Below are 57,671 nucleotides of genomic sequence, written 5' to 3'. Positions count from 1 at the left end.
TCGAATTTTATTACCTACAAGATCAACTTTAAAGTTATAGGTTCTCTTCACTCCAAACTCTTCATTTTGTATGTCGAAAGTAATATCTTCTGATTCAAATTTAATATCATTATCAGTAACTTGTTCTTCATATTCTACCTCTTCTACCTCTTCTACTTCGTCGTCGTCTTCATCCTGAATTATTACCCTTTTAATACCAACGAAAAACGTTTTAATTCCTACTGTAAATAAAAATCCTGACAACGCATATTTAAATAAAAGTTCAGAAGCTACAGACAAAGCATTATTATCGCCTGATTTACCAAACAATTTATAGGAATATATTCCTAATCCAGTAATAAATACCCCTAGTAAAGCCTGTGCTATTGGATTTTCTTTTTTATTTCCCATAAATTTAAATTGTAGGTTTACAGGAACAAATATTAAATTATATTCCGATTAATCCTTACGGGAAAGCGTATTGTTCGATAGAATTTTGTCTAATTTTTAGGAAAATCTAATCGCATTTTATCTTCTTATAATCTTGTGTTTTATCATCATATTCCATACAAGTCCTTTTTATTAAAATCATTTTATTGTTAACGACTTTATATTCTGCTCTTTGAATGCTTCTTCCTGCACAACATTGATTGTGTTCGTAAATTCTTTTAGCTGTACTATCAAATTCTAAAGAAGTGCCGCTAAAGCTACTCTCAAAATATTTTCCTGTTTTTGGATTATACAAAAAGTATATTCTCGAAGTATTTGGTCCTGCATAACTAGATTCAAAAACAGAAAAATCTTCAAATCCGTCAAAATTATAATCACCAATATCTATGTTATCCAATCCCCAAAGCTGGCATTCTACATCGACTTTCTGAATTAATTTATCGGTCTTTTTTTCTATGATTTTCACGCCCGAAACCTTTGAATAAAAACTGCCTTTTTCTTTAGAAATAACCAATTTAAAATATTTGTCTCTAAAAGAAACAGGTTGCAAAATTTCTATTTCTGTCCATTCTACATCATTTCCATGCTTAACATCAAACTCTTTGGTCAAACTAATTTTCAGTTCTTTTCCCGAATTTAAATCTCTCCAAACTCCATTTAGCTGCTCGCTTTCTTGGTCGTAATTTTCAAAAGTTAGTTTTGCTGTTTCTTTATCATTTTTATCTTTTTCAGTAAAAACTAAAGTTTTCCCGGTAAGCTTAGCGTTTAAAACTATTGGAGTATCATAATTGGAATATGCATAAATTGCAGATCCTTGTCCATCAGAAAAATAAACTTCAGACACAAACTCGATTGGATATTTACCAATGAAACCTTTGTAATTGATTTGGGCTGATAGAGAAGCTATCGCTAAAAGAAATAGGAGTGTAATTTTTTGCTTCATTATCGAATATTTACTCAGTAATAATATACAAACATACATTTCTAATTATAAAAAAAGCATCCAAATCCTATAACAATTTTTAAGAATCCTGTAAGGTATTCCTTTAACTTCTCAATAATTTTACATTATAACATTAAACTATTAAAATCATGAAAAAGTTATTATTAGCCGGAAAAGCCATTTTAGGAGCAGGACTTATCATTATATTCCTTCAATCTTGTAAAAACGAAACCAAGCAGGAAGATCCAAAAGAAGTTGCTGAAGATGCAAACGAAGCAAAATTTGATTCTATTGACAGCAAAGAAGATGACTCTGAATTTTTAGTAGATCAAGCCGAAATTAATTTAGCTGAAATAGAAATTGGTAAACTGGCTCAAACAAAAAGTACTAACGCCGAAGTGAAAAAATTTGGTAAAATGCTTGTCGATGAGCACACTAAATCGGCTTCTGAAGTAAGTGCTTTAGCAAAAACAAAAAACTTTACTCTGCCAACTTCTTTAACTGAAGAAGGTCAAGAAGAATACAATAAACTAAACGAAAAATCTGGTGTTGATTTTGATAAAAAATTTGCCGACATGATGATTGACGGTCACGAAAAAGCTATCAAAAAACTAGAAAAAGCCGCAAAAGACGCTAACGATCAAGAAGTAAGAACTTGGGCTTCTAACAATATTGCAAGTTTAACAGCGCATTTACAACACGCTAAAATGCTAAAACAAAACCTAGATAAAAAGTAAAATAATTAAGAGGCTAAGATTCTAAGGTTCTGAGATTCTAAGTATAATGTATCTAAGAACCTCAAATCTTTGCTAAAAAACCCCTCAAGAGTTGAATTGCTTGAGGGGTTGTTTTTTTTTTAGATGCTAAGATTCTAAGGTTCTGAGATTCTGAGTTTTTCTTTGCATTAAAATCTTAGCAACTTAGAATCTCAGAACCTTAGCATCTTATTTACCCGCTATCTTCTGTAGATGTTCTGGGTATCTTGAGCCTTCAATTTTAATTTTTGAAGCAGCATTTTCGATTTCTGATAAATCTTGTGCTGAAAGTTTTAGATCTACAGCGCCAAGATTTTCTTCTAAACGATGTAGTTTAGTAGTTCCAGGAATTGGTGCAATCCAAGGTTTTTGAGCCAAAATCCATGCAAGAGCTACTTGTGCGTTTGTTGCTCCTTTATCTGCGGCAATTTTAGACAATAAATCAACCAACGCCTGATTTACTTTTCTTGCTTCTGGTGTAAAACGAGGCAAAGTGTTTCTAAAATCAGTGCTATCAAATTGCGTATTTTCGTCAATTTTAGCAGTTAAAAAACCTCTTCCTAACGGACTAAAAGGCACGAAACCAATTCCTAATTCTTCTAATACTGGAAAAATTTCTTCTTCTGGAGTTCTCCACCAAAGTGAGTATTCGCTCTGAAGTGCAGTAACAGGCTGAACTGCGTGCGCACGACGAATGCTTTCTACGCCCGCTTCTGAAAGTCCAAAATGTTTTACTTTTCCTTCTTGAATTAAATCTTTTATCGTTCCTGCAACGTCTTCCATAGGCACATTCGGGTCTACACGATGCTGATAATACAAATCGATTACATCTGTATTTAATCTTTTCAGTGAACCTTCGATGCTTTTTCTAATCCACTCTGGACGGCTGTCTAATCCTTTTTTAGAATCGCCTTCCAAAAATCCGAATTTTGTAGCAATTACAATTTTATCACGAAAAGGCGCTAAAGCCTCTCCCAATAATTCTTCGTTTAAAAATGGTCCGTAACATTCAGCTGTATCAAAAAAGGTGATTCCTTTTTCATAAGCCGAACGTAACAAACTTATCATTTCTTTTTTATCGTGAGCTGGTCCATAACCAAAACTCATTCCCATGCAGCCAAGTCCTAATGCTGAGACTTCTAAGCTGCTATTTCCTAGTTTACGTGTATGCATGTTTTTAAAGTTTCTAAGTTACTGAGATACTAAGGTTCTAAGTTTTTTTACTTTGAGCTGAATCCCAGCGTCTTGGATTATTAATTTCTAAAATAGCCAAAATTCTAGACACAAAAGAAAAACTTAGCATCTAAGAATCTTAGCAACTTAGCATCTTATTTAAGAGACGCCATATCAATAACAAAACGATATTTGATATCGCCTTTTAATAATCTTTCGTAAGCGTCATTTACATCATTTACGCCAATTACTTCTACGTCTGCCGTAATGTTGTGTTCTGCACAGAAGTCAAGCATTTCTTGAGTTTCTGCAATTCCGCCAATTGCTGAACCTGCAAAACTTCTTCTTCCTAAAATCAGACTGAAAGAAGTTACAGGAAGAGGATCCATTGGTGCTCCAACAAGTGTCAATGTTCCGTCTACTTTCAGTAAATTTAAATACGAATCAATATTATGCTCTGCAGAAACACAGTCTAAAATAAAGTTCATACTTTTTGCATGTTTTGCCATTTGCTCTGGATCTGTAGACAAGATAACTTCATCTGCACCAAGGCGTTTCGCATCTTCGAATTTAGACATTGAAGTGGTTAAAACTACTACATGAGCTCCCATAGCTTTTGCCAATTTGATTCCCATATGTCCTAAACCACCAATTCCTACGATTCCAACTTTTTGTCCAGGACCAACTTTCCAGTGTTTTAACGGAGAATACGTTGTAATTCCTGCACATAATAGTGGCGCAACAGCCGAAAGTTCTAATTTATCTGAAATATGCAATACGAAGTTTTCATCAACAACAATACTTTGAGAATAACCTCCAAAAGTTTGTCCTCCTAAATGTTCGTCGGGAGAATTGAATGTCAAGATGCTTCCTGGATCACAATATTGCTCTAAACCTTCTTTACATTGCTCACATTCTCTACAAGAATCTACCATACAGCCTACTCCTGCTAATTGACCAACTTTGAAACCTTTTACATGTTCTCCAACTTTAGTAACACGGCCTACAATCTCATGTCCCGGAACAATCGGATAAATAGTGCCATGCCATTCATTTCTAGCCGAATGCAAATCAGAATGACAGATTCCGCAATACAAAATTTCGATTTCTACGTCATGCGCCTGTACAGCTCTTCTTTTAATATCTAAGGTTTTTAATGGTGCTTCGGCAGCTTCTGTACCAAACGCTTTAATGCTTTTTGTTTCCATAATTTTTTTATTTGTTGTTATTGTTTTTTGTTTTAGGTCTAAAACTGTTGAGAAATCGCAATAGAAATCTGGCTGATTTATATTGATTTACAAATAGTTATATAAATTTCGATTATTTTAACCTAATCAAAAAATAAAATCTGTTATAAATCAGTAAAATCTGCGTAAAACTAAAAGTTCTTAAAATTTTAAAATCTCAGAAGCTTAGAATCTTAGTGTCTTAGCATCTTTCAAAAGAATAATATTCCTCATCAGTAACACTGTCAAGCCATGTTCCTGAACCTTTGTCTACTTCTGTAACAATGGTAATATGAGAATACTTTGTTTTTGGAGTTGCTCCGTACCAGTGTTCTACTCCAGGTAAAACTGTGATTACTTTTCCTTTTTCGATAAGATTAATTTGTCCGCCACGTTCTTGGTAATATCCCATTCCATCGGTTACAATGATTAATTGCAGACTTGCATTACTGTGCCAATTACTTCTTGCTCCGGGTTCAAAAGAAATATCTTTAATTACAGTATTTTCAGGATGAATTTCGCTTGTCTGCTTTTTATATGACACTTCGCCTGTCATATAAGTATTTGGAATTTTACCTTCTTCGATTACAGCAGTGAAATGTGTCGACATAATTTCGTTGTTTTTAGGTTAATAATTAATTTTAAATTCTTATAAGCTTATTTGAATGAAATAATCAGTACATCGAATCTCATTTCAGAAAGAGATTTTAATTTTAATTAATACTTTAAAAATTTATATTTTTCTATTATCAAAATTTAAAACTAAATGCAAAGCGGAGCATGCTTTTGTGAAGTGTTATTTAGTCATTAAAAAAACTGATACAAAGATTCGTTGTTTATTTCAGGGCAAATGTAGAACAATACTACAATGCTGAAATAACAATATTCAAACAAAAAATTAAGAAATTGAAACAATTTACATTCGAAGCGATTTTGGAACCGTTCCTGTAAGTCTTTTAAAATAATTATTGAAATAACTCGGATACTCAAATCCAAGCGAATACCCAATATCCGAAATACTCCAGTCTGTATGCTGCAGCAAAGCTTTTGCTTCATTGATGACTCTTTCGGTAATATGGGCTGTAGTCGGTTTTCCTGTAATTTCTTTTACAGAACGATTTAAATGATTTACATGCACAGAAAGGCTTTGTGCATAATCTTGAGGCGTTTTTAAAGCTAAAGGCTGGTTTTTAGTCTCAATTGGAAACTGTCTTTCCAGCAATTCTAAAAATAAAGAAGTAATTCTTGAAGAGGCGTTTTTATGTTTGAAAAAACTCTCTGAAGGCTGCATTTTCATTGATTCATGAATAATCAAATTGACATAACTGCGCATTAAATCGTCTTTGAAAGCATAATCGGTTTCGTATTCTTCGATCATTTTTTGAAATAACGAATCGATAAACACTTTTTGTTCAGGAGTTAAAGTAAAGATCGGTGTTCCTCCTATTTTAAATAGAGGCGATTCTTGAAGAGTTTCTGAACGGTCTTTTGTTTTAAAAAATTCCTCAGTAAAAACGCAGGCATAACCTTCAAATTTCTCAGAAACCGTTTCCCAAGAATATGGAATAATCGGATTGCCGAAAAACAGAATCGTCCCGTCTGTTTCTATTCCGCGGTCAGCATACTGTATAATGCTTTTACTAGTGTTGATGCAGATTTTATAAAAGTCTCTTCGGCTGTAAACGGGAACTTTACTAAAATCTCCATTTATAGGATACACTTTAAATCCCTTCATTTTTAAATCTGAAGTAAAATCGCAATTCTGAGTTTCTGTCTGATTATTCATTTTGCAAAGTTATGAAAATCAAACATTATTCTTTTGTTAATTTTTTGTTTCAGGTTTAAAGTTTTAGGTTTTCGGGTTTAACCGCAAAGAGCGCGAAGAATTACGCAATCCCGATAGCTATCGGGAGCAAAGTTTTTAGTTTTGAGAAAGAAATAGCTCGCAAAGTCGCTCAGACGCAAAATTCTTTTTGAATTGCCTCCCGCTTTAGCTGGAGGTTTAAAAGAGACAAGCATAGAAAAGGCTTTAGCCAAACCAAGAACTGTTTGGCTAAAGCCCTGATAACATTACAATCATTTCACATCCAGCTAAAGCTGGATGCAATTCATTTATAACTATTTTAAAAAGAGCCTTTGCGTCTTAGCAACTTTGCTAAATTTTATTTTTTAGCGTCCTTTGCGCAAATCTTAGCGTGCCTTGCGGTTAAAAAAACTAATTATTTAAACTCGCTGATCGCAATCCTTTTCCAGAAGCAGATAAAACAACTTCCTTCACATTTTCATCTTTCTGAATTATGATTTGAGCATAACCATTAAAAAGCTTTCTTTTCCAAGATTCCGCTGGTGTTATTACTTGAATAATTCCTGGATCCGTATTCATAACATCCCAGTCTTTTACTTTCTGTAATGGTGTCGCTGCAATGTGAATCGTGTTTTTGCCTTCTTTTAAAATAGATGCATTTAGAATATATTTTTGCAAATCTTCTTTGTTTGATTCTACTTTATTTCCATTTACAAAAACTACCGTTTCTACTCCTATTTTTTTATAAAAGAAACTTACCACATTTGAAACTGAATTACTTTTCAAATCAAATTCTCCTTTATAAATATAGGATGGTGCTTGTTTTTTATAATCTCGATCTTTAAAAGCTTCTGTCCATTCTTTCTCTAAATAACTTGGCAATTGCTGGGGCAAAGTTGCATTTGCTTCTTCTCTTTCCTTAAAATTATTTATAGCAACCAAGCTAATGTCATCAATAAACTGATCGCTTTCTAATGAAGTTGGATCGCCATTTCCAACTCCTAAAATTTTTCCGCCTTTTATCGAAAATGTGATTTCGTCATTTGCAGTTGGAACATGCAAACCATTTTTATCAGTCGTTTCAACCGTTACAACAGAAAAATTTCCTTTTAAAACATTTTCTTTATCTAATGACAATTTGATGTTTTCTGCTTTTCCCGTTGTTTTTTGAACTTCAGAAAGTACTTTTTTACCGTCTTTATATCCAACAGCTTCCAAATTTCCGGGAGTATAATTTACTTTCCATTCTAAATGGCTGTTTTGTTCCATTTTCTTTTTTCCTAAGCTCTTTTTGTTTAGAAAAAGCTCTACTTCATCGCAATTCGAATACGCCCAAACATCAATTTCTTTGCCTTCCATTCCGCTCCAATTCCAATGCGGAAGCAAGTGCAGAACTGGTTCTTTTCCCCACCATGATTTTAAGTAAAAAACATTATCTTTCGGGAAACCGCAAACATCCATCATCCCAAAATAAGAAGTTACAGATGGCCAACCATAAGGCGTTGGTTCTCCGCGATAATCAAAACCTGTCCAAATAAACATTCCTGCCAAATAAGGTCTTTCTGCATAGAATTTCCAACCTTCTTCTATACTGTAAAAAGTTGGTCTTGGTTTTTTATCATAAGCACTTTGATAATGTTTGGCATCGTCTGTAAAGTAAATTCCTCGTGTTGCAAAAGTCGAACCTTCTTCGGTTCCCATTCCTGGCTGTTGCTTAAACTGACTTCTGTGTGCATCAATATCTCCGTTTCCTAAATAATTATACCCCATAATTTCAACCACAGAAGAAATTCCGCTTTTAAATCCGCTGCTGATTCCAACTGTGACAGGTCTTGTCGGATCAATGCTTTTGCTGAAATCCTGCATGATATTGGTAATTCTTTCACCAGTAATTCCTCCCTCGATCTGCCATTCTTCATTTCCAACCGACCAACAGAAAATACTTGGATGATTGCGATCTCGTTCCATCATTCGTTGTAAATCATTTAAATGATAATCGTTTATTCCCATTAAACGGGTTTCATCAATAACTAGCATTCCAAGTTTATCGCAAGCATCTAATAATTCTGGCGTTGGCGGATGATGAGAGCAACGATAGGCATTCGAGCCCATTTCTTTCAGTTTAGCGATTCGATAATACTGAATTTCATCAGGAAGTGCTGTTCCAATTCCTGCATGATCCTGATGATTATTAGTCCCTTTCAGTTTTACATGTTTTCCGTTAAGAAAAAAACCATTTTCTGGATCGAATTTTATGGTTCTGATTCCAAATGAAGTTTTATACTCATCAATTACTTTTCCTTCGCTTTTTATTTCTGTAATTAAATGATATAAATTAGGTGAATCAATATCCCATAAAAGCGGATTTTTGACATTCAATTTTGATGAATATGTTTTTGATTTGTAAAACTCTGGAGCCGAAACATTTTCAGAATTCGTTGCTACTTGCTTTCCTGAAGCATTTAAAATAGTTTGACTTATTTCTACATTTCCTTTATAATGGCCTTTATTTTCCAATTTAACTTCTGCATTAACTAAAGCATTATCATTTGAAATTTCTGAAGTTACATAGGTTCCATTTTGTGCCACATGAAGCGGATTTGTTTTTTGCAAATAAACATGCCTGTAAATCCCTGCTCCCTCATAAAACCAGCCCTCTTCCATCGAAGCATCAACTCGAACAACAACTGTATTTTCTCCGCCATAATTAATGTAAGCCGTTACATCATATTCAAAACCATTATAACCGCTTTCTTCGGTTCCTAAATAAAATCCGTTAAAAAATACTTTTGAATTTCTAAAAACGCCATCAAATTTTAGAGAAATAATTTTCCCCAAATCTTCATTCGAAATGGTTATTTTCTTTCTATACCAACCAATACTTTTTTCAGGATAGTTTTTTCCTGCTGCTTTAAATCCGTGACTAAAACTTGCGCTTTCGTTAAAAGGCTGTTCAACTGCCCAATCGTGTGGCAAATCCAGTTTTCTCCAAGCTCTATCATCAAAATCTTTTGCGGCAGGTCCGTCGGCAAATCCAGTTTTGGTCAAATACAAAAAATAACCTTCTGCGTGACCAAAATCTTTTTTTGTGTCATATAAATGACCGAGCGAAAAGCGCCAATCTTTATCAATCAGAATAAGATCTCTGTCCGATTTGCGCTGTGCAAAAACAGGAATTGAAAATAGAATTAAGAAATAAAGAATAGTTCTCAAGAAAAAATTGGTTTTCATAGGTTTGGTTGTTAGTAAAATCAAGTAGCGATAAAAATAAAGCTTTTAACAAAGAAAGATTAATAGTATTTTATCAAAACATGATAACTCATTCATAACAAATACTTATAAAGCGGTTTCTAAAATTTAGAATGAATCTAATGGCTTCAGATTCAAAAATGATTTTCTTTTGATGTAATTTTATATTAAAATCATAAAAAGCAATTATACGATGAGTACTATTATCAACGAAAATAGACTACAAAGTACTTTTAAAAGCCTTGATCATAAGATTAACAAACTTAATGATCAGAAGATTACCGCTTTTTTTGAATCTTTAGGATTGTTAGAAAGAAAAGACGTTCCGAAAGACTTTTTGAATTGGGAAAACATTCTAATCGTTGTTCCAAATCGACATGTTTCGCACGAACTGAAATACTATAAATATACGATTTCACGAATTTCATTTTTAACAAATCCTTACGCAGATCAAATTCATATTTTTGATCTCAAAGATTGGAAAAGCGCATCGGGAAACAAAACGCAGTTTCAGATTAGAGAAATGCTGAAAACTAGTTTTGGAGGTGTAAAGAAAGTGATTAAAGAGTCTTAGAGAAAATTAAAAATTAAAAGTCTGGCCTTATTGGCTGGACTTTTGTTTTTTTTAACCGCAAAGGACGCAAAGGTTTACGCAAGGTTCGCAAAGTTTTTTAAATTCTTAGCATACTTAACATAAACCTTTGCGTCCTTTGCAGTTAAGACAATCCTACTGCACTTGTAAAAGCTCTTTAATTTTAGCTTCTAACGCCTGTCCGTGAATGTTTTTTGCTAAAATAATTCCGTTCTTATCAATTAAAAAGTTTAATGGAACAGATTGCAACATATAATCGCTAACAACTGGAGATTGCCAGTATTTTAAATCACTAACATTTGTCCAAGGCAACTTCCCTTTTGCGATTGCTCCAGTCCATAATGGCTTTTTCGTATCCATCGAAACTCCGTAAATCGATAATTTATCCGGATAAGCATTATTCAATTTTATTAATAAAGGCTGTTCTTTAATGCAAGGCCCGCACCAAGAAGCCCAAAAGTCAATTAAAACTAAAGTTCCTCTTAAAGAAGAAAGTGCAATTTTTTCTCCTTTTGTATCTGGAAGATCAATTTCTGGTGCAATATTTCCAACATCTACACCTACAACTTGAGCTTTAGAATTGGTGATTACACAGCATAAAAATGCTACAATAAGTAAAGTTTTTTTCATAATGATTAAGTTTTGTTTATTCGGGGTTTGTTTTAATCTCGTAATCAACACACTAGTTTGTCATTTCGACGAAGGAGAAATCTTCACGAGAAGCTCTACAAAGATTAGACATTCGTTGCGGAGTTACTTGCGGAGATTTCTCCTTCGTCGAAATGACATAAAATAAGCATACAAAACTGCATATCTCAACGAGATTATAAAAAACAAATATAAATTTTCTTTATCAAATTCTTCTTCATTCAGCCATCTCAATCATAAAAAAATCTTAAATATTTTTCCTTAAATCCATATATCGGGAAAAGTCGATATATTTGCATCATGGAAACGATAGAAATATTTAAAGCATTATCCAACAAGTCCAGATTACAAATGCTGGAATGGCTAAAAGAGCCCGAAATTAACTTTCCGGGACAGCTAGAACATGCCGGATTTGAGCATGGTGTTTGCGTTGGGCAGATTCAAGCCAAAGCTGGTTTGACACAATCCACAGTATCCGAATACCTGTCTATTTTACAGCGTGCTGGTTTTATTGAAGCCAAGCGTGTTGGACAATGGACTTATTATAAACGTAACGAAGGTGCCTTTGAAGCACTTAGTAAATTAATTCAATCTAATTTGTAAAATTACTATGAGTACAAACAACCTCTTTTCTGAGTTTAACTTAAAGACGTTAAATCTGAAAAACCGAATCGTAATGGCGCCAATGACGCGCTCTTTTTCTCCTAACGGAGTTCCAACTGATGAAGTCGCAGCTTATTACCAAAAAAGAGCTGAAGGTGAAGTTGGTTTAATTTTATCTGAAGGAACTGTTATTGACAGAAAATCTTCTTCTAATGATGCTAATGTTCCTCACTTTTATGGCGATTTGGCTTTAAACGGATGGAAAAAAGTTATTGATGAAGTTCATGCTGCAGGCGGAAAAATGGGACCGCAGATCTGGCATATGGGAATTATGGACAATCACCACTCGGGATGGGTTCCACCGGTTCCTTTTGAAGGTCCGTCTGGATTAAACCGTCCTGATTTTAGAAATGGTGTTGCCATGTCTGAAAAAGATATTGAAGAAACTATTCTTGCTTTTGGTAAAGCAGCTGCTGATGCTAAAAGATTAGGTTTTGACACTGTTGAAATTCACGGTGCACATGGTTATTTAATTGACCAATTCTTTAGAGCTGAAACAAATTTACGTGAAGATATCTATGGAGGAAAAACACTTCCTGAACGTAATCGTTTTGCTATTGAAGTGATAAAAGAAGTGAGAAAGCAAGTTGGAAATGACTTTGCTGTAATTATGCGTTTTTCTCAATTCAAGCCTTCTGATTACAACTATAAATTGGCTAAAAATCCGCAAGAATTAGAAGCTTGGCTTACTCCTCTTGTTGATGCTGGAGTTGATATTATTCATGCTTCGCAACGTCGTTTCTGGGAACCAGAATTCGAAGATTCTGATTTGAATTTTGCAGGATGGGCTAAAAAAGTAACTGGAGCGCCAACTATTACGGTAGGTTCTGTGGGACTTTCTGGCGATTTCTTCGGAGCATTTGCTGGCGAAAGTTCACAACCAACTTCTTTAGACGAATTAAACAGACGTTTTGACAGAGGCGATTTTGATTTGGTTGCCGTGGGAAGACCTCTTTTATCTGATCCAAATTGGGTGGCTAAAATCAAAGCTGGAAAAACTGACGAATTAAAAGGTTTTACTAAAGAGGCCCTAGGTCAATTGGTTTTAGAATAATTTTTTTTGAGGTACTAAGTACTAAGCTACTAAGATTCTTAGGCACTAAGTTTTTTTTGAATACCGTAATTAAAAAATTTATCTTTGCAGTCGATATGAAATTCTTGAACAGCATATTACGCCTTCCTTTTTTCAGCACTTATTATTATGCAATAATATCTGCTTGGATAGGCTATGCATATAATTCAACGTATTCACAACTGTAAATTAAATAGATAAATTATATAAACCTTAAAGCCCGGGCATTTCGTCCGGGCTTTTTTATTTTCAAAAAAATGGAAACAATTCAAAAATTAAAAGAAAATGCTGCCATCTTTCTTCCCGAAAATGGCTTAGAAGAAAAACTAAACCTAGCTAAAAAAGAAAACAGAAAATTAATTATTAAACTGGGTTTTGATCCAACTGCTCCAGATTTGCATTTGGGGCATGCTGTTGTGCTTAAAAAACTGAAACAATTTCAAGATTTAGGACATCAAATTGTAATTGTTGTTGGAAGTTTTACGGCAAGAATCGGTGATCCGACTGGAAAAAACAAAAGCCGAAAACCTTTAAGCATTGAAGAGGTACAGCACAACGCAGAAACCTACATTTCGCAATTGTCTAAAATTATTGATGTTGAAAAGGCCAAAATTGTTTTCAACTCAGAATGGCTTGACGAACTTCCTTTTTCTGAAGTGATTCAGATTATGTCGAATGTGACGGTTGCACAATTGATGCATCGAAATGACTTTAATAAGCGTTTTAGTGAGAATACGCCAATTGCAATGCATGAATTGGTTTACCCAATTTTGCAAGGTTTTGATTCGGTTAAAATTAATGCTGATATCGAAATGGGCGGAACTGACCAATTATTTAACTGCACTATGGGAAGACAGTTACAGGAAAGTTTTAAACTTTCGGGACAAATTGTGATGTGCATGCCTTTACTTAAGGGATTGGATGGAAAGGAAAAAATGAGTAAATCGCTTCATAATACAATTGGTTTAATTGATGAACCAAATGAAATGTTTGGTAAAACGATGTCAATTCCTGACGCTCTTATTTTAGAATTTTTAGAATTGACAACCAATTTTTCATTCGAAGAAAAAGAAGAAATCAAGAAAAGATTAGAGAAAGAAAATCCGATGGATATTAAAAAACTAATTGCTAAAAATATTATCAGCCAATACCATAATCAAAATGAAGCAGAACAAGCAGAACAATTTTTCATTAATCAATTTCAAAGTAAAAATGCAGCATCAAAATCATTTATTCCTGTTTCGATTTCTTCTTTAGAAAATCAAACCAGTAAAATGACTTTGATTGATCTTTGTGCATTCATTAAAAATGATATAACAAAATCAGCTAATAGAAGATTAATTGAAAGTGGTGCAGTTCAAATCAATAATGAGAAAATTATAAATCCAAACGAATTGATTTTATTAGAAAAAGAAACAAAAATCAAAATTGGAAAGAGAAATTTTTATGAATTGCAATAATTGAATCATTATTGTTTGTAAAGAGCGAACCTCTGCAATTTAATTTTACATTTCTATATTCGGGTTTCAAAAATAAATAAGAAAGGGATAAACAATTAAGTTTATCCCTTTTTGAATATCTATAACTAACAAAATTTAGAAATTCATTATTTTTAGGTTCGAGTTGTAAAGGGACAAAGTTTTTCAGCTCTGTACCTTATTTCTTTGATTCTTTGCCTCTTTTTACTGTAAAGAAACTTTTCTTTTTTGAAATTTATTTACAAGCCATTTTCTAACTGGTTCATCGTATAATTTTAAACATACGAAAGCTAATATTATGGTCACAATTAAAACTCCAATTCCTTCTAAATATCCATTTTCCATACTAACTTTATTATCTACAACCCAAGCTGTAAACCAATAAATTAAAGGATAATGTGTAATGTAAATTGGATACGAAATGTCTCCTAGAAGTTTACAGATTTTTAATGAAAATTCATTTTTAATCTCTCCTCCTGCTCCAATTGCCACAATAAGCGGAAAAATTAAAATAATACAGATTGATTCGTATAAACCATTTATCCAAAGACTGTTTTCGTCTCCAAATCTTGGAAGTGCCAAAACAATCGTGATTAAAATACTGCAAATCCAAAAGGCGTTTTTTACATGAATAAGTTTTCCTAGACGGCACAGTAATACTCCAGCAAAAAACGGATATAATAAACGGGTAAAACCGACATTCATTTGCTCCAAATTCAATGACCAACCGCCAATTACGTCTCCTTTTGATCCGAAAACTGTATAATTAATTAGCAATCCGGCAAATATTAATACAAAGACCGACATTACTTTATTCGAAAATTTACGAAAGATTAAGGCGTACAAGATGTTTGCAATATATTCGAAAAAAAGCGACCATGCCGGCCCATTTAAAGGATGCATTTCTCCCCAACCTCTAATTTCTAATGAAGGTGGAATTGGTAAAAGTGTAAAACCTATTACCATAGTTAAAATAACTTTCCAGACTTCCATTCCCGCAATCATTGGAAACAATGCGTCTGAAGCTTGAAAATAGTAAAATATAGCCCCAATGATCATTCCTAGAATTACCATTGGCTGTAAACGAATTAAACGGCGTTTGTAAAATTCCCATTGTCCCATTTTACCCCAACGATCGTCATATGCATAAGCGACAACAAATCCTGATAAAAGGAAAAAGAAATCTACCGCAAGATATCCATGATTTATAATTTGTTTAAAACGGTTTCCGCCTGCAAAGGCTTCAAAAATATGGAAAGCAACAACTAAAATAGCTGCAACTCCACGCAGTCCGTCTAGAATTTCGTAATGTTTTTTTGGTTTAATATCAGATGAAATTGAACTCATTTGTTTTTGGTTTAAGGTTAAGTTAGATTGATAAAATTTTAGATTGATTGTGATCTAAAATTATTTTTTGAGTTTGGATTTTTAGATTGAAATTTAGCTTATTGATGATTTTTTAGCCATTCTGCTCTTCTCTGGTCTGGTAAATGTTTTACAGAGAAGTTTTCAAATTTTGCTTCAAAGCCTTTTCCGTCAGGAGAAGCAGCCATTAAACCTACCATAACTGGTGCGTTATCTTGTAAAGGCGCATTTCTGGTCATGATATAGTTTTTATCATCAAAAGAATAGAATATTTCAACGGCATCTAATCGTCGTACGGCTTTAATCCAAATAAAAGGAGGCACTTTATCTAAAGTTGTTACGCTCCAATCGCTTTTGTCGTGTGTTACAACGGTACTGACATTAAATTTTCCGTCTACAAACTCCACTCCTGTTTTGATGTAATTTTTCTCGTCTATACGAATCATCAAACCCATCTGGTCAAAACGAGCGATGTAGTTTCCTGTCAGTTTTACTTTTGCTTCAAACTCTCCACCGTAATTGGCGTAGTAAAAAGGCGCATCATCCACTGTGAATCCATAGTGCGAAATTCTCCAGTAATCGCTATTTGCGGTAACATTCATAATCAATGCATTATTTTTAATTTCCCATTTTTCAGGTTCATTAAACCATTGCATTTTGTTCAGACTCTGTGCTGAAAGGTTCTGGAACATGACAAAACCAAATGTAAATAGTAGTATTCGTTTCATTTTCAAAATTTGATTTTTATTATTAAAGCAAAACTTCTAATATTTTGTTTGTACATCTAAAATTTTAAGACAAAAGCAAAGCTGCAAATTTTTACACTTGCAGCTTTACAAACCAACCAATTTTAGAAATAAAAAACTTATTTAAGTGAGAATTTCACTTTAGATTTTATATCTGTAGATGAAGCACCAATAATTGCTTCGAAATCACCAGGTTCTGCAACCCAGTCATGTTTTTTATCATCAAAGAAACTTAAAGCTGTCTTATCAATTGTAAACGTTACTGTTTTTTCTTCTCCAGCTTTAAGAGCAACCTTCTCAAAACCTTTTAATTCTTTTATCGGACGAGGCAATGAAGATTTCACGTCAGTAATGTACAATTGTACTACTTCAGATCCTTCTCTGCTTCCTGTATTTTTTACGTTAACTGAGAATGTAATTTTATCTCCTTCGTTAATTTGTTTTTTGTCAGCTGTTACTTTTCCGTAAGTAAAAGTAGTGTAGCTTAAACCGTGTCCAAAAGAGAACAATGGTTTGATTTTGTTTTTGTCAATCCAACGGTATCCTACAAAAATTCCTTCGTTGTATTTTACGTCATCGCCACCTGGAAATTCTCCTAAAGCATGAGCTCCGTTATCAGATAATTTTACTGGGAAAGTGAAAGATAATTTTCCAGAAGGATTTACATCTCCAACCAAAACATTTGCTAAAGCATTTCCTGCCTCAGTTCCTAAAAACCATCCCTGCACAATTCCTGGAACCTCTTTAATCCAAGGCATTGCAATTGCATTTCCAGAAATATTTACAAAAACAATGTTTTTATTTACTTTCGCTAATTCGCTAATTAATTTATCCTGACCATAAGATAAATTCAACTCTTTACGATCGTGTCCTTCGTCATCTTGATTTTCGCTTTTGTTCAATCCGCCGATAAAAAGAACAATATCAGCATCTTTAGCTACTTTTAAAGCTTCTGCAGTCAATTCAGCTGGAGAACGTTTCTCTTCCAAACTTACTTTAGCAATAACTCCATTGTAATTACTTGTAGGATCTCCTACATAACCTCTTGCATAAACAATTTCAGCTTGGTTCCCGATTCTTTTCTTTAGACCTTCAAGTGGCGTGATTTCGTATCTTGCTTTAAGCGAAGAACTCCCTCCACCAACTGTCATCATTTTGATCGCATTTTCTCCAATTACAGCAATCTTTTTGGTTTTAGAAAGATTGATTGGAAGAATATTGTTGTTGTTTTGTAATAAAACGATTCCTTCTTCAGCAATTTTACGGCCAGCCAAAGCATGCTCTTCAGTTCCAAAAGACCCAAAAGGACGGTTTCTATCCATTGTAGTTAGGAAAGATAAACGTAGAATGCGACGTACTTTTTCGTCCAATTCTTTAGTTCCAACTTCTCCTTTTTTGATCATTTCTGCATATGGTTTTGCTAAATAGTAGTTATCATATGCATTACTTGTTCCCCAAGAAAGACCATTTGTCCAAGAACCGAATTCCATATCCAAACCATTGTGAATAGCTTGTTTAGTATCACTAACTCCACCCCAATCTGAAACTACAACTCCTTTGAAGCCCCATTCTCCGCGAAGAATATCGTTTAATAAATATTCGTTGTGGCAACATTGCTGTCCTTTGTATTTGTTGTAAGCCCCCATAATTGACCAAACATCACCTTCTTGAACTGCAGCTTTAAAAGCAGGAAGATAAATTTCGTACAATGCACGATCGTCAACAATTACGTTAACCGAGTTACGATTTGTTTCTTGATTATTTAAAGCGAAATGTTTTACGCAAGCTGCAACTCCATTTGCTTGAACACCTTTAATATAAGGAACAACCATTTTAGATGCCAAAAACGGATCTTCTCCCATATATTCGAAGTTACGACCGTTTAATGGACTTCTATAAATATTTACACCAGGTCCTAATAATACATTTTTGTTACGGTAACGTGCTTCTTCTCCAATAGATTTGCCATATAAAGAAGCCAATTCTTTGTTCCATGTAGATGAAAGTGCTGTAAGCGCTGGAAAAGCAATACAAGAATCGTTTGTCCATCCAGCTTGATCCCATTCGTCCCATTTTACCTCTGTACGAATTCCGTGTGGTCCATCAGTCATCCAGTTTTCGGGAATTCCAAGACGTTTTACACCTGGAGAACTAAATTTAGACTGCGCATGAATCATGGCAATTTTCTCATCAGTTGTCATTCGTTTAAGCGCATCTTCTACGCGCTCTTCAATCGGTTTTTTATCATCTAGATAAACTGGAACTTTATTCTGAGCATTTGCTCCCAAAGAACTCAGTAAAAGTAAAACAACAATTGTTTTAACGTTTTTTAACATAACAGTAATAATTAAAGCATTAGTTAGATAATATTATAAAGTCTATATAAAAACTTTTCTATCATATTGTAAAACTAAAACGTTATCGTACAAGTTACATTTTTAGACAGAAAAAAGTAGTGGTTTAAAAAATTAATACATTGATTTTTAAATATTTAAAACAAAAAACACCTTAAAAAAAGTAGTGATTTTGAAATAAACATTTACGCTTTCAAAGCCATTGAGCCAATTTTCATGACCATTTCTTCGAAATCATTTCGCGAAACTGCCGCCTTATTTCGAGCTCTTGTGCGATAGTTGTAAATTGTGCTTAAAGAATAACGCAAAAATGCTGCTATTTTAACACTGTCCGTAATTCCGAGTCTGATTAAAGCAAAAATTCGAAGTTCTGTATTTAGTAATTCATTTTGCTTTAAAACGATTTGCTCTTCTGGAATTAATAAAGCATTGAAATCTTTGACAAATGTTGGATATAGGTTTAAAAAGATAATATCGAAGTTTTTGTATAATTCTTCTAGCTCATTATCAACCAAAGTAGTTGATTTTAATATTTTGTAAATTTCATCGAATTGTTTTGCTGTTGCTTTCTTGTTTAAACTAATGCGATAATTTTCTAATTTGTTAATGTAAGTTGAGCAAAGACTGAAGAAATGTGCAATATATTCTTCTTTAACCAAATTAGATTCAGACAATTGCAGATTACTTTCTTGCAACTGCTTGTTTGTTTCAGTAATATCTTTATTTAACTCTGCTAGTTTCTGGCTGGTTTCATAAAGTTCGCTTCTAATTCTAGAAACCTTTTTCATTTGTTTGTAAACGTAAATAATTGCAACTAGTAAAAATAGAGAAAGCAAACTGATGCAAAGCAAATAAATCTGTAATTCACTTTTTCGTTGCGCTTCACGTTCCTGATAAACTGTATTAATAATCGAATATACTTCTGACATCAACAAAGTTCGAAACTGAACATTGCAATATAATGCATCTTCAATCGCAGATTGTGTGAGTTTATAAGCCATATCGACATCTCCAATTTCGTAAAAAACTAAAGCCAACTCTTGGAGTGAAGCATTGTCTTTATTGGCATTTTTAATATCTGAAGTGGCAGAAAGTGCGTAGTATCTTTTTCTAGCTTCTAAGTCATGCGTAGCTTCACCTATTTTTCCTAACAAATAGGTAATCATTGCATATTCTGGACTTTCTTCTTTTGTTTTATTCAATAAAGCTAATAACTGCTTTTTGGGATCATTGTATTTTTTATCAATAAAAATATCTTGCTGGATTCTATTAATTTGATATTCTAATGTATTTGGTTTTAGAATACTTAATAATGAATCACGATAACTCCCAATCTGTTTTCTGTATTCGGGACTGTAACTATTAGCCGCATAATGTTCAAAAAATTCACGATACGAAATATAATAATTTGGAAGTAAAGAAGCAGGAAGGCTTTTTTTATTAATGCTTTTTAAAATTGCTTCAGATTCACGGTATTTTCCAGAAGACGAATAAAGTGTTACCAGTTGCAATTGCGCTAAATCTAAAAGTTCTTTATTTTGAAGTTCTTCGGCAATTTTGATGTTCTTTTTTATATATTGAATTGCAGAATCTGAGTTTAGTTTCTGATATTCAAAATAAAGTGTTTTGTTATAATTATACTCCTGCTCTTTCGTAAGATTATCCGATTTTATCTTCTTGAAATTCAGAATTCGCTCTTCTTTAATCTTTACGTAATGCTGTTTATTTTTAATCGCTTCGTTTAATTCTTTCAAAATAACATCTGTACTCTCCGATGCAAAAAGTGGAAGGTTTAAAATAAAAAACAGAAATAAGTAATATTTTTTCAAAGCGATTTTAATATAAAGGAATTACAAATATAGCAAAGCGAAAATATAAAAAATGAATTATTTTGAGAGTGGTTATAATTAACCAAAAATGAAATTGCATTATTTTATGCTATAAAATAATACGATAACAAAAATACAATTCGTATAAATAAATTTATTAAAAACAAAAGCTTTGTGAAAGTTTCAAAATTTCACAAAGCTCTGCTATACTATATAAAACTAAAGCGCAATAGGCGCCGCTAAACAACTTTCTGGAATATTGAAAGCATTTACGAGAGCCACAGCATCTGGACGAATATCCCAACAAAGCTGATTTACCATTTTACGGACTGCTTTGGTTTTTACTGCTTCCATATAACCGTCTTCAAGATACCAACCTTTGTTTTTTTCTATCTGTGAAAGCGCATATAACTGATTCAATTTCGTTAAAATAACTTTCGAAGATTCGTCTTCAACCGCTTTTATTGCGATTTGAAATTGCTCTAAAACTATTCTTTCCAAATATGCTTCGGCCACATCAATCATTTGATGTTGCACAACGTTGAAAGCATCATAAGGTTCTAATCCTCCATCAATCAATTTTTTGATACGTCTAGCTGCTGAAGCCAAAATTGTTTTTTCTCTATGAACAAATGCCTGAAGATGAAATTCTCCATCTAACAAATGTTCGTCTTCTGTTCTACGGGTTGCAATTGGGTTTTTCTCTGCAATTGCTGTTTTTGCATTTTCGTATACATAATTGATAATTCCCAACGAACCCATTTCTCCAAATGACTTTCTGAATTCTGCTAATCTGTTTTTAGCTACTAATTGCATTAAAACGGTATTATCTCCTTCAAAAGTGGTGTAAATTTCAGTATCGTTTTTAAGCGCATCTATTCTATTTTCAGACAAATAGCCTTTTCCTCCGCAAGCTTCTCTACATTCTTGCAGAATATCTCTCGTGCTCCAAGTAGAATACGATTTCATTCCTGCTGCCAATGCTTCGATTTCTTGCATTTCAGCTTCGGTTCTGTTTAAAAATCTACTCGTTAAATATTGAAGTGCAAAATGAACGGCATACGTTTTAGCTAAGTGTGGCAATAATCGACGCTGATGCATTCTGTAATTTAAAATAGGAACTTCAGAACCTCCTTCTGGACCAAATTGTCTTCTTTGATCGCTATAGCGAATGGCAATTGTTAATCCTGATTTAGCTGCAGCTAGAGCCGAACGCGGAATTCCGATTCTTCCTCCAACCAAAGTTCCTAACATCGTAAAAAATCGTCTATTATCACTCGGAATCGGGCTTTCAAATTCGCCTTTATCATTTACTGAAGCAAAGCGATCCAGCATATTGTCTTTCGGAATCACCACATTATCAAAACTTATTGTTCCGTTATCTACGCCATTTAATCCCATTTTATGGCCGCAATCGCCAATTGTTACTCCGTTTAATACATTTCCGTTTGGATCGCGTAACGGAACCACAAAAGCATTTACGCCATAATCATGATCGTCAATAATTAATTTAGCAAAAACCGTCGCCATTTGTCCATGAACAGCTGCGTTGCCAATATATTCTTTTTGAGCATTTTTATTTGGCGTATGAATGGTAAAAGTCTGATCGTTATGATTGTAAGTTGCTGTTGTTTCTAGACCTTTTACGTTCGATCCGTGATGTGTTTCAGTCATGGCAAAACAGCCTGGAAGTTTCAATGAACCAATATCTTTTAGATATTTAGCATAATGTTTTTCAGTTCCTAACGATTGAACACTCATTCCCCAAAGTCCAAACTGAACACCAAATTTAATTACCAAACTTAAATCGTGATAACTCAGCGTTTCCATGATGGCGAAATAATCTTCAATATTTCCTCCTCCGCCATATTCTTTTGGATAAGCCATGCTTCCTAAATTTTCATCGGCTAGAATTTTGCACCATTTGTAAACTGTTTGTCTAAAAACGTTAATATCGGTAGACGTTTCATATGCAAATTCAGGTCTCGAAATCACAGATTTAACTCTTTCAATTATTGCAGCTTCTTTTCCGTCTAAAAGTTGAGTGATTTTCTGAATGTCAAAACTAGCATCTGTATGAGAATTGGCTGTAAAAGAATCCGCTTTGGTTTTAAAGTTTTGAAGCGCCTCTTCGCCTAAAATCCCTAAATCATTTTCTAGTTTTTTGAAATCGGATTCGATTGGTGTTAAATCCAAATCGGTTCCCGAAAGTGCTCTTGCAATATCAAAAATCGACTTAACAGAAGATTTATCCTGAATGCTTTTTTCAATATCCAATTTCCATTGTGTGAGTTCATTTCGCGAAGGCGGATTTGAAATATCTACTTTAGAAAGCAAATATTCTTTTTCTTCTTGAGACAAAACATTTAGCGAATTTATAAACTCTTTTAAGGTTGTAAATTCTTTCTGTGTCAGTAAATCGTCTGACCACACTAAATAAAATAACGGAGTAAAGGCTTGAAGTTTGGTATTTTGCATAACGAATCTTAAAATTAACTTTTGTTAAATTAAAGAAATTTATGGCTTAAAGTAAGTTAAGGTTCTCTTAATAAATCTAATTGAAGATAAAAAAATCAGCCATTAACCTTACTATTCATCATACCGCTTACCACTTTGATCATAGTTTTTCTAGAGAGAAATCTTGGCAAAAATGATTGTGCATAGTTCATTTTTCCAACAATTTTAAAACTTTTGTTTTTAAGTAATGCATGTATTCCTTGTTTTGCAACTGTTTCTGGAGTATCAGCAGCCATTCCTTTTGTATTGGCTTTTGCCACTGCTTGAAAACCTGTTGTGGTATTGCCTGGGCAAAGCGCAGTAATAGTAACACCTTTATGATTGTATTCTCCGTATAATGCTTCTGAGAAATTAAGTACAAAGGATTTACTGGCGCAATATGCTGCAACATACGGACAAGGCTGTAAAGCCCCTGTCGAAGCAACATTTATAATTCCGCAATCTTTTTTCTTTATCATATCTGGCAACACCAAATAGGATAATTTAACCAAAGCATTAATATTGATTTCTACCATATCTTCATAATCTTCAATGGTTTCATCAAGAAAATTTGTCCATTTTCCAAAACCCGCATTATTCACTAGTAAATCCACAGATAAACCTGCTTGTTTTATTTTATCATATAATTGTTGAGGCGTTTCTTTTTTAATAAGGTCGACCTCAAAAACGTTTACTTTAACTTGATATGCTGCAGTGATTTTTTTAGCTAAGAATTCTAATTTATCTTTTGATCTTGCAGTTAAAATAAGATTTGCACCTTGTTTTGCCAATTCATATGCAAAAGCTTCACCAATTCCAGATGATGCACCCGTAATGAGTGCTGTTTTGTTTTTTATTGTTTTCATTTCTTTAGTATTAATGATGGGGCAAAATTCATTAATAACTAAACCAATCTACTTGACCTATGTTAGGAAATGAGTTTTTTTCTGATTCGACTCAAACTTTCAGGTTTTATTCCAATAAAAGAAGCAATATATTGAAGCGGAACATTCTGAATAATGTCAGGATTATATTTAAGTAATTTCAGATAACGTTCCTCAGCAGACAAATTGATAATGTCTTTTGTTCGCTGTTCGTTATAAATTACAGACTGTTCATAAGTAATTCTTGCAAAATCAGCCCATTTTGGACTTTTCTGACATAAAATATCCAAATTGTTTTTGGTAATTCTAAGCAATTCACAAGAAGTAATACATTCTATGCTATCTGTCGAAATTGTTCCGTTTATAAAGCTGTTAAAAGAAGTAATAAACCCAGACGGGCAATTAATATGAGTGGTAATCTGATTTCCGTCTTCGTTGTAAAAAATTCTAATAAAACCAGAATTAATGAAATACAGATATTTTACAGGCTTATTTTCCACCTCCAATAACTGTCCTTTTTCACAATATACAGACTCAAAAAAATTTTCCATCAAAACCATATCTGTATCATCTATGGCAATAATTTCACGGATTAAATTTACAAGTCTGCTATTCTTCATATTAATAAAATCAATTTGTTTTTTGCCACAGATTACACAGATTGAAAAGGATTTTTTTGTTTGCCACGAATTGCACGAATTCACACGAATTAATTTATTCTAGAATTGAGAATAAAATTTGTGCAAATTCGTGCAATTCGTGGCAACATTTTTTTGCCCAAAGAATATAATCCTTTTAATCTGTATAATCTGTGGCTAAATAATTTTTCAGTTTATCGCATAAAAAAACAGGAATGAAAAATACTCATTCCTGTTTAAACATCCTGTTAAGGTTCTTATAATTTTCGATTTTAAACCAATAAAAAATATGAAAACTAAGAAATTAAGAACCCTTGGATATTGAGGTCATTTTTTGCTTTATGGCAAAAATATGATGCGAATTAAAAACTAACACTGCGGTAAAAATGATACCGTATGCTGTAATCTGCAAAGGCGTAATATTTTCTTTGAAAAAAAAGGCCGCCAAACCAAATGCAATCATCGGATTAATGTTTAATAACATTCCAACTGTTGAAGAGTTGATTCCTGAAAGTGCATATAAATTGAGAAATAACGGAATTATAGTAAATACAATTGCAATGGTTTCAATGCAGAGATAAAACTTAAATTCCGTTGGAACCGGTCCCCCAAAAACCGGATAAAACGGTAATAAAAACAAGGCTGACAATGTGATGTGAAAAGTCAAAACAATAAACTTATCAAAACCTCTGTTAGCACGTTGGCTTACTAAATAAGCAGCATAAGTAAGCCCTATAATAATACTGAAAAACATATCCATTATATCGGTGTATGAGAGTAATATGCATCCCGAAATACTTAATCCGACAGAAAGCCATTGTGTTTTTAGCAGTTTTTCTTTCAGTATAAAATAAGCCAATAATGTCGTTAAAATTGGACAAACCAAATATGCCAGAGAAGCTGCTTTTACACTCACATGATTAACCACATAAATAAAGGTGAACCAGTTTGCCATCAAAAAAACACTTCCGCCAATATTCAGCAGAACCGATTTTCTTTTTTCTGATTTTGATAACGCTTTAAAAATCTCAATCGTTTCTTTTATTTGTTTTCTTTTAAACAAAAAAGCAATTAAAAGCATTAAACCAGCACAACTGAAAACACGAAAAAACAAAATATCTAACGAAGGATATTCATGAATTGGCTTTAAAACCAAACTGAAAAGTCCCCACGTAATAAAGGCTGAAATCGCCGCGATATAATACTTTGTTGTTTTCACAAAATTGCTTTTGAATTGTTTTCTTTTGATGACGCAAATTTCTTAAAAATAAAACAGCAATACAGATACAGTTTTTGTAAATTGCAGCATAACAGTTTTATTTTTTTTATGAAAAATTCGAATTACTTATATCTTCAATTTGCTGACCTCATCGAAAAACAGATCAAATCAGGACTTTTAAATGTAGGCGACAAATTGCCATCTATACGAGAAGTCTGTGCTGAAACCGGCTACAGTATGAGTACCGTCAGTAAAGCATATTACGAAGTTGAAAGTCGTTCTTTGATCGAATCAAGACCACAATCGGGTTATTATGTAAGCAATATTTCGGCTAGAACAATTCCAGAACCATCAGCAAGCAAACCGCTTTTAACGCTTGAAAACATTGAACGCGAGGATTTGGTGGATTTGGTTTATGGCGATATGCGTAAAAAAGATATTACGATGCTTTCGCTTGGTTTTCCGTCAAATGAATTACTTCCGATTGCGAAACTGAATAAAGGAATGGTTCAAGCCATGCGTCAACTTCCAAACAGCGGAACGAGTTATGAGGAAATTGAAGGAAATAGTAATTTAAGAAAAGAAATTGCGCGTTGGTCGTTTACTTGGGGCGGTTCCTTGACTGAAGATGATATTATAACGACTCCAGGTTGTATTTCGGCCATTTCAGATTGTTTATTAACGCTAACAAAACCAGGAGACACTATCATTACTGAAAGTCCAGTCTACTTTGGAATTCTGCAATTGGCGAGATCATTGGGTTTGTACGTAATGGAACTTCCAACCAATATGACAACAGGAATTGAAATTGAAGCAGTTAAAAAAACGCTTTCTACAAAGAAAGTAAAAGCCTGTGTTTTGATGAGTAATTTCAGTAATCCGTCGGGAAGCATGCTGCCAAACGAACATAAAAAGGAAATCGTCCGTTTAATGGATTTTTATAATGTTCCGCTAATTGAAGATGATATTCACGGTGATTTGTATTTTGGAACAAGCCGTCCGACAAACTGTAAAACGTATGATGAAAGCGGTATTGTTTTGTGCTGCAGTTCGGTTTCTAAAAGTCTGGCACCAGGCTATCGCGTGGGTTGGGTTTCTCCAGGGAAGTTTAAAAAAGAAGTTCTGAGAACCAAATTGTACCATACGATCTCCAATTCTACCATTACACATGAAGTTGTTGGAGATTTCTTAAAAAATGGCCGTTACGAAAATCATCTGAGAAAAATTCGCCAAATTTTGAATCGAAACTGTACCAATTACATCAATACGGTTTTAGAGTCTTTTCCTGCGGGAACTAAAGTGAGCCAACCTCAAGGTGGATTTTTTCTTTGGGTCGAATTGGATAAAAAAATCGATACAGCCGCTTTTTACCATTTAGCGCTTAAACATAATATTAGCATCGCTCCGGGAAGGATTTTTTCCTTTCAAAATCAATTTTCAAATTGTATGCGATTGAGTTTCGGACTGCCTTGGTCTAATGAATTGAGAACTGCAATTCAGACCTTGGGAAGGCTGGCGAAGCAACTCTAGACTCCAAAAAATCAACGCAATATTACCATTTCGACGTAAGGAGAAATCTCTGCGAGAAGCTCAGCAAAGATTGGAAAATTGTTACAGAGTTACTTGTGGAGATTTCTCCTTACGTCGAAATGACAAACTATGTGTTTAAATAACAAAAAAAATTGGACAGCGCAACTACTCACTGTCCAATCAACAATTAACTCAAGACCAAAATTAAATAGTTATAAGACAAAATAAGCGTCCTTTTCGACTTTCTTAGGTTCGTCTTTTAAGTCAAATTCTTTAAGAATATCAAATTCACTTTGATATTCGTTTAACATTTGCTTGATATTTTTTTCAATTGTATTTGCAATTGCAGTAACTGGCGTATCTGTAGGTCTGTTTTCGAACGGATCTTGCAAATGAATCGCCATTCTTTCGATTAAAAAGAAAGCAGCACCAATCGCAGTAATCAGCGGAATTGCAAACCAGCTTAAAACACTCGTTAATCCGAAAGGCAATAGGAAAATAAACAAACACAAAGTCAATCTAATGTACATACTATATGTTGTTGGGAAAATCGTGTTTTTAATTCGCTCACATTTCCCCATTTCATCACATAATCTAGATAAAGTATTATCGATTTCAACCTGCTGATACATGTTGATTTTCTTTTCGTTTTTAGCCGTTCTTAAATCTCTTGCATGCAGCATCAAAATTGCATTTGGAACGTTCTGATGATTTTTGATGTATCTGATTTCTTCTTCGCTAATTAAGCCTTCAATCGGCTTTATTGCATCTCTATTTCTAAGCGACTGGCCTAAACTGTAACACCAAGCAATTTGTCTTTTAGCAAAATTTTCTTTGAATTCACTTGCTTCAACAGAGAAATCTGGATCATCATAAAATGTTAAAACCTGACGAATCAAGGTTCTAGAATCGTTTACAACAGCTCCCCAAACAATTCTAGCTTCCCACCATCTGTCATAAGCCTGATTAGACTTAAAGGCTAATAATAAGGAAATAATGGTTCCTATCATGGTCGGAATGGCAATCGGGATATCTACAGGCAAATTGATGAAATAATGATGAAAAATTTCAAATAGTATGGTGTAAGCCAACACTAAAACAATTTCTACTTTAATTTTCCCGAGAACGTACTTCATTGGTATTCTTTTCTTTAACAACATATTTTCGGTTTTAAATTAATAATTTTTGAGAGGCTAAGATTCTAAGTTTCTAAGGTGCTAAGAATTAAAAAACTTAGAAACTTAGTGTCTTAGTAGCTTAGAATCTCAGACTCTTAAACCATCTCTTCGTACAATGAAAGAACAGGAAGTCCTAATTTTTCATTGACATTTTCTTTTTTTGATTTTTTAAATTTGATTTTCTCGCCTTTTCTCGTTTCTACCAACATATCAATATTATGTTTAGAAATGGCTTCTGATAAAAATGGAGCAACGTTTTCGTAGTCGTCTTCAAAACTGGCAGTTTGGCTAACGATTTCGAAAGAGAAATTGGCGCTTAAGAAATCCTGAACGTCTTTTACATGAATGTTCACACTCGAATTTTCTACATAAAGTGCTTTATGGAAAATCTCTTTATTAGCTTCTGTACTTAAATGCAGAATCGGACATTTCTGATTTCCTGCCAATTGCACCAAATATTGATGAATTCTTTTGGTTTCTTGTTTATAAGAATGAGTAAGAATGACCAATTTAACTGAAAAGACATCTATCAGTCTTTTAAAAATTGGTGCTGAAAGTCCGTATTGATTATGAACTTTTAATTTTATGTTTGAAGTGTGTTCAACAATATATCGGCAGGTTTCTAGAACTTCTTCCTGACTTCTGGTAAGTCCAGATTTCATTTCTCTTAAAAAACCAGAAGAAGAAAACGTATCAGGCGCTTCTGAAACTAATACTAAAATAATTTCTGATTCAGTATTTTTAGACTGATTTACCGCAGATTTAACAGCCGAGATTGTATCATCTTTTAAAGTCGTAGGTATAAGAAAATTTTTCATAAGTATATCTTTTAGTTTATACTTACAAAATAACTATCCGGAAATTAGACCTTTATTAATCTAAAATTAGAATTTTCTAAAATTAAACATTAGATTTTTTAATGTTGAATTTTTTAAAGGTAATCGTAACGATAGTTCCTTTATTTTGCTCTGACTGTACTTGAAGTTCTCCATCGTGCATTCTAATGATTTTAGAAGCTAACGGAAGTCCTAAACCGTAACCAATGTATTTGGCAGCGATTTTACCTCTAAAGAAAGGTTCATATAAATGCGGAATATCTTCAGGCGGAATACCGATTCCGATATCATTGATCGTGATTTTAATCATTTCTTTATTAGCGGAAAGATTCACAAACACTTCATTATTATCCGAATACTTTACTCCGTTTGTAATAATATTATTGATTGCCAATTCTAAAAGCGGTTTATTGCATGGCAACAATAATAAATTAGAATCTTCTGGAGCAAAATTAAGTTTAATGCTTACTCGATTGTCTGGATAAATCTTATCAAGATCAGATTTCACGTCCAATAATAACTCGTCCATTCGCGCAATGTCAGACACTTGTTTTTGTCCGTCATAACCTGTTTGCGTCAATTTTAGCAAGCTTTCTGTTAAGTTTCCTAATCTTGAAGCCTGACTGTATATATTTTGTAGAGATTCTACATATTCATGCTGTTGTCTTTCTTTAAGCAACATAATTTCTGCTTCGGCAATAATCGTTGTTATTGGCGTTTTTAATTCGTGAGAAGCATTATTAATAAAGTTCGCTTGAATCTCAAAAGAGGTTTCCAAACGATCCAGCATATTATTGAAAGTATTGGTCAAATCTGAAATTTCATCAGAATTTTTGACTTCTGGAAGACGATTATGCAGATTAGAAGCACTAATTCTTTTTACTTCTTTTGTAATTCTTGCTACAGGATCGATAACTCGTTTTGCTAAAAATCGCCCTAAAAGAAACGCTAGAATCACAAAACCAATTCCGCCAAAAAGCATGATTTTGACAATATAAACGGTCGTGTCTTTCCCTTTACGATCTCTTGCGCTAACAATTACAATATACTTTTGATTGTTTTCTTGAAAAATCTGTCCTAAATAATATTTATTATCTCTTTCAAAAGAATCTTTTCCTGTTTTTAAAATATTGGTGTAAAACGTATTCGGAAGATTCAGATTTGTATTATAATCAAAACTATTATGGCTATTTATTTTTAATACATATTCTTCTTCTTCAATTAATTCCTCAAGGCCATTTTTTTGAAGATTTTTATAATATTTAATTTTCTCTGGGTCTTTTTGAAAATGAATTGAAGCGACAATTTTTGCTCTATCATCTAATCGCTTTAAAAAGTGATATCGATTGTTTTCCCTAAAAAGAAAAAACACGATAATACACAATAGCGAAGTACTAAAGGTAGAAAGGGCAACATAATTGAAAGTGATTTTTTTTCTAATATCCATATTATGGCTTAATTACATAACCTAAACCCTTCATTGTATGAATCAGTTTGGTCGAATAAGGCTTATCTATCTTTCTTCTTAAGTACGTAATATAGACATCGACAACGTTGGTATTCATGTCAAAATTAATATCCCAAACATTATCCAAAATCTGATCGCGCGAAACGATTCTGCCAGTATTTTTAGCTAAATAATATAATAGTTTGAATTCTTTGGCAGTTAAAACAATGTTTTCGCCATCTCTTTTAACCGTTTTGGCACGTCCGTTTATTTCTAAATCGGCAATTGTGATAGTATCTATTTTTTCTGTTTCCTGTTGCGATCTTCTGTAGAGCGCATTTATTCTGGCATCTAATTCGCCAAATTTAAACGGCTTTACCAAATAATCATCAGCTCCAGCGTTTAATCCCGTTACAATGTTTTCTGAAGTTCCTAAAGCTGTTAATAACAAAATAGGTACAAAGTTTTTTGCTGCACGAAGTCTTCTGCAAATTTCAATTCCGTTGACATCAGGAAGCATTACATCCAAAATTACTACATCGAAGGTATAATTATGAATCATTTCCATAGCCGTTTTACCGTCCATTGCAACGCTTACTTCATTATTATTTTCTGCAAACCCTTTACGTAATATCGATAATAGATTTGGTTCGTCTTCAACTATCAGTAATTTCATCTTAAGAAGTGTGTATATACAACAAAAATAGGAATACAATTTAACATAATTTGACACAACATTACAAATTATGATTTAATTATGAAGAATAAAAAAAGCAACCCTTACAGCCTGCTTTTTCATATTTTTTTTGGGTTAAAGCTTATTAATCTTAATTTTTGAAATAAAAGAGAAGTGTTGCTTTTAAACCAAATTGTAGTTTTTATTACATTTAAAAAGTCTCTCCAGCATTCAAATAGAATCCTTTAGAATTATTTCCCCACGCATAATCTGCAATAAGATTGGTTCTAGTTGCTTTATCAATTAAAATACGGAGTCCGAAACCAAAAGCGGGCTGAACATATTGAAAAAGTTTTGTATTAGTGTCTGGATTACTTGTTGTTACGAAGTTTGTAAAAACCGTTCCGCTGAACATTTGATCGCAACTAAGCGGAAACCTGAATTCTGTTGCTAGATAAATTAAATTTGTCCCTCTAAATAATCCTTGCGTATATCCCTCACCGCTTCGACTACGCTGATCCCAACCAATTGCAGGCAAATTCAAGTATGGAACTTTTCCTTTGGTTACAAATTGTCCATAAGTCCAAAGCGCTAGAATGTATCGTTTATCTTTTTGCGAAACCGGAATAAAATTTCGATATTCGCCATACAAAACATTACTTACTTCTTGATTGTCAAATATCTCTGGATTAAAGCGGTAATTTATATTAGCAAACCAGCCATGCGTTGCATTCACCTGATTATCTCTTGAATCGTAAACCAAATTAAGACTCACACCATTTAAAAAATATTCTGATTCATCAAATCCATATTTCTGATTATAATTATAATGATAAGTAAATTTTCCATTTGCAACATCAAGGTCTTTATCAACAATACTGGAATACCAATCAATATTGACTCCGCCGCCAACGTAAAAATTTGGATGAACTTGAAAGGAAACCGATTGATGAAATTTAAAATAATTATAATCCATTGGTTCAGCAATAGAATCAATACTGAAACCAGGCTCCTGATTGCGGCGAGGCGGAATAATATTTGTTCCTAAACCGTAATTAGGTTGCGAAAATATATACAAACGATAATCACCACTCAAAAATATTCTATTATTTTTCAATAGAATATTATTCTTAACGTTTACAAGCCATTGTTTTTTTGTGGTGTATGTTATTCCGACATTGGCTATTGAATATTTATCGGCTTTTTCTTTTCCTTTAAAAGTATATTGAGCTACAGCGCCATAAAAGAAACCTGTGGCAGGTTGAGAGCCGATTGCTGGAATAATTAAGAAGAAGCTGTTTTTTATTGGTTTTACAACATAAATAGAATCCTTTTTTTTGAAGATTTCTAATATTGTTCTGGGAGGACAAATTTTAGAACTGTCAATCTCGGTTTGGGCATTCAAATTAAATTGAATAAAAAAAAGCAACCATAAGATTTTAAATTTATTCTGAAAATAATTATTTTTTAAAAATTTTACCATGTGAAAGTTTTAATTTTTTGAAACAATAATCAATTCATATGTAAATATATAGCTTATTTTCAACATTTTAGACTTACAATCCAATAAAATTAAAATAAAAAAAGCCGTCAGATAAATGACGGCTTGCTATTATATTTTTTATGGGAATCCTTATTTTGTGATAAATTTTGGATGAATTAAATTCTCTAGAGAATAAATTTCGTCCCATTTTTCTTGTGTAATCAGCTTTCTTTCCAAAACTGCAATTTGATGCACACTTTTACCTGTTTTTAAAGCTTCTCCAGCAATGCTTGCACTTTCTTCGTAACCTAAAATTGGATTCAATTGTGTTACAATTCCAATGCTGTTCATTACCATATTATAGCAATGATCTACGTTTGCTGTAATTCCGTTAATACATTTATCAATTAAAGTCTGAATCGCATTTGAAAGATAATCCAACGAAGTAAACATAGCAAAAGCAATTACAGGTTCCATTACATTTAATTGCAATTGTCCCGCTTCTGCCGCCATTGTAACCGTTAAATCCTGACCAATTACATAAAAACAAGTCTGATTTACCACTTCTGGAATTACCGGATTTACCTTTCCTGGCATAATAGATGAACCTGGCTGACGTGCCGGAAGATTAATTTCATTAAAACCTGTTCTTGGCCCCGAGCTTAATAAACGTAAATCGTTGCAGATTTTAGAAATCTTAACTGCAGAACGTTTTAAAGTTCCCATAATCTGTACATAAGCTCCTGTATCGACCGTTGCTTCAATTAAATCTGGTGAAAGTGTCAGCGGAATTCCCACCTCATCTGCCAGATATTTTACGCAGATTTCTGGATAACCTTCTGGAGCATTTACTTTAGTTCCAATGGCTGTTGCTCCCATATTGATTTCTAACAACAATTCCTGAGCATTTTTTAAACGCTGAATATCTTCTTCAATTGTTGTAGCATAAGCTTTAAATTCCTGCCCTAAAGTCATTGGAACCGCATCTTGCAATTGCGTTCTTCCCATTTTTAGGACTTCTTTAAACTCCTCTCCTTTTTTAGCAAATGCGACTTCTAAACCAGCAAAAGTTTTAATAAAGCTTTCCATTTTCAAATACAAAGCAATTCTAAAAGCCGATGGATAAGCATCATTTGTAGATTGAGAACAGTTTACATGATTGTTTGGATGAAGAAAATTGTACTCTCCTTTTTTATGACCTAAATATTCTAGTCCAATATTGGCAATTACTTCATTGGCGTTCATGTTTACAGAAGTTCCTGCTCCGCCCTGAATTAAATCGCTTACAAATTCCTGATCAAATTTGCCAGCAATAACCTGATCGCTTCCGTAACAGATTGCTTCGGCAATTTTAGAATCAATTGCGCCACAGTCTTTATTGGCTAAAGCAGCAGCCTTTTTTACATATCCTAAAGCTTTGATGAATAAAGGCTCTTTTGAAATCGGAATTCCTGTAATGTTGAAATTCTCTACAGCTCTAAAAGTCTGGATTCCGTAGTATAAATGATTCGGAATTTCTAATTCACCTAAAAAATCATGTTCCTTTCTTGTTGGTTCCATATAATAAAATTGATATGTTTTGACTTAAAAAAATAAGTGTAAAGCTACACCATTTTACGGATTAAAAATGTGAATGAAATCAAAATCATTTATAATTTGTTCCCATTATTCTATGGTAAATTATTACCTTTTCACCTTCAAATAATTATAGAAAAGGGTTGAAAAAAGAAAGCGAATATTTTCTTGATAAAGAATACAATACAATTGTTTGCGCCAAAGACGATTTGAATTTTAAAGACTTTGAATCTTGCGTTTTTAACAATTGTAACTTTTCTGCATGCACGTTTTTAGCCGTTACTTTTATAGATTGTGTTTTTAATGACTGTATTTTCAGCGAAGCCAAAATCAATTATGTGGCATTGAGAACCGTTACTTTTAATCGATGCAAAATTAAAGAAGTGAATTTCGCTATGTGTGATAAACTAATTTTTGAAGTTCATTTTAATGATTGTGTTCTCGATTTTTCTAAGTTTTATACTTTAAAATTGAAAGGAACTCCGTTTACCAATTGCAGTTTAATAGCTGTAGATTTTATGGCGGCAGATTTAACTAGCGTAATTTTCGATAATTGTGACTTATATCGTTCTGAATTCAAGAAAGCCATTGCTAATAAAGCCGATTTTAAAACCAGTTATAATTATACTATTGATCCTTCTAAAACTAAATTAAAAAAAGCTGTTTTTTCTTTGAAGGAAGTGAAGGGATTATTGTTTGCGCATGATGTGATTGTGAGTTAGAAATAATCATTTTTTTTACTATTCTTTTTCTGTTTTTGCGGGAAGAACAGAATTGGGCAACAGAAATAAAATAAGCAATACACTTGTTAAGCAAAGCAAATGAATTAATGTGCCATAGAAAAAAGCATTATAAAAATCTGTATAATCTATTTTTCCTTTTGCAAAATAGTAAAATACACCTCCTGTTAAGGTAATACCCAATGCACCAAACAATTGCTGCAATGTAGAATAAACTCCTGATGCATTTCCAATCCTGTTTTGGGGTAAATCTTTCAGCGCAATATTAGCAAATGAAGGCAGAACCAAGGCTACACCAATACCGTGCAAAAACATGACAAAATATCCCTTGTAATCGATTGATTGATAATAAAAAAGGACCAGCTGAAAAACAAGAGAAAACATAAGAAGCAACACTCCAAAAATCAATACATTTTTACCATACTGAAGCACCAATCTAGCTGCAAAAAATGATGCTAAAATAAAACCGCATCCTTGAAATACAATAAAATATCCTGCTTGCATAGGAGAAAGTCCAATACCGTCTTGCAGAAAAATTGCTAATACAAAAAAATAAGCATCGAGCATTAGCATAAAAAGAGCCGAAGCCGAAACCGCAATATTGAAATTCTTGTGTGTAAAAAGCTCCATATTCAATAATGGTTCTTTTTTCTTTAATTTTCTTTTGATCTGTCTAAATATAAAACCTATCAGAAATACTATAGAAATTGTCAGCGTAATTGCAACCAAATCTTTTTGTTCTAATCCCACAGCCATCGAAAAAACCAGTAAAGCAAGCCCTATGCATAATATAAATGCGCTCCAATAATCCATTTGTAAAGAAGAATTGTCTCTGGATTGATTGAGATAACGAATGGCTAGAAAAATCGTTATTATACAAATAGGAATATTGATAAGGAATATATACCTCCATGATTTATCGATTAAAAATGGTTGGAGTTCTACAAGAAAACCTCCTAAAAACTGCCCCAGCATTGTACCAATTCCAATTCCAATTCCGTACCAGCCCATTGCATAAGTGCGTTCCTTATGGCTAACAAAGAGAATTTGAATATAAGATAAAACTTGTGGCGCCATTAAGCTTGCACTTATACCTTGAAAAAATCTCAAAGCAATAAGCTGATTTGTAGTGGCAGCAAACCCGCATCCTGCAGAAGTGACCATAAACAAAAACAGTCCTAGAATAAAGATTTTTTTTCTTCCAAAATAATCTCCCATTTTTCCGCCAATTATCAAAAAAGAAGCAAATCCAACCATATACATGGCTACAACTAACTGAATTTTTCCATTACTTGAACCAAGCCCGCGCTGAATTGATGGAATAGCAACGTTTACAATAAATATATCCAAAATAGTAAGCAAATGTGCAAGCAGCAATATAAGGAGCGAAATGTATTTTTTATTTTTCATAATATATAGAACAGTCTATCTATTTTTGGTTAAAAAAAATCAGAAAAACTGATTTATACTTTTTTTTACGGTTTTTAGATCATTCGTATTTCCGTTTATACCTGCCGAAACTACAGCTCCTTCAATCATCAAAAAAATACTGTTTTGCAGTGCTTTTTTTTCTATTAAAAGCGTTTTTAATGTACTAATTTCATCAACTAATCCATTAATATACTCACGCTGGCGCTCTTTATGTGCTTGAACAAACTGTTCTATTTTTTTATCTTCTCTACCTATTTCAGCATTTATTTTTATGAAATGGCATCCGGAAAAATTTGATTCTTCCTGAAGTTTAATACGGTAATCTATTAATTTTAGAAGTTTTTTTAAGGGAGGCTTCTCGTCTTTTAAATAGTCATTGAGATTGGCAAAATATTCTGTTTCCTGCTGTTCAAGATAATGATACAACAAATCACTTTTAGACTGATAATGTTTGTAAAGCGAACCAATTGCAATATCTGCCTCAGCAATAATCTGATTAATTCCTGTGCTATTAAATCCCTGATGATAAAACAGACGGGATGCTGTATCGAGTATTCGTTCTTTTACACTGCTTTTCTGTTTCATTTTTTCTTTTTGCCAAAGATAAAACAAAAATAGATAGAGTTATCTATTTATTTCAAAATAAAAAAAAATCACAAAAGCTGTGATTTTAAAATTCGTTAATATAAATTAACTACAAACCTTTTCCCATTACGTAATCTTCCATTAAATATCCATTTCCTATTTCAATATCAACGGTTTCTTTAATTTCGAAACCAAGTTTTTTATAGAAATTCAACGCCGTATTAAAACGGTTTACGTTCAATAAAAGTTCGGTTGAGTTACTTTCCAAAGCCATTTTCCTAATTTCTTCAAAAACTATTTTCCCATAACCTTTCCCTTGTGTTTCTGGCAGAAGATAAATTTTATGGATTTTAGTAATAGCTTCTCCTTTATAATTGTGTTCTATTCCGATAAAACCAATAACCGATTCTGAATCTGAAATTAAATAAAACAACTGTTCTTTATTCTGAATTTGCTTTGATAATGCTTCATTAGAATAAATTAGATTTAACATGTACTCTAATTGTTCCGCAGTTAGAATTTCGCCATAAGTAATAGGCCATGTTATATGTGCGATTTCTTGAATTTTAGCAATATCTCCAACAAATGCTTCTGTAATTTTAATCATATTTATTTAGTAAAAACTTGATTTTCTTGTTCGCTTACGCGGATGAAAGTCGTTCGTTTAGTCAATTCTTTTAATCTTGAAGCGCCAACATAAGTACATGTGCTTCTTATTCCGCCTAAAATATCTAAAACAGTATTAATAACATCTCCTTTAAACGGAACCTGAACTGTTTTTCCTTCACTTGCTCTGTATTCTGCAACTCCGCCGGAATGCTTGTCCATTGCAGTTTTCGAGCTCATTCCGTAAAACTGTTTGAATTTTTCGCCTTTTATTTCGATTAATTCACCGCCGCTTTCTGTGTGTCCCGCGAGCATTCCTCCCAACATTACAAAGTCGGCTCCTGCACCAAAAGCTTTAGCAACATCGCCTGGAGTTGAGCAACCGCCATCACTGATAATATGACCACCTAAACCGTGCGCCGCATCAGCACATTCGATAATAGCCGATAACTGCGGATAACCAACACCTGTTTTAACACGAGTTGTACAAACAGAACCTGGCCCAATTCCGACTTTTACAATATCAGCCCCAGCTAACAGGAGTTCTTCTGTCATTTCTCCAGTAACCACATTTCCTGCTATAATGATTTTATCGGGATACTGTTTGCGGGTTTGTTTTAAAAACTGAACAAAATGTTCTGAATAGCCGTTAGCAACATCAATACAAATAAATTTCAGTAACGAATTTTCTGCAATTATTTTTTCAATCTTCTCAAAATCTTCTTTTCCCGTTCCAGTGCTTACAGCAATATAATCGTAGAAATCTGGAGTTACATTTTTTAAGAAATTATTCCACTCTTCTAAAGTGTAATGTTTATGGATTGCTGTAAAAAGTTTTTCTTGTGCCAAAACCTTCGCAATTTCAAAAGTTCCCACAGTATCCATATTGGCTGCCATAATCGGAATTCCTGTCCAATTTGAAGTACTGTGTAAAAACTTGAAATTTTGTTCTAGGGAAACTTCAGATCTGCTTCTTAGCGTTGATCTTTTAGGTCTAAACATTACGTCTTTAAAACCCAATTTTAGGTCCATTTCTATCCTCATTGTTCGAGATTTTGGTTACTCTCAAATGTAAGGAATTTTAGATTGTAGACTTTAGATTTTAGATTAACAAAAACTCGAACTTTTGAACAATTATTGATTCAATTTTTCGAAAGCGCTGATTGAATGTTTTTATTTCACAGAGACTCACAAAGTTTCTAACTGGAACGTGTTTCGACTTCGCTCAACGTGACAAACTTGAAACCTTGAAACAAAACAAACAAAATCAAAAACTACCCGTGAATAGTCTCTCCTTTTCCGTAATTGGTAATAATTGACTCTTCAAAAGCCAGCCATTCTCTCCAACGTTTTTCAACGTCTATTCCTGTACCATATTTACGAGCGTAAGTAATAAAAGTGGTGTAATGTCCTGCTTCGCTTTCCATTAATTCTCTATAGAAAAGCGCTAATTCTTCGTCTTTAATGTTTTCAGAAAGTACTTTAAAACGTTCGCAGCTTCTTGCTTCGATCATCGCTGAGAATAATAATCTTTCGACAAGACCAGAAACACGACTTCCGTCACCGCTTCTTTTCATGTATTGGTATAGTTCGTTTACGTAATCATCTTTACGCTCACGACCTAATTTTAATCCTCTTTTGATAATAATGTTGTGAACTTGCTCAAAATGATCGATTTCTTCTTTGGCTAAAGCCAATAAATCTTTCACTAAATCTTGATGCTCAGAATTGTTTGTGATAATTGTAATCGCATTTGTTGCCGCTTTCTGCTCGCACCAAGCGTGATCTGTTAAGATTTCTTCAATGTTCTTCTCAACAATATTTACCCATCTTGGGTCGGTTGGCAATTGTAATCTTAATACGCCCATTTTTTTAAGTCTTAAAGTTTGAAAGTTGAAAGTCATAAAGTCTTTGGAAAACTTTAAAAGAAAAATCGAAGATCAAAAACTAAATATAGAAATTTCCTTCCATTTTTAGACTTTCGACCTTCGACTTTATGACTTTTGACTAATTTTTAATATGCAAAAATTGGTCTTTCGCTCATTAATTCGTTTACTTCTTCAGCAACTTCTTCGATAACATCCTCATTTGTATGATTAGTTAATACTTTATCGATAAGCGCTACAATAGTTTCCATATCTTTTTCAACTAAACCACGAGTTGTGATTGCAGCTGTTCCAACACGAATTCCAGAAGTGATAAATGGAGATTTATCGTCAAAAGGAACCATGTTTTTGTTTACTGTAATTTCAGCTTTTACTAATGCATTTTCAGCTTCTTTTCCAGAAATACCTTTGTTTCTTAAATCAATAAGCATCATGTGGTTATCTGTTCCGCCAGAGATAATGTTATAACCTCTTTTTACGAAAGCATCAGCCATTGCATTTGCATTCTTTTTTAATTGCATTGCATAAGTAAAGAAATCATCTTTAAGCGCTTCACCAAAAGCAACTGCTTTAGCAGCGATAATGTGCATTAAAGGTCCACCTTGATTTCCAGGGAAAACAGCTAAATCTAATAAAGAAGACATCATTCTGATTTCTCCTTTTGGAGTTGTTAATCCTTGTGGATTTGGGAAATCTTTACCCATTAAAATAAGACCTCCACGTGGTCCTCTTAATGTTTTATGAGTTGTTGTAGAAACAATATGGCAATGTGGAATTGGGTCATTCATTAGTCCTTTTGCAATAAGACCTGCTGGGTGAGAAATATCAGCAAATAAAATTGCTCCTACGCTGTCAGCAATTTGTCTAAAACGAGCAAAATCCATATCACGAGAATAAGCCGAAGCTCCAGCGATGATTAATTTTGGCTGTTCTTTAGTTGCAATTTCTTGAATTTTATCATAATCTAAACGACCAGTTTCAGCATCTACACCGTAGAAAACTGGACGGTATAAACGTCCTGAGAAGTTTACAGGAGAACCGTGAGTTAAGTGACCTCCGTGAGATAAATCGAAACCTAAAATCGTGTCACCAGGATTTAAACAAGCGTGGTAAACAGATGTATTTGCCTGAGAACCCGAGTGAGGCTGTACGTTTGCATATTCAGCGCCAAATAATTCTTTAGCTCTGTCAATTGCAATTTGCTCAATAACGTCAACTACTTCGCAACCGCCGTAGTATCTTTTACCAGGATAACCCTCTGCATATTTATTCGTTAAAACAGACCCTGCTGCTGCCATTACTTCATCACTTACAAAATTCTCAGAAGCAATAAGCTCTAATCCGTGAATTTGTCTTTCTTTCTCCTCTTGGATAAGATCAAAAATTTGTTCGTCGCGTTGCATTTTTTTGTTTTTCGTTAATTTCACGCAAAAATACAAAAAAACGTTTGTCAAACTGCTAGATTATGATATATTTGACATGTAATTTTTCAACAAATAATTAACATTAAAACATGCCAATAACCGCCAACGATACCAGTAGAAAATCATGGTTAGAAGTACCAGAAAATAGCGACTTCCCTATTCAGAATATTCCTTTTGGTGTATTTCTTACGAAAGAAAATGTCGTTACTGTAGGAACTAGAATTGGCGATTACGCCATAGATTTAGGGGCTTTACAGCAATTAAACTATTTTGAGGGAATAGAATTAACTGATGATATGTTTATGCAGGATACGCTAAATGATTTTATTTCTGACGGAAAAAAAACATGGCGTTTAGTTAGAAATCGTATCGCAGAGATATTCGACGAAACTAATCCTCAGCTAAGAGATTCAACAAAACACCGCGATATTGTTATATTTAAGATCGAAGATGTAGAGATGCAATTACCAGTTTTAATTGGTGATTATACTGACTTTTATTCAAGTAGAGAACATGCTACAAATGTAGGTAAAATGTTCCGTGACCCAGAAAATGCATTACTGCCAAACTGGCTTCACATTCCAGTTGGATATCATGGAAGAAGCTCTACAATTGTACCATCTGGAATTCCGGTTCACAGACCAATGGGACAAACTTTACCAGCTGGTCATGACACACCTGTTTTTGGTGCTTCGCGTTTAGTCGATTTTGAATTGGAAACGGCTTTCATTACAACAGACGTAAATGTAATGGGAGAAAATATTTCAACTTACGAAGCTGAAGATTATATTTTCGGAATGGTTTTACTAAATGACTGGAGTGCGCGCGATATGCAAAAATGGGAATATGTGCCTCTTGGACCATTCTTAGCAAAAAACTTTGCTACTTCAATTTCACCTTGGATTGTGACTATGGATGCTTTGGAACCTTTTAGAACTAAGGGACCAAAACAAGATCCTTCACCGCTTCCTTATTTACAGACAAAAGGAAAAAAGGCTTTTGATATTCATTTAGAAGTTTCTTTACAACCAGAAGATCAGGAAGAAACTGTGATTTCAACATCTAATTTCAAATATATGTATTGGTCTATGGCTCAGCAATTGACACACCATACATCAAACGGATGTCGCGTGAATTCTGGTGACATGATGGGTTCTGGAACAATTTCTGGTCCAACTCCAGATAGTTTTGGTTCTATGCTAGAATTAACTTGGGGTGGAAAAAATCCGCTTAAATTAAAAGACGGAAGCGAACGCAAATTTATTGAGGATAATGATACTGTAATTATTCGTGGTTTCTGTGAAAATAAAGAAGTAAGAATTGGATTTGGAGAAGTTTCTAGCCAATTGTTACCTCCTTTTACAAGACAATGAAGAGCAGATCAATCTGAAGAGATATAAAAAATAAAAAACCTTGGTCATAGCCAAGGTTTTTTTATGCTTTTATTAAATGAAAGAAAAAGTTACTTATTCTAAAATTACTTTTACCCAAACCAAACGATGATCAGAGCTTGACTCTCGTTTTTCGACTAATTCTGCCATTGGCTCACCCTTTGCAGGCCAGAACACACCACTGTTAACAATCTTAAAACCAAGTCTCGATGGCAATACATAATCTGCACGCATTCTCCAAAAAGCGGTATGATTAATTCCAAAAGGATTTTCAGGACTAAATTCAGCACCACCTTTACTAGCAGGTGTAAAGTCGCTATTAATTTTCGGACTCTCTACTAAAGACTTTATGCCTTCTCTAATAGCATCTCCTTCAACTGGCGAAGCGTTTTGATCGCCCATTATGACAAATCGAGAATTTGGAGGTAATCCGCCTTTTAAACCTTTATCATCATAAATATACGAAGCCGAATTGTCTGAAATATAATCTCTCCAGAATCTGATTTCATCGTGATTTCTTTTCCCATTGCGGTCTTCAGCACCATCAAAAGTGGGAGGAGTTGGATGACTAACTAAAACATGAACTGTTTTATTACCAATTTCTACAGGAACATCCCAGTGAGATTTTGAAGATAATGGAAATTCTTTCCATGCTTTCTTGCTATACCAATCCGATCCATCTGCTTTTTTGGTAATTAATGCTTCTGGCATATCTTTCCATTTAAAATGTTGAAAAGTACGAATTGCATTAACATCAATAGGATATTTAGACAAAAGCATCATCCCATATTGCCCAGGATACATACCAAATGCCCATGCATCATTTCCTGAATTACTAAACTTTCCGTCATTGTTCAAATCATAAGGGCTTGGCTGGCCAGTATTCACTGTCGAATAATAGTAGTAAGGATAATCGATGGCTGCTGCTCCGCCTTGGCTCACATTCAAATAATTTTTTATAAATGCCTTTACGCCAAGTTCAGGATCTTTAATATAATCAAACTCGTTTAGCAAAATTACGTCTGGTCTAACGGTCTGAATAATCTGGGCAATATTTCTGATTTGAGCATTATGCCCTGAACTAAGTTGATTAATTAACATCTGCTCCGATTTTCCCATTGCACCTTTGGGAGAATAATTATCAGATTCCATACTTACATTGTAGGTAGCAAAGGTAAGTTCATGTTTGTCTTGTGAATCGGACTGTGAAAAAAGAGCTCCGGAAGAAAGCACGGAAAGGATAAAAAATATTTTCTTCATATAAAATTAAATCTGCATTTCTGCATTATTGAACATACGAATATAAGAAGGATGTTGGGACAGACGACAAATCTGTCTGTTAAATATACAACAAAAAAAAGCTGCCACTTTTGGTGACAGCTTAAATTACAGAAGAAAGTCTCTGTGTATCTGATAATTTTATCACAGATTAAAAAAATCAAAACGATTATTTTATAATCTGTGATTACTATTTTTATGCAGGAATCTGCTGACTTAAACAATGTAAAGTTCCGAATCCCCAAATGAAATCAATACAGCTAATACCGATTACTTCACGATCTGGGAAACATTCTGCCAAGATATTCAAAGCAACACGATCATTACTATCGTTAAATGTAGGCACTAAAACGCAATTATTTAAAATTAAGAAATTGGCATAACTTGCTGGCAAACGTAAATCTTCAAAATCTACACGTTTTGGCATTGGCAATGCTACAATTACTGGAGATTTTCCGTTTTCTAGTTTTGCATTTTGCAGACGTTTCAAATTATCCTGTAATGGCTTATAGTTTGAATCATTTTTATCTGTTTCTACAATTGTAACAATTGTATCTTCATTCACAAATCGGCATAAATCGTCGATATGTCCGTGCGTATCATCTCCTTCAATCCCGTCTCCCAGCCAAATTACGTTTGTAACTCCAAGATACTCTTTAAAAACAGCTTCGTAATCTTCTTTTGTAAAACCAGGATTTCTTACTTGAATTGTTGGGTGCATCAAACACTCTTCAGAAGTCAATAAAGTTCCTTTTCCGTTTACATCAATCGCTCCACCTTCTACAATTACTGGTTTTCCTTTGTACATTACTTGAGTTAAAGGAACATCAATAAAATCTGCCACTTTACCCGGAACGAATTTGTCTAATTGGTAGTTTTTATATTTTGCCCATCCATTAAAGTTGAAGTTTAACGCTTCTCTTTTTGAACCATTTTTTACAATAATTGGTCCTGAATCGCGCATCCAGCTTCTGTTTGTTTTATGAACAATATAAGAAACGTTTTCAGTATTAACGCGAGCTCTTTCAAGCATATCAGCAACTTTTTCTTTTAGTTTTTCATCGGCAACAACCAAAAAAACAGTTTCAAAAGTCGCTACTTTTTTAATAAACTCTACAAAAGCCCATTGAACAGCTTCATATTTTCCTGGCCAATCGTTGCCATTATGCGGAAAACACAATACAATTCCTTGCTGTTTTTCCCATTCTGCTGGAAATCTTCTATTATTTGTTGACATAAATACGTTCTAATTTAGAAAGTGCAAAGATAAGCATTCGTTAGGATTTTAAAACAACTGAGCAAAAATCATCTCTAATTTCACAAAAAATATCTTGCAAAAATTAAGTTAAAGATTAAATAATACCTACTTAATATTTAACAGAGGGCTCAGAATTACTTTTGCCAAAACTAAAAACTAACACATGAAAAATTTATCAATCTTATTATTAGCTGCCCTTTTTATATTGGCAAGCTGTAACAATGACGAAAATTCAAACAGCACTCCCGAAGTCGGTGCAAATGAAAATCCTGGAACTTTTAAAGAAATTGGTTCTATTACAATTGGCGGAGAAGCCGCTGCAGAAATCTCGGCTTACTGCGAAAAAACAAAAAGACTTTTTACTGTAAATAACAGCGGTGTAAATCAAATTGATGTTATCGACATCTCTGATCCGACAAAACCTCTTAAAATAGGACAAATTAATTTGGCTACATATGAAGGCGCAGCAAACAGCGTTTCTGTTTTTGACGGAAAACTTGCTGTAGCTTTAGAATCTACAGTAAACAAACAAGGAAACGGTAAAGTAGTTATTTTTAACACTTCAGATTATAGCTTAATTAAGCAAGTTACAGTTGGTGCATTGCCCGATATGATTACTTTTTCTCCTGATGGAAAATACATCATGACCGCTAACGAAGGTGAGCCAAATACTGATTATTCGCAAGATCCAAACGGAACAATTTCGATCATTGAAACTAGTACTTATAATGTAACAACTTTAGATTTTAGTTCGTTTGCAGGTCAGGCAGAAGCACTGAAAAAAGACGGATTTAGAATTTCAAAATTTGCTAAAACTAGTTTCGCTCAAGATATCGAGCCAGAATACATCACCATTTCTGACGATTCTAAAACGGCTTGGGTAACTTTACAAGAAAATAATGGTGTTGCAAAGGTCGATTTAACTTCTAAAACTATTACAGCAATTTACCCTTTAGGTTTAAAAGATTACAATACTGCTGAAAATGCAATTGATGTTAGCGACAGCGACAATAAAATTGCATTCAATCCATGGAAAGTAAAAGGTCTTTATATGCCAGACGCCATCAGCCATTATACTGTAAACAATGTTCCTTATTTTGTAACCGCTAATGAAGGTGATGCAAGAGAATATACTGCTTACACTGATGTAAAGCGTATGAAAAACATGACACTTGATGCAACAGCTTTTCCAGATGCTGCTACTTTAAAATTAGATGCTAATATGGGAAGATTAAACCTTGTTGCTGATATGGGAGATACTGACGGAGATGGAGATTTGGACGAAATGGTGAGTTTTGGAGGTAGATCATTTTCTATTTGGAATGGAAACACTGGAAAAATCGTTTTTGACAGCAAAAATGATGTTGACAAAAAAACAAATGAAATTGGCACATACGACGATAAAAGAAGCGATGACAAAGGTTCTGAGCCAGAAGCTGTAGTTGTAGCTAAAATGGGAAATCAAAATATTTTATTTGTTGGTTTAGAAAGATCTGATGCTTTTATGGTTTATGATGCAACAAACCCAACTTCTCCGCAATATTTACAAACAGTAAAAACAGGAGATGCTCCAGAAGGTTTATTATTTATTCCAGCTTCAAAAAGCCCAACAAAAAGAAGTTTATTAGTAGTAAGCAGCGAAGGTGATGGAACTGTTAAAATTTATCAGCCAGATTTGAAATAATTAATATTTTTTCAGGATAGCAAAAGGACAAAATGTGAATTTTGTCCTTTTTTTTCGCTTTCTATTAGACTAATTTTAACGGATTTACATAATTAAAAGCCAAAAGATGGGAATTATGTAAGAGTATATACAACACATTCTAAGATTCGACTTCTAATTTTGTTCATGAGTTTAAAATAAAAACAATTTAATTTTTGATATCATGAAAAAGAAATTAGTATCAGCCTCTCTATTATTACTATCTTTTGCGGCAGGCGCACAAAATATGGCTACGACTTCTACAAAACCTAATGTAGAGCAAGAATACAACAAATGGTCAATTGAACTTAATGGTGGTGTTAACAAACCAACAAGAGCTATGACTCCAGGTTATACTACTGAATCATTAAACTTTTTTCACGGAGATCTAGGAGTAAGATACATGTTTAATCCAAAATTTGGTTTAAAATTAGATGTTGGTTACGACCAATTTAAAGAGAAAAAAGATACTCCAGATTTTGAAAGCCGCTATGTTAGAGCAAGTTTACAAGGGGTTATCAATGTTGGACGCGCATTAAATTTTGAAACTTGGACAAACACAATTGGTCTTTTAGCACATGGAGGTTTCGGAGTTTCTCAAATTAGCACTGAAACAGGATTTGGAGGTCAAGATTACATGGCTCACGGAATTGCTGGTTTAACTGGACAAATTAGATTAAGTGACCGAGTAGCTTTAACAGGAGATCTTACTGGAATTATAAACGGAAGACAAAACTGGAACTTTGACGGAATGGGAAACACAACAACTGGTTCTTTTGACGGTATTTTACTGAATGCCTCTGTTGGTTTAACGTTCTACTTAGGAAAAAACCAGAAACATGCTGACTGGGTTGGTGAAGAAGATAGAATTGGCGAATTGGAAAAAAGAGTGGACTTAATCGAAACTGGTCTTATCGATTCAGACAAAGATGGAGTTGCTGATTTATACGATTTAGAACCAAACTCTATTGCCGGAGTTGCTGTTAATACAAAAGGGCAATCTATTGATAATAATCAAAATGGTGTGCCAGATGAGCTAGAAAGCTATTTGGATAAAACTTACGAGAAAAAAGGTGCTGGAACAGCTACAAACAATACTGTTGAAGAATTAATTAACGGTGGTTATGTAAATGTTTATTTCGATTTCAACTCGTCTAAACCTACAAACGCTTCTTTATCTGGTGTAGATTTCTTAGTGAAATATTTGAAAAACAATCCTGGAAAATCAGCAGATATTATTGGATATGCTGACGAAATTGGAAACTCAAACTACAATGTTGAACTATCAAGAAAAAGAGCTGAAGCTGTTAAAAAAGTGGCTGTAAATGCAGGAATTGATGCTTCAAGATTGAATGTAATTGCTAACGGAGAAGATACTTCTGTTAACAAAAATTCTAAAGAGGCACGTCAGATCGTGAGAAGAGTTACTTTCCAAGTGAAGTAATTTATATATAAAGCTAAAAGCAGAAAAGGAGCTATTTCGTATTGAAATAGCTCCTTTTTATTATAAAACAGTGTTTTAAAAAAATTAGATTTTGAATACTTATTTAAAGCTTCGGAGAAGCTTACAAAAAAAAGGACAAAATGTATATTTTGTCCTTTTTTATATTTTAGATAAACCTAATTATTTATCAATTGCTCTTTTTGTAATGTCCCCAAAAGCATCAATTCTTCTATCTCTGAAGAATGGCCAGTTTTGACGAACATTTTCTTGTAAATCTAAATCAACCTCAGCAATTAAGATTTCTTCTTTATCGTGAGAAGCTTGAGCCAAAATTTCTCCTTGCGGTCCAGCAATAAAAGAAGCTCCCCAGAACTGAATTCCTTCTGTTCCTTCAAGATATTTTTCTAAACCAATTCGGTTAGCTGCCGCTACGAAAACGCCATTAGCAACTGCATGACCTTTCATAACATTCATCCAAGCGCCATATTGGTTTTCTCCGTACTGTTCTTTTTCTTTAGGATGCCATCCGATTGCTGTTGGGTAAAATAAAACCTCAGCACCTTTAAGAGCTGTAATACGAGCAGCTTCTGGATACCATTGATCCCAGCAAATTAAAGTTCCAACAGTTCCTTTTTTAGTTTCAATAGCCTGAAAACCTAAATCTCCTGGTGTGAAATAGAATTTCTCATAGAAATGTGGATCGTCTGGAATATGCATTTTACGATATAAACCAGCTTCAGTTCCATCAGTATCAATAATGTAAGCACTATTATGATAGATTCCAGCCATTCTTTTCTCAAAGAAAGGAACAATAATTACTACTCCTAATTCTTTTGCCAATTCGCTAAATGCAATAAATGAAGTGCTGTACAATGGCTCTGCTAATGCAAAATTATCTACATCTTCACTTTGACAAAAATAATGACTGCTATATAATTCAGGCAGTAAGATAACTTCTGCACCTTGACTTGCAGCATCTCTTACCCAACTGATACATTTTTTAAGATTATTTTCGGCAACATCATTCAGATTTAACTGAATAACCGATATTTTATACTTTCTTTTCGCCATGACATAAAATTTAGAGTGCAAAAGTAGTAAATTTTAAAGGAATGTCAAAGTTTGCAAATCGGTCTAATATTAAATTAAAGATCATTTCACGTTAGCGAATTCTTCTAACTGTAAACTAACATTCTCATTCTATTTGTTCTTCTGCAACTTCATTTTTATAAAATCGAAAAAGCCACTTTACATCGATTTAAAATCTATGAAAAATGGCTTAATTTAAGATCATATTGTTTAAAACCGTTACTGGATAACTAATGTTTTAACCAAGAATTCTGTTTCTGATTTTTTGAATTTAATTTCGAAAGTTCCTTTTGACTGCGGTGAAAATGTGTAAACAGTATGAAGTGCAGTTGGCGTTTGATTAGCGCAAGTTTCCTTCGGATATTTAACCTCTATTTGAAATCCGCTCTCTTTACCAATAGATATATCACTAATTCTATCAAACTGCCCACAAGCGTTCTCGGCTATAAAAGAAATTTCAAAATTAATATCAACCCCTACTTTTCCTGTAGATGGACCTGAAATAGCAGTAACATCTGCAGCTTTTGAAATAGTTTGCGGTGTTTCTTTCTTATCATCATCGCTACTGCAAGCAACCAAAGAAACAGCTAAAAATAGCACTGCCAAAACTGATTGTAATCTAAAAATTCTCATATAAGTAAATTAATTGTTTTATTATGTAGATGGTGCTAAATTACAAAGGTTGCTTGAAATAATGCAAAATAATTTTAGTTTGCCAAAAAAAAAGCCATTTTGCATTGATTAAAAAGAATCTTAGCAAAATGGCTTTCAACCTAAAAAAATATCAACTAAGCTTGTTGTTAGTCTATCACTACTTTTTGAGTAAGGAATTCTGTTTCTGATTTTTTAAATTTAATTTCAAAAGTTCCTTTTGCAGCAGACTTAAATTTGTATACAGTCTTTTTTGGTTCTGGTACTTGTTGCGTGCAAACTTGCGAAGGGTATTTTGCAATTACTTGTAAACCTTTTACAGACCCAATTGTTACTTCTGAGATTTTATCAAATTCTGCGCAAGCGTTGTCTACTACATACGTCACATCGTAGCTTAATTCATCATTTACTTTACCTGTTGCTGGACCTTTAATTTCGGTTACTAAAGCAGCTTTTGATGTAGGAGCTGGTATTTTGTTGTCATCGTCATTACTGCATGAAACAAATGCAATTGATAAAAATAATACTACTAAAACTGATTTTAATCTAAAACTTTTCATATAAAATAATAATTAATTGTTAATTACTATGAAGACGGAACAAGGTTGCAATGGTTGCTTTAAGAAAAATGTTAAAAATTTCACCAAAACACTAAACAACTATAAATCAACATCTTATCCATGTAAAAAAAAGTCAAGATTTACCGATATTTCTTATATAAAATAAATATTTCTGGTTTACTTCTTATAGAAACAGCATCATTTTTTGAACGTCTCAAAAGCTATCGGGACTCAACTTGATCTGAAAATATTACCTTCTGCCACAAAAAAAAACACCAGCCTTTCGACTGATGTTTTTTTATTAATTGGAAATAATTTTTAAACTGCTGATTCTTTCTTTTTAAATATTTTTTTGAAAAGATTTACTATCGCCAATACAATAAACCCTATGATAAGGCCAATTGCAAATTCTTTAATAATAGAAGGAAAATTTGGTAGAAGGTGGTGAAAAAATTCAATATTATGAACGAATAATCCGCCTGAAACCATAATCAAAGCAATTGTACCAATTATGGTTAAAGCTTTAATCACTTTTGGAAGGGCTTGAACTAATACATTTCCAATACTTTTTAAAAGGCTTTTTTCTTTTTTACTACTCTGAATCATTTTAAAACCTACTTCATCCATACGTACAATAATCGCTACGATTCCGTAAACTCCAATTGTTGCTATAACAGCGATGATAGAAACGGTTATAATTTGTGATACTAATGGTTTCCCTATTACAGTTCCAAGAGCAATGATTACAATTTCTACAGAAAGGATAAAATCAGTTACGATTGCCGATTTTACTTTTTCTTTTTCAACTAGCAAAATTTGTTCTTCGGTAAGTACTTCATCAGTTATTCCTTCAGATTCTTCGTGTCCATGAGGAACTATAAATTCGTAGATTTTTTCTGCTCCTTCGTATGCTAAGAACAATCCCCCTAATACTAAAATTACCATAATAGCAATTGGAAAAAACGCGCTTAACAAAAACGCAATTGGAAGAATAATAATTTTATTTAATAAAGAACCTTTACTAATTGCCCATAAAACTGGAAGCTCTCTAGATGAAGCAAACCCTGAAGCTTTTTCGGCATTTACTGCTAAATCGTCGCCTAGAATTCCGGCTGTTTTTTTTGCAGCAACTTTACTCATTACTGCCACATCATCCATAATTGCAGCGATATCATCTAATAGAGCGAAAAAACCTGAACCCATTTTTTTAAATTTATTTTTAGTGATGCGAATCTAGACATTTTGACTTAATTTGCCCAATAATATCGTATCAAAGTTTGAGTTTTTATTCGTAATTTTCTGTAATGTGCCTTTAATTGCACTGTCCTAAAAGAACCCATAAAATAATAAAAACTATGATTGTCCCGAAGCAGCCTCCGCCTAGTTTTTTAGCGCCATATCCTGCAAGTAATCCTCTAAATATATTGTTCATGATTTTTAATTTTAGTTAATAAATTGCTGATTTTTATTAATTTAAAATTGGTTCTTTTTTTCAAATTTCTTGTTATATCAAATGGCTAAAAAGTTTCAGAATTTTAGGCAAAAAAAAAAAGCATCAGTAAAAAACTGATGCTTTTCTAAGATTAACATGAAAAAAAATTAATTAGCTGTTTGGTTTCTAAAAACTAACTTGCCATCGAAAGCATCCAATAAAATGATGCTATCTGTTGTTATGGTTCCTGCCAAAATTTCTTTTGACAATTGATTTAAAACTTCTCTCTGAACAATTCGTTTTACTGGTCTTGCACCAAACTGAGGATCATAACCTTTGTCTGACAAGTATGCAATAGCTTCTGGAGTTGCATCCATTGTAATGCCTTGCAGAGCCAACATTTTGGTAACGCTCTTCAATTGCAAGCTCACGATTCTTGAGATGTTATCTGCCGTAAGCGGCGTAAACATTACAATTTCGTCAATACGATTTATAAATTCCGGACGAACCGTTTGTTTCAACAATCCTAAAACTTCGTTTTTAGCCGCTTCTGTTGCTGCTTCAACTCCGCCTTTTAGATTTTCGAATTTCTCCTGAATAATTTGGCTTCCCATATTAGAAGTCATAATGATAATCGTGTTTTTGAAATCGGCCAAACGTCCTTTGTTATCTGTTAAACGTCCTTCATCAAGAACTTGCAATAAAATATTGAAGGTATCTGGATGCGCTTTTTCGATCTCGTCTAACAAAATCACAGAATATGGTTTTCTACGAACAGCTTCTGTCAATTGTCCACCTTCATCATAACCTACGTATCCTGGAGGTGCACCCACTAAACGACTCACGCTGTGACGTTCTTGGTACTCACTCATATCGATACGTGTCATTGCATTTTCATCATCAAAAAGATATTCGGCCAATGCTTTTGCCAATTCGGTTTTACCCACTCCGGTTGTTCCTAAGAATAAGAATGTTCCAACAGGTTTTTTCATATCCTGTAAACCAGCGCGACTTCTACGTACTGCATCACTCACTGCTTCTATCGCTTCTTCCTGACCTACTACACGTTTGTGCAATTCATCTTCCAAATGCAATAGTTTTTCTCTTTCTGTTTGAAGCATTTTTGTAACAGGAATTCCTGTCCATTTTGCCACAACTTCTGCAATGTCTTCTCTAGTTACTTCTTCTTTAATTAAAGAGTTTCCAGATTGAAACTCTTGCAATTGTTTTTGCAATGTTTCCTGACGTTCTTGCGCTTCTTTTATTTTTCCGTAACGAATTTCGGCTACTTTTCCATAATCACCATCACGTTCAGCACGTTCAGCTTCATACTTGAAGTCTTCTATTTCGTGTTTTACAGCCTGAATTCCATCAACGATATCTTTTTCTTGTTTCCATTTTGCATAGATTTCGTTTCGCTCTTCTTTCAAGTTGGCCAATTCCATACCTAAAATCTTAAGCTTGCTTTCTTCTTTTTCACGCTTAATGGCTTCAATTTCAATTTCTAACTGCATGATTTTACGATCCAAAACGTCTAATTCTTCTGGTTTTGAATTGATTTCCATACGCAGTTTAGAAGCAGCTTCATCCATTAAGTCAATCGCTTTATCTGGCAAGAAACGATTCGTAATATATCTTTGCGAAAGTTCAACTGCTGCAATAATTGCTTCGTCCTTAATTTGAACTTTATGATGTGTTTCATATTTCTCTTTAATTCCACGAAGAATTGAAACCGCACTTTCTGTATCTGGTTCGTCAATTAACACTTTTTGGAAACGTCTTTCAAGCGCTTTATCTTTTTCAAAATATTTTTGATATTCATCTAAAGTTGTAGCACCTATTGCTCTCAGCTCTCCACGAGCCAAAGCTGGTTTCAAAATGTTTGCTGCATCCATTGCGCCTTCACCTCCACCTGCTCCTACAAGTGTATGGATCTCGTCAATAAACAGAACGATATCTCCTTCTGCTGATGTAACTTCTTTTACAACCGATTTTAAACGCTCCTCAAATTCTCCTTTATACTTCGCTCCGGCAATCAAAGCTCCCATATCTAGTGAGAAAACGATCTTTTCTTTTAAGTTTTCTGGAACATCTCCGTCCACAATTCTATGCGCTAAACCTTCTGCAATAGCTGTTTTACCAACACCTGGTTCACCAATAAGCATTGGGTTGTTTTTGGTTCTACGGGTTAAAATTTGCAACACACGACGAATTTCTTCGTCACGGCCAATAACTGGATCTAGTTTTCCCGTGCGCGCTAATTCGTTTAGATTTTTTGCATATTTATTTAACGAATTGTATGTCTCTTCAGCAGAAGCCGAAGTTACTCTTTCGCCTTTACGTAATTCTTCTATTGCTGCTTTTAGACCTTTTCCTGTTACTCCTTGATCTTTTAAGATCTGAGAAACTTTACTTTTTGAATCAAAAATGGCTAAAATTAAATGTTCGATCGAAACATATTCGTCGTTCATTTTTTGTGCAATGATTTCTGCTTCATTCAAGGCTTTGTTTGCATCTCTCGAAAGCATAACATCACCTCCTGAGACTTTTGGAAAACTCTGAATTGTAGCATCTAAAAGCTGTAAAAATAACGGTACATTTACATTTAATTTTTTCAGAATAAATGGTGCAACGTTTTCATCAACTTCAAAAATAGCTTTGAAAATGTGTTCATTTTCAATTTGCTGCTGGCCATTTCGTTGCGCTAATTGCTGCGACAACTGAATGGCTTCCTGCGATTTAATAGTAAACTTATTTATATTCATATTTTTTCGATTTGATTGATTTAACTGTTTGAAAATTATAGGATTAAAGTTACGATTTATTGAGCTAAGTTTTTAACTCAAAATAATTTAACTTTGCATTGAAATAGACAAATTATATTCCACAGTAAAAAAACAGACAAAATGACATTTAAAATCAAGTTTTTCTTGTTTTAGCACGTCAAAAAGTCATAAACAACGCCAAATATGAGTTTTTTAAATTCAATCTTCGGAAGTTCAGAGAACTCAGAAGCATCAAAAAGTAAAGTAAACTGGATAGAATTAACAGATATGCTTCAATTAATGGAAATAGAAGCTATTTCTAATGAAAAACCAGTTGTAATTTTTAAACATAGCACAAGATGCAGCATTAGCCGAATGGCCTTAAAACAATTTGAAAGAGAATATGACCTTGAAAATGTTGTAGACGCGTACTTTTTAGACTTAATTGCACACAGAGATATTTCAAACGAAATTGCAAGCAGATTTGGAGTTTATCACGAATCTCCTCAGTTGATATTAATCAAAAACGGTAAAGCGGTTTACGATGTTTCGCACAGTGATATTGATGCTGAAGCATTGAAAAGCAAAGTGTAAATTTACTTTTATGAAATGTAAAATGTGAGAAGTAAGATATTTAAATACAAATTATTACTTCTCACATTTTACTTTTTACACTTCACCATATTAAAAACTTCCTCCGGAACCTCCTCCACTAAAACCTCCGTCTCCAAATTCCATTGGAGAAGCTTGCGGTTTTACCTCTGGTTTTATTCCGAATGTAGAAGCCACAACTAAGGCTTCAGCATTTAAAAGTGTATCTGAATGATTGATCCTACCTGGCTTAAAAGTCAAACCGCTTTCTTTTTCTTTCAGTTTTTTAATTGAAAAATAAGCTATTGCAAATAAAACCAATCCGCCAAGTGTAAGCGCAACTTCCACAGGCAAAACTGAATGATAAAATCGAATGGTATAAATTGAAAATGCAATGGCCAAAAAACTAATCCAAAGCATTATTCTATCTTTTGTTTTTAAAGCCTTAACCAGATAAAACACCGGAACTACAAAAGTGAAAGCATAAAAGAAAAATGCAAACGGAATATCGGTTCCTGGCTTTACCTCTTCTCCTAAAAGCTCTGCAGAAAGTTCTCTAACAACCAAATAATTACAAGAAAGATAAAAGAGAACTAAACAAAAACTATTTGCTAATAATAATCCATTGTAATAGTGACTTTCAGCTAAACGGTCAATTATTTTTTTAGTTATAAAATAAAAAATACCAGCAAAAATCATTGCTGCAAATGGCAAAATAGCTTTCCCAATATCTCCAAATTCAAACATTCCAAAAAACAAAAAAGCACTTACAGCAAAACAAAAAACAAGCATTGACAATACATGCAAATATCTTAAGAACATAAATAATGAAGCTGCAGAAACAAAAAGTGCTATAATAATTTCGTAGCTTTCTGTTGTAATTGCAATTGCAACTCCAACGTTTAAAAGTGCTCCTAAAATAAAAGCATCATCAAGTCCATGATTGTGATAATCTTGCTTGGCCAGTAATTCTATACCAACAAATCCGATTACGGCAAAAATATAACAGCATATTTCAAAAAACACACGTTCACTGCTTAAACCGACTAAAGTAATTACTCCACAAATTGAAAGATATAAAAAAGCAACCAAGCAAAAAGAATCCAATTCTAACCAAAATATTGCTTTGGCTTTTTAAATCTGGTAATTCTTTCTCTATAAACTTTTTTTGGTCTTTACTAATAAAACCGCCTTTGTACAATGTATCTGCTTGATCAATTAAAGCTCCATTGTCTATTTTTCTTTTATCGTAAGCTATCATTCTGAAATTTCTTTGTGGAAGTTTTTAATTAGTTTAATAAAAAGAACAATTGAACCAATAAAGTAGGCTGGCAAAAGAAAAACAAACAATTCCCAAATATCAGAGAAATCAATGTTTTCAAAAATCCTAAACAAAAATATATTGGCTCCGATATAAGCATAAACAATCATAAATACATACAATGACATTGCCTTATAATCGTAACTTGTTCTATAAAAATAATATGTTGAGCCTGCTAAAATTAAAGTAAACAATATCCAAGCAATTGTATCATAACTGGTCATGTTAGCTATAGAAGCAATGCTGGCAATATGCAATGCAAATGTTAGAAAAATTAAACCAAAATGTGTTTTTAAAGAAATTCTACGACTATAAATGACCCATAAAATTAATAGCACACTTAGAGCAACAGCTGAATAACTAAGATTTTGGCTTGCATAAAAATCATTGCTTTTTAATAAATCTTGTGGCGTTACCGAAAGACCAATATAAGCTGCTAAACCAGTAATTGCGATCGTTAAAACACTTCTATTGTCGAAATAATAAGCACAAAAGAAACTCACTATTGTTGGAACCAAAGTAGCCAATCCGTAATGTTCCCCAAAAGGTTTATATTGAAACTGAAGATATCCTATAAAAATGCAAGTCAGAATATTTCCTGCTAAAACCAGATATTCTAAAACAGGATGCTCAAAAGTTGTTTCTTCTTTCTGAAAACCTTTAGAATGTTTGAAACAATAAAAAAAGCAAACTGCAATAACAATTAAGAGCAATGATAAAATAGCGATGTGTCCTATTGAATCTATATTTTCGTAAATCAAAATTCCAATACCAGAAGTAAAAAGTATTACCGATAAATAAAGAAAAAGCTTTAATTCAGCATTCAAAGAAAAAATAGAAAGATCACGATATTCTTTTATTTCCCGAAACTGATTTTCAGTAATTAGATTTTTCTCAAAGAGACTTTGAGTTGCCTGTTCATCAAATTGCTTCATATCTTAAATTTAAATAACCTTTTTTCAAATTTATGTAAATTAGGTCGAATTTTCTTAAATTTGAAAACAATATTTTGAAAACAAAAAAACCGACTCACATCTGTAAATCGGTTTAAGTATTCTAAAAATTGTTTCTTTACAAAACTGCTTTCATTTTATCTTTTATCGCATCTAAACATAAATTGTTGATACTTCCTTCGTGCGTATGTTTGGTTTCTTTAGGAGACTTGTATGTTCCAGCTTCCAATTGTTCTGCAACAGCTTTGTAAGCATCCCTAAACGGCATTCCAGCAA

General features: G+C 33.3%; 49 protein-coding genes (2 of these 49 running past the window's edge). 11 read left to right on the top strand and 38 right to left on the bottom strand.

Annotated elements, in window-relative coordinates:
• Positions 1-390 carry the start of a hypothetical protein gene (locus AC1Q5Z_RS04035; protein ID WP_492443864.1) on the bottom strand. Its footprint begins 405 nt before the window's first position, so 390 of the gene's 795 nt are visible here — the first part of the coding sequence; the start codon lies at positions 388-390; the stop codon falls past the left edge of the window.
• Between the two features lie 106 nt (positions 391-496).
• Complete coding sequence (locus AC1Q5Z_RS04030) at positions 497-1,372, bottom strand: XAC2610-related protein (protein ID WP_343585756.1); 876 nt, start codon at positions 1,370-1,372, stop codon at positions 497-499.
• Between the two features lie 149 nt (positions 1,373-1,521).
• Here AC1Q5Z_RS04030 and AC1Q5Z_RS04025 point away from each other — a divergent pair, with 149 nt between their 5' ends.
• A complete protein-coding gene (locus AC1Q5Z_RS04025; protein WP_343585752.1) occupies positions 1,522-2,109 on the top strand; it encodes a DUF4142 domain-containing protein in 588 nt (195 codons plus the stop codon).
• 207 nt (positions 2,110-2,316) lie between these two features.
• Here the strand turns inward: AC1Q5Z_RS04025 and AC1Q5Z_RS04020 are convergent, their stop codons facing one another.
• The 5 genes from AC1Q5Z_RS04020 to galA form a co-directional block, all read right to left on the bottom strand.
• On the bottom strand, positions 2,317-3,300 hold the full coding sequence (locus tag AC1Q5Z_RS04020; protein ID WP_198856023.1) for an aldo/keto reductase: 984 nt from the start codon (positions 3,298-3,300) through the stop codon (positions 2,317-2,319).
• A gap of 155 nt (positions 3,301-3,455) precedes the next feature.
• Positions 3,456-4,508: an NAD(P)-dependent alcohol dehydrogenase gene (locus tag AC1Q5Z_RS04015; protein WP_198856024.1), complete on the bottom strand. Its 1,053-nt coding sequence runs from the start codon at positions 4,506-4,508 to the stop codon at positions 3,456-3,458.
• Between the two features lie 220 nt (positions 4,509-4,728).
• Entirely contained in the window at positions 4,729-5,136 is a 408-nt protein-coding gene (locus AC1Q5Z_RS04010) for a cupin domain-containing protein (RefSeq protein ID WP_278021989.1), read from the bottom strand.
• Positions 5,137-5,442: 306 nt separating this feature from the next.
• Positions 5,443-6,312 carry a helix-turn-helix domain-containing protein gene (locus AC1Q5Z_RS04005; protein ID WP_198856026.1) on the bottom strand — a complete coding sequence of 290 codons (870 nt, stop codon included), beginning with the start codon at positions 6,310-6,312 and terminating at the stop codon, positions 5,443-5,445.
• A 429-nt stretch (positions 6,313-6,741) separates the two neighbouring features.
• Positions 6,742-9,561: a beta-galactosidase GalA gene (gene galA, locus AC1Q5Z_RS04000; protein WP_492443863.1), complete on the bottom strand. Its 2,820-nt coding sequence runs from the start codon at positions 9,559-9,561 to the stop codon at positions 6,742-6,744.
• Between the two features lie 211 nt (positions 9,562-9,772).
• Between galA and AC1Q5Z_RS03995 the strand changes: the two genes are divergently transcribed.
• Entirely contained in the window at positions 9,773-10,153 is a 381-nt protein-coding gene (locus AC1Q5Z_RS03995) for a hypothetical protein (RefSeq protein WP_198856028.1), read from the top strand.
• Positions 10,154-10,306: 153 nt separating this feature from the next.
• Here AC1Q5Z_RS03995 and AC1Q5Z_RS03990 read toward each other — a convergent pair whose 3' ends face one another.
• Positions 10,307-10,801: a TlpA family protein disulfide reductase gene (locus AC1Q5Z_RS03990; RefSeq protein ID WP_492443862.1), complete on the bottom strand. Its 495-nt coding sequence runs from the start codon at positions 10,799-10,801 to the stop codon at positions 10,307-10,309.
• A gap of 318 nt (positions 10,802-11,119) precedes the next feature.
• On the opposite strand from AC1Q5Z_RS03990, the gene AC1Q5Z_RS03985 reads away from it, so the two are divergent.
• The 3 genes from AC1Q5Z_RS03985 to tyrS all read left to right on the top strand — a co-directional run bounded on the left by AC1Q5Z_RS03985 (position 11,120) and on the right by tyrS (position 14,014).
• On the top strand, positions 11,120-11,422 hold the full coding sequence (locus AC1Q5Z_RS03985; protein WP_091496855.1) for an ArsR/SmtB family transcription factor: 303 nt from the start codon (positions 11,120-11,122) through the stop codon (positions 11,420-11,422).
• 7 nt (positions 11,423-11,429) lie between these two features.
• Positions 11,430-12,536, top strand: coding sequence for an NADH:flavin oxidoreductase (locus AC1Q5Z_RS03980; protein WP_198856030.1), 1,107 nt, complete (start codon positions 11,430-11,432; stop codon positions 12,534-12,536).
• A gap of 275 nt (positions 12,537-12,811) precedes the next feature.
• Positions 12,812-14,014, top strand: coding sequence for a tyrosine--tRNA ligase (gene tyrS / locus AC1Q5Z_RS03975; RefSeq protein WP_492443861.1), 1,203 nt, complete (start codon positions 12,812-12,814; stop codon positions 14,012-14,014).
• Positions 14,015-14,236: 222 nt separating this feature from the next.
• On the opposite strand, the gene AC1Q5Z_RS03970 is transcribed toward tyrS, so the two are convergent.
• The 8 genes from AC1Q5Z_RS03970 to AC1Q5Z_RS03935 all read right to left on the bottom strand — a co-directional run bounded on the left by AC1Q5Z_RS03970 (position 14,237) and on the right by AC1Q5Z_RS03935 (position 25,563).
• Entirely contained in the window at positions 14,237-15,379 is a 1,143-nt protein-coding gene (locus AC1Q5Z_RS03970; protein WP_198856032.1) for an acyltransferase family protein, read from the bottom strand.
• A gap of 98 nt (positions 15,380-15,477) precedes the next feature.
• Positions 15,478-16,125 (bottom strand): DUF1349 domain-containing protein, encoded by a 648-nt coding sequence (locus AC1Q5Z_RS03965; RefSeq protein WP_198856033.1) that lies wholly within the window; start codon positions 16,123-16,125, stop codon positions 15,478-15,480.
• A 137-nt stretch (positions 16,126-16,262) separates the two neighbouring features.
• Positions 16,263-18,479: a glycoside hydrolase family 3 C-terminal domain-containing protein gene (locus tag AC1Q5Z_RS03960; protein WP_492443860.1), complete on the bottom strand. Its 2,217-nt coding sequence runs from the start codon at positions 18,477-18,479 to the stop codon at positions 16,263-16,265.
• Positions 18,480-18,682: 203 nt separating this feature from the next.
• A complete protein-coding gene (gene susR / locus AC1Q5Z_RS03955) occupies positions 18,683-20,326 on the bottom strand; it encodes a SusR family glycan utilization regulator (protein WP_492443859.1) in 1,644 nt (547 codons plus the stop codon).
• 219 nt (positions 20,327-20,545) lie between these two features.
• Complete coding sequence (locus AC1Q5Z_RS03950) at positions 20,546-22,804, bottom strand: acyl-CoA dehydrogenase family protein (protein WP_492443858.1); 2,259 nt, start codon at positions 22,802-22,804, stop codon at positions 20,546-20,548.
• Positions 22,805-22,899: 95 nt separating this feature from the next.
• On the bottom strand, positions 22,900-23,688 hold the full coding sequence (locus AC1Q5Z_RS03945) for an SDR family NAD(P)-dependent oxidoreductase (protein ID WP_492443857.1): 789 nt from the start codon (positions 23,686-23,688) through the stop codon (positions 22,900-22,902).
• A 62-nt stretch (positions 23,689-23,750) separates the two neighbouring features.
• Positions 23,751-24,326, bottom strand: a complete 576-nt coding sequence (locus AC1Q5Z_RS03940) for a Crp/Fnr family transcriptional regulator (protein ID WP_492443856.1) — start codon at positions 24,324-24,326, stop codon at positions 23,751-23,753.
• 322 nt (positions 24,327-24,648) lie between these two features.
• Complete coding sequence (locus tag AC1Q5Z_RS03935) at positions 24,649-25,563, bottom strand: EamA family transporter (RefSeq protein WP_286971026.1); 915 nt, start codon at positions 25,561-25,563, stop codon at positions 24,649-24,651.
• 108 nt (positions 25,564-25,671) lie between these two features.
• Here AC1Q5Z_RS03935 and AC1Q5Z_RS03930 point away from each other — a divergent pair, with 108 nt between their 5' ends.
• Entirely contained in the window at positions 25,672-27,093 is a 1,422-nt protein-coding gene (locus tag AC1Q5Z_RS03930; protein WP_343585734.1) for an aminotransferase-like domain-containing protein, read from the top strand.
• A 212-nt stretch (positions 27,094-27,305) separates the two neighbouring features.
• Here the strand turns inward: AC1Q5Z_RS03930 and AC1Q5Z_RS03925 are convergent, their stop codons facing one another.
• From AC1Q5Z_RS03925 to aspA, 6 genes are all read right to left on the bottom strand, one after another.
• Positions 27,306-28,253 (bottom strand): bestrophin family protein, encoded by a 948-nt coding sequence (locus AC1Q5Z_RS03925; RefSeq protein WP_343585732.1) that lies wholly within the window; start codon positions 28,251-28,253, stop codon positions 27,306-27,308.
• A gap of 113 nt (positions 28,254-28,366) precedes the next feature.
• Complete coding sequence (locus AC1Q5Z_RS03920) at positions 28,367-29,089, bottom strand: hypothetical protein (RefSeq protein ID WP_343585730.1); 723 nt, start codon at positions 29,087-29,089, stop codon at positions 28,367-28,369.
• Between the two features lie 82 nt (positions 29,090-29,171).
• Positions 29,172-30,554 (bottom strand): HAMP domain-containing sensor histidine kinase, encoded by a 1,383-nt coding sequence (locus tag AC1Q5Z_RS03915; RefSeq protein WP_343585728.1) that lies wholly within the window; start codon positions 30,552-30,554, stop codon positions 29,172-29,174.
• Position 30,555: 1 nt separating this feature from the next.
• Complete coding sequence (locus AC1Q5Z_RS03910) at positions 30,556-31,230, bottom strand: response regulator transcription factor (RefSeq protein ID WP_343585726.1); 675 nt, start codon at positions 31,228-31,230, stop codon at positions 30,556-30,558.
• 211 nt (positions 31,231-31,441) lie between these two features.
• Positions 31,442-32,713 carry a BamA/TamA family outer membrane protein gene (locus AC1Q5Z_RS03905; RefSeq protein WP_492443855.1) on the bottom strand — a complete coding sequence of 424 codons (1,272 nt, stop codon included), beginning with the start codon at positions 32,711-32,713 and terminating at the stop codon, positions 31,442-31,444.
• A 150-nt stretch (positions 32,714-32,863) separates the two neighbouring features.
• Positions 32,864-34,273: an aspartate ammonia-lyase gene (gene aspA / locus AC1Q5Z_RS03900; protein ID WP_492443854.1), complete on the bottom strand. Its 1,410-nt coding sequence runs from the start codon at positions 34,271-34,273 to the stop codon at positions 32,864-32,866.
• Positions 34,274-34,431: 158 nt separating this feature from the next.
• On the opposite strand from aspA, the gene AC1Q5Z_RS03895 reads away from it, so the two are divergent.
• Entirely contained in the window at positions 34,432-35,010 is a 579-nt protein-coding gene (locus AC1Q5Z_RS03895) for a pentapeptide repeat-containing protein (protein ID WP_492443853.1), read from the top strand.
• Between the two features lie 18 nt (positions 35,011-35,028).
• Here the strand turns inward: AC1Q5Z_RS03895 and AC1Q5Z_RS03890 are convergent, their stop codons facing one another.
• From AC1Q5Z_RS03890 to glyA, 6 genes are all read right to left on the bottom strand, one after another.
• A complete protein-coding gene (locus tag AC1Q5Z_RS03890) occupies positions 35,029-36,438 on the bottom strand; it encodes an MFS transporter (RefSeq protein ID WP_492443852.1) in 1,410 nt (469 codons plus the stop codon).
• A 39-nt stretch (positions 36,439-36,477) separates the two neighbouring features.
• Positions 36,478-37,044 (bottom strand): TetR/AcrR family transcriptional regulator, encoded by a 567-nt coding sequence (locus tag AC1Q5Z_RS03885; RefSeq protein ID WP_492443851.1) that lies wholly within the window; start codon positions 37,042-37,044, stop codon positions 36,478-36,480.
• A 109-nt stretch (positions 37,045-37,153) separates the two neighbouring features.
• A complete protein-coding gene (locus AC1Q5Z_RS03880) occupies positions 37,154-37,651 on the bottom strand; it encodes a GNAT family N-acetyltransferase (protein WP_492443850.1) in 498 nt (165 codons plus the stop codon).
• Positions 37,652-37,653: 2 nt separating this feature from the next.
• Complete coding sequence (locus tag AC1Q5Z_RS03875; protein WP_492443849.1) at positions 37,654-38,694, bottom strand: GMP reductase; 1,041 nt, start codon at positions 38,692-38,694, stop codon at positions 37,654-37,656.
• Positions 38,695-38,924: 230 nt separating this feature from the next.
• Positions 38,925-39,518 (bottom strand): MiaE family protein, encoded by a 594-nt coding sequence (locus AC1Q5Z_RS03870; protein ID WP_057122755.1) that lies wholly within the window; start codon positions 39,516-39,518, stop codon positions 38,925-38,927.
• A gap of 146 nt (positions 39,519-39,664) precedes the next feature.
• The gene (gene glyA / locus AC1Q5Z_RS03865) at positions 39,665-40,939 is read right to left on the bottom strand and encodes a serine hydroxymethyltransferase (RefSeq protein ID WP_198856050.1); all 1,275 of its coding nucleotides are present in this window, start codon (positions 40,937-40,939) and stop codon (positions 39,665-39,667) included.
• 110 nt (positions 40,940-41,049) lie between these two features.
• Here glyA and fahA point away from each other — a divergent pair, with 110 nt between their 5' ends.
• The gene (gene fahA / locus AC1Q5Z_RS03860) at positions 41,050-42,333 is read left to right on the top strand and encodes a fumarylacetoacetase (protein ID WP_198856051.1); all 1,284 of its coding nucleotides are present in this window, start codon (positions 41,050-41,052) and stop codon (positions 42,331-42,333) included.
• A 93-nt stretch (positions 42,334-42,426) separates the two neighbouring features.
• Here the strand turns inward: fahA and AC1Q5Z_RS03855 are convergent, their stop codons facing one another.
• Both AC1Q5Z_RS03855 and AC1Q5Z_RS03850 read right to left on the bottom strand, forming a co-directional pair.
• The gene (locus tag AC1Q5Z_RS03855; RefSeq protein ID WP_343585707.1) at positions 42,427-43,611 is read right to left on the bottom strand and encodes an endonuclease/exonuclease/phosphatase family protein; all 1,185 of its coding nucleotides are present in this window, start codon (positions 43,609-43,611) and stop codon (positions 42,427-42,429) included.
• A gap of 214 nt (positions 43,612-43,825) precedes the next feature.
• Positions 43,826-44,866: an agmatine deiminase family protein gene (locus AC1Q5Z_RS03850; protein WP_198856053.1), complete on the bottom strand. Its 1,041-nt coding sequence runs from the start codon at positions 44,864-44,866 to the stop codon at positions 43,826-43,828.
• A gap of 184 nt (positions 44,867-45,050) precedes the next feature.
• On the opposite strand from AC1Q5Z_RS03850, the gene AC1Q5Z_RS03845 reads away from it, so the two are divergent.
• Both AC1Q5Z_RS03845 and AC1Q5Z_RS03840 read left to right on the top strand, forming a co-directional pair.
• On the top strand, positions 45,051-46,571 hold the full coding sequence (locus tag AC1Q5Z_RS03845) for a choice-of-anchor I family protein (RefSeq protein WP_492443848.1): 1,521 nt from the start codon (positions 45,051-45,053) through the stop codon (positions 46,569-46,571).
• Between the two features lie 202 nt (positions 46,572-46,773).
• Positions 46,774-48,033: an OmpA family protein gene (locus tag AC1Q5Z_RS03840; RefSeq protein ID WP_198856055.1), complete on the top strand. Its 1,260-nt coding sequence runs from the start codon at positions 46,774-46,776 to the stop codon at positions 48,031-48,033.
• 180 nt (positions 48,034-48,213) lie between these two features.
• Here the strand turns inward: AC1Q5Z_RS03840 and AC1Q5Z_RS03835 are convergent, their stop codons facing one another.
• The 5 genes from AC1Q5Z_RS03835 to clpB form a co-directional block, all read right to left on the bottom strand.
• The gene (locus AC1Q5Z_RS03835; RefSeq protein WP_095927649.1) at positions 48,214-49,104 is read right to left on the bottom strand and encodes a carbon-nitrogen hydrolase; all 891 of its coding nucleotides are present in this window, start codon (positions 49,102-49,104) and stop codon (positions 48,214-48,216) included.
• A 237-nt stretch (positions 49,105-49,341) separates the two neighbouring features.
• Complete coding sequence (locus AC1Q5Z_RS03830; RefSeq protein ID WP_198856056.1) at positions 49,342-49,755, bottom strand: hypothetical protein; 414 nt, start codon at positions 49,753-49,755, stop codon at positions 49,342-49,344.
• A 167-nt stretch (positions 49,756-49,922) separates the two neighbouring features.
• A complete protein-coding gene (locus AC1Q5Z_RS03825; RefSeq protein ID WP_492443847.1) occupies positions 49,923-50,333 on the bottom strand; it encodes a hypothetical protein in 411 nt (136 codons plus the stop codon).
• A 318-nt stretch (positions 50,334-50,651) separates the two neighbouring features.
• The gene (locus AC1Q5Z_RS03820; RefSeq protein WP_198856058.1) at positions 50,652-51,536 is read right to left on the bottom strand and encodes a DUF808 domain-containing protein; all 885 of its coding nucleotides are present in this window, start codon (positions 51,534-51,536) and stop codon (positions 50,652-50,654) included.
• A 396-nt stretch (positions 51,537-51,932) separates the two neighbouring features.
• A complete protein-coding gene (gene clpB, locus AC1Q5Z_RS03815; protein ID WP_492443846.1) occupies positions 51,933-54,530 on the bottom strand; it encodes an ATP-dependent chaperone ClpB in 2,598 nt (865 codons plus the stop codon).
• 204 nt (positions 54,531-54,734) lie between these two features.
• Between clpB and ytxJ the strand changes: the two genes are divergently transcribed.
• Positions 54,735-55,124 (top strand): bacillithiol system redox-active protein YtxJ, encoded by a 390-nt coding sequence (ytxJ, locus tag AC1Q5Z_RS03810; protein ID WP_343585695.1) that lies wholly within the window; start codon positions 54,735-54,737, stop codon positions 55,122-55,124.
• Between the two features lie 90 nt (positions 55,125-55,214).
• Here the strand turns inward: ytxJ and AC1Q5Z_RS03805 are convergent, their stop codons facing one another.
• The 3 genes from AC1Q5Z_RS03805 to argH form a co-directional block, all read right to left on the bottom strand.
• A complete protein-coding gene (locus AC1Q5Z_RS03805) occupies positions 55,215-56,228 on the bottom strand; it encodes a hypothetical protein (protein ID WP_492443845.1) in 1,014 nt (337 codons plus the stop codon).
• Between the two features lie 150 nt (positions 56,229-56,378).
• Positions 56,379-57,377, bottom strand: a complete 999-nt coding sequence (locus AC1Q5Z_RS03800) for a DUF2157 domain-containing protein (RefSeq protein WP_492443844.1) — start codon at positions 57,375-57,377, stop codon at positions 56,379-56,381.
• Positions 57,378-57,513: 136 nt separating this feature from the next.
• A protein-coding gene (gene argH / locus AC1Q5Z_RS03795; protein ID WP_492443843.1) for an argininosuccinate lyase crosses the window boundary here: on the bottom strand, positions 57,514-57,671 show its final stretch. 1,123 nt of this gene lie beyond the right edge of the window; 158 of the gene's 1,281 nt are visible here — the last part of the coding sequence; its start codon lies off the right edge, out of view; the stop codon is at positions 57,514-57,516.

The sequence above is a fragment of the Flavobacterium sp. GW823-FHT06G12 genome (assembly GCF_058794775.1).
The sequence above is the reverse complement of the archived record's forward strand: the minus strand, read 5'-3'. Positions and strand labels throughout refer to the sequence as shown.

Excerpts from the sequence above, each read along its gene's own strand:
- AC1Q5Z_RS04030 (WP_343585756.1), bottom strand. The coding sequence starts at position 1,372 with ATGAAGCAAAAAATTACACTCCTATTTCTTTTAGCGATAGCTTCTCTA.
- AC1Q5Z_RS04025 (WP_343585752.1), top strand. The coding sequence starts at position 1,522 with ATGAAAAAGTTATTATTAGCCGGAAAAGCCATTTTAGGAGCAGGACTT.
- AC1Q5Z_RS04020 (WP_198856023.1), bottom strand. The coding sequence starts at position 3,300 with ATGCATACACGTAAACTAGGAAATAGCAGCTTAGAAGTCTCAGCATTA.
- AC1Q5Z_RS04015 (WP_198856024.1), bottom strand. The coding sequence starts at position 4,508 with ATGGAAACAAAAAGCATTAAAGCGTTTGGTACAGAAGCTGCCGAAGCA.
- AC1Q5Z_RS04010 (WP_278021989.1), bottom strand. The coding sequence starts at position 5,136 with ATGTCGACACATTTCACTGCTGTAATCGAAGAAGGTAAAATTCCAAAT.
- AC1Q5Z_RS04005 (WP_198856026.1), bottom strand. The coding sequence starts at position 6,312 with ATGAATAATCAGACAGAAACTCAGAATTGCGATTTTACTTCAGATTTA.
- galA (WP_492443863.1), bottom strand. The coding sequence starts at position 9,561 with ATGAAAACCAATTTTTTCTTGAGAACTATTCTTTATTTCTTAATTCTA.
- AC1Q5Z_RS03995 (WP_198856028.1), top strand. The coding sequence starts at position 9,773 with ATGAGTACTATTATCAACGAAAATAGACTACAAAGTACTTTTAAAAGC.
- AC1Q5Z_RS03990 (WP_492443862.1), bottom strand. The coding sequence starts at position 10,801 with ATGAAAAAAACTTTACTTATTGTAGCATTTTTATGCTGTGTAATCACC.
- AC1Q5Z_RS03985 (WP_091496855.1), top strand. The coding sequence starts at position 11,120 with ATGGAAACGATAGAAATATTTAAAGCATTATCCAACAAGTCCAGATTA.
- AC1Q5Z_RS03980 (WP_198856030.1), top strand. The coding sequence starts at position 11,430 with ATGAGTACAAACAACCTCTTTTCTGAGTTTAACTTAAAGACGTTAAAT.
- tyrS (WP_492443861.1), top strand. The coding sequence starts at position 12,812 with ATGGAAACAATTCAAAAATTAAAAGAAAATGCTGCCATCTTTCTTCCC.
- AC1Q5Z_RS03970 (WP_198856032.1), bottom strand. The coding sequence starts at position 15,379 with ATGAGTTCAATTTCATCTGATATTAAACCAAAAAAACATTACGAAATT.
- AC1Q5Z_RS03965 (WP_198856033.1), bottom strand. The coding sequence starts at position 16,125 with ATGAAACGAATACTACTATTTACATTTGGTTTTGTCATGTTCCAGAAC.
- AC1Q5Z_RS03960 (WP_492443860.1), bottom strand. The coding sequence starts at position 18,479 with ATGTTAAAAAACGTTAAAACAATTGTTGTTTTACTTTTACTGAGTTCT.
- AC1Q5Z_RS03950 (WP_492443858.1), bottom strand. The coding sequence starts at position 22,804 with ATGCAAAATACCAAACTTCAAGCCTTTACTCCGTTATTTTATTTAGTG.
- AC1Q5Z_RS03945 (WP_492443857.1), bottom strand. The coding sequence starts at position 23,688 with ATGAAAACAATAAAAAACAAAACAGCACTCATTACGGGTGCATCATCT.
- AC1Q5Z_RS03940 (WP_492443856.1), bottom strand. The coding sequence starts at position 24,326 with ATGAAGAATAGCAGACTTGTAAATTTAATCCGTGAAATTATTGCCATA.
- AC1Q5Z_RS03930 (WP_343585734.1), top strand. The coding sequence starts at position 25,672 with ATGAAAAATTCGAATTACTTATATCTTCAATTTGCTGACCTCATCGAA.
- AC1Q5Z_RS03925 (WP_343585732.1), bottom strand. The coding sequence starts at position 28,253 with ATGTTGTTAAAGAAAAGAATACCAATGAAGTACGTTCTCGGGAAAATT.
- AC1Q5Z_RS03920 (WP_343585730.1), bottom strand. The coding sequence starts at position 29,089 with ATGAAAAATTTTCTTATACCTACGACTTTAAAAGATGATACAATCTCG.
- AC1Q5Z_RS03915 (WP_343585728.1), bottom strand. The coding sequence starts at position 30,554 with ATGGATATTAGAAAAAAAATCACTTTCAATTATGTTGCCCTTTCTACC.
- AC1Q5Z_RS03910 (WP_343585726.1), bottom strand. The coding sequence starts at position 31,230 with ATGAAATTACTGATAGTTGAAGACGAACCAAATCTATTATCGATATTA.
- AC1Q5Z_RS03905 (WP_492443855.1), bottom strand. The coding sequence starts at position 32,713 with ATGGTAAAATTTTTAAAAAATAATTATTTTCAGAATAAATTTAAAATC.
- aspA (WP_492443854.1), bottom strand. The coding sequence starts at position 34,273 with ATGGAACCAACAAGAAAGGAACATGATTTTTTAGGTGAATTAGAAATT.
- AC1Q5Z_RS03890 (WP_492443852.1), bottom strand. The coding sequence starts at position 36,438 with ATGAAAAATAAAAAATACATTTCGCTCCTTATATTGCTGCTTGCACAT.
- AC1Q5Z_RS03885 (WP_492443851.1), bottom strand. The coding sequence starts at position 37,044 with ATGAAACAGAAAAGCAGTGTAAAAGAACGAATACTCGATACAGCATCC.
- AC1Q5Z_RS03880 (WP_492443850.1), bottom strand. The coding sequence starts at position 37,651 with ATGATTAAAATTACAGAAGCATTTGTTGGAGATATTGCTAAAATTCAA.
- AC1Q5Z_RS03875 (WP_492443849.1), bottom strand. The coding sequence starts at position 38,694 with ATGAGGATAGAAATGGACCTAAAATTGGGTTTTAAAGACGTAATGTTT.
- AC1Q5Z_RS03870 (WP_057122755.1), bottom strand. The coding sequence starts at position 39,518 with ATGGGCGTATTAAGATTACAATTGCCAACCGACCCAAGATGGGTAAAT.
- glyA (WP_198856050.1), bottom strand. The coding sequence starts at position 40,939 with ATGCAACGCGACGAACAAATTTTTGATCTTATCCAAGAGGAGAAAGAA.
- fahA (WP_198856051.1), top strand. The coding sequence starts at position 41,050 with ATGCCAATAACCGCCAACGATACCAGTAGAAAATCATGGTTAGAAGTA.
- AC1Q5Z_RS03855 (WP_343585707.1), bottom strand. The coding sequence starts at position 43,611 with ATGAAGAAAATATTTTTTATCCTTTCCGTGCTTTCTTCCGGAGCTCTT.
- AC1Q5Z_RS03850 (WP_198856053.1), bottom strand. The coding sequence starts at position 44,866 with ATGTCAACAAATAATAGAAGATTTCCAGCAGAATGGGAAAAACAGCAA.
- AC1Q5Z_RS03845 (WP_492443848.1), top strand. The coding sequence starts at position 45,051 with ATGAAAAATTTATCAATCTTATTATTAGCTGCCCTTTTTATATTGGCA.
- AC1Q5Z_RS03840 (WP_198856055.1), top strand. The coding sequence starts at position 46,774 with ATGAAAAAGAAATTAGTATCAGCCTCTCTATTATTACTATCTTTTGCG.
- AC1Q5Z_RS03835 (WP_095927649.1), bottom strand. The coding sequence starts at position 49,104 with ATGGCGAAAAGAAAGTATAAAATATCGGTTATTCAGTTAAATCTGAAT.
- AC1Q5Z_RS03830 (WP_198856056.1), bottom strand. The coding sequence starts at position 49,755 with ATGAGAATTTTTAGATTACAATCAGTTTTGGCAGTGCTATTTTTAGCT.
- AC1Q5Z_RS03825 (WP_492443847.1), bottom strand. The coding sequence starts at position 50,333 with ATGAAAAGTTTTAGATTAAAATCAGTTTTAGTAGTATTATTTTTATCA.
- AC1Q5Z_RS03820 (WP_198856058.1), bottom strand. The coding sequence starts at position 51,536 with ATGGGTTCAGGTTTTTTCGCTCTATTAGATGATATCGCTGCAATTATG.
- clpB (WP_492443846.1), bottom strand. The coding sequence starts at position 54,530 with ATGAATATAAATAAGTTTACTATTAAATCGCAGGAAGCCATTCAGTTG.
- ytxJ (WP_343585695.1), top strand. The coding sequence starts at position 54,735 with ATGAGTTTTTTAAATTCAATCTTCGGAAGTTCAGAGAACTCAGAAGCA.
- AC1Q5Z_RS03800 (WP_492443844.1), bottom strand. The coding sequence starts at position 57,377 with ATGAAGCAATTTGATGAACAGGCAACTCAAAGTCTCTTTGAGAAAAAT.